Below are 57,671 nucleotides of genomic sequence, written 5' to 3' on the forward strand. Positions count from 1 at the left end.
TTTACGCCTCGCTGCAAAGGGGTTATGGTAAGGCTCTTTTGCCACAATAGCTTAGCGCCTAAGATAAGCCACTTTAAATAGCTTTTAAGTTCTTCCTATGGCACTACAACTTATCTTCCCCAACCAATGGCAAACTCAGGCCTGGAAAAATGGCGGTGGCATTACCCATCAGATAGCCCGCTCTGACGACAGCTTGGGTATGCGCTGGCGTGTTTCTATCGCCGAAGTAGCCAGCGATGGTCCTTTTTCCCGCTTTGAACAAACCGACCGCATTATTATGCTGCTGCAAGGCAAAGGTTTTTGTTTGCATGCTGCTGAAGATCAGCCCGTGGTGTTGGATAAAGCGTTAGTACCTTTTGCTTTTGCCGGTGAAACGGCCATTGACTGCACCTTAATAGGCGGGCCAGTGCGGGATTTTAATCTGATGACCAGGCGCGCTGATGTAACAGCCAGTTTGCAGGTGCTATCGGTGACTGAAGCCTTGTCTTTAACTCTGGTTAATGAATCTTTGCTGTATCTTGCCTCTGGTCAGCTGCAGCTGAGTTTCAAAGATCAGAGCTATCAACTTGAAGCAGAACAAAGCTTGTTATGCACTGATGAGGCGGGGGAGTTGCAGATTAAAGTCGGTGCAGAGCCCTGTCAGTTGGTGTGGATCTGTATTCACTAACGACCACTTTTACAAGCCAGGCAAGGCGAGTAACATAAAGGCACTGATGTTAGAAAGGATTTACTTATGAGCAAACAACATTCCCCAGGCTTTCTGGCTGTAGTCGACGATGCTAAAAGCAGGGTTAAAGAGCTGACTATTGCTGATTTGCAGCAGTTTCCAACCCCTTATGTGCTGGTCGATGTGCGGGAAGATCTAGAGTGGCTGGCCGGGCATTTGCCTGCGGCTATTCATTTGGGTAAAGGCGTTATTGAGCGGGATGTGGAAAAAGCAGTGCAGGATAAACAGCAAACGCTGATTTTGTATTGTGGTGGTGGTTTTCGTTCGGCTTTAGCAGGCGATATGCTGCAGAAAATGGGCTATCAGGGTGTCTGGAGTTTGGCGGGTGGTTATACAGCCTGGGTCAATGCAGGTTTGCCTTTGACTAAGCCGCAGATCTGATTTTTATCAGAGCAGAATAAAGTGAAGCGGGACGGGATAAACCCGTCCCCTACAAGATTTACTTCAACAGAGCTTCTGTTAAATGTGGGCGCATGCCTTTTAACATGGCACCTAATACTTTTGGGCTGCCTGCAACAATGTTGCCGCTGCGCAGGTAGTTGTTACTACCAGCGAAGTCGCTGATTAAGCCACCAGCTTCACGTAAAATCAGCTCGCCTGCAGCGAAATCCCATGGTTTTAAACCAATTTCCCAGAAACCATCAAAACGGCCTGCTGCGACATAACATAAATCCAACGCTGCTGAACCAGTGCGACGTACGTCTGCAGCCTGAGTCATCAGAGTTTTAAAAGTTTCGGTGTACGCATCTAAATGGTGTTTATGTTTAAACGGGAAACCTGTGGCCAGAATAGCGCCGCTTAATTCAGGTAAATTGGTGGTACGAATACGACGGCCGTTTAACTGAGCGCCTGCACCACGGGATGCTGTGAATACTTCACCACGTAATGGGTCAAAAACCACGGCCTGATCCAGTCTGCCCTGATGGCGCAGAGCTATGGATACAGCAAAGTGAGGGATGCCTTTGATAAAGTTTGTGGTGCCATCAAGCGGGTCGATGATCCACTGGTAATCGCTATTATTGTTGCCATATTCGCCGTTCTCTTCACCGATAATATCGTGATCTGGGAATGACTTACGTAAAACATGCACTATGGCCTGTTCTGCTTCTTTATCGATGTTGGTCACAAAGTCATTGGTGCCTTTCTGAGTCGTCTGAACTAAGTCCATCTGACCACAAGCTTTAGCGATGACATTACCTGCGCTGCGGGCAGCACGAATTGCGATGTTTAACATCGGATGCATAACGATTACCTTATTGTATAAAGAACAGTCAAAAGAGCGGCGCGTATTGTAGCCGCTGACAAGAAAAAGTAAAGCGAATTCAGGGCCTGTGTTTTTGTAGTTTGCGTTGCAAGGTACGTCTGTGCATAGCCAGAGCTTTGGCAGTCTTGGATATATTGCCCTGATGCTGTTCCAGAACCCGTTGAATATGCTCCCATTCCAGCTGATCTGTCGATAAAACATCGGCTTCATTTGGCGTTGTGTGGCTGACTTGACCACTTAAGGCCTGAGTTAAAGTGACGAAATCTACAGGTTTGGTCAGGTAGTCATCGGCACCGGCTTTTACCGCCTGCACTGCTGTGGCTATGCTGGCGTAGCCGGTCAGTAATACGATGCGACATAACGGTAGTTCTTGTCGTAACGGCTGTACATAATCCAGGCCAGACACAGCACCAAAACGTAAATCCAGCAGATAACAGTCGGCTTGTTCTGCCACTAATAAGTCCGGGCTTATCGCTTCGTTATAGCTTTGCACCTGATGCCCCAAGCTTTCCAGTCGGCGACACAAAGTGCGGGTTAAGGTGACATCATCGTCCAGCAGCACCAGTTTCATCGTACTTTATCACCAAAATAAATTCGGGTTATTACACCGCCTTCAGGGCTCGTGCTGCGTTCGACTTTACCACCCAGACTGTCGATGGACACATTGGCCAGGAATTGGCCTAAACCTAAACCTTGTTCACTTTGTTGAGGTTTTTTGCCCAGTTGTGCCAACTCTTTTTCTGGTAAACCAGTGCCATAATCGCGGATTTGTAACTCCAGCTGGCCCTGATTGTGCCGCATCCTCAGGCTTAATCTGGGCTCTTTGTTGGCTAAGCTGGCGTCAGCTGCATTATCCAGAATATTAAATAAAGCAGCCGCCAGACTGATACTGTCTGCAACAGTTAAAGGCGATTTATCGCTACTGAAGTCTTGCTCCATACTGATCTCTGGCCTGCTGACCAGCCAGAGCTTAATACTGTGTTCTATAGCGTCATACAAAGGCTGGGGCTGTCTTTCGCCTTCACGCAGTTGCTGAGCATTAGTACGAAGTTGCTGCACTATCTGCTGACACAGTTGTAATTGCTGACGCAGATCGGCTGCTAAGGCCGGATCTTGTTGTTGCTCTGTCAGCTCGTCAGTCAGTAACACCAGGTTCTGTAAAGGCGTTGCCAAATCATGAGCCGCATTGGCAGCATAAGTGGCGACAGCCAGCACTTGCTCATGCTGCAGTTGTTTTTGCTGCAGTGTGGTCAGTTGCGCTGAGGTGTTACGAATACGTTGAGTTTGGGCGCTGATAAACCAGCTGACAATAAAAGCGCTGAAGCTAAAAGCCCACCACATCTGGCTGATATGCTGGCTAAAAGGCTCAGCGCTTAGTTGATGTGCATGCTGGTGCGCTGCATGTTCGCCCGCCAGTGGAATTTGTAATAGTAGGCTGTAGCAGCCAATAGCCAGAATAGCCATCAGGTAGCTTGGGCCTGATGAAAACAGCACGGCAGTAACAGCAACAGGCAGCAATAAAATAGCGACAAAGCCGTTACTGGCACCACCAGTCATAGCCAACAAGGCGGTGATCATAAAGAGATCAATGAAAATACTGATGGCGATAAAACGTTGCTCAGAGCCTTTATCGCCCCGCCAGAGTTTCAGGCTGATATTGGTAAATACATGCACAGCTAAGACAAAAGACAGCAGGCCCCAGTTATGAATAGGGTAGTGCAGCAGATAAGCAGTCAGGCTGGCCAGCAGTTCTAAGCTGATAAGTACCCAACGAAAACGCTGCAATTGCTCGATTGGATGGTCTATGTAGTGGCTGTCGCTGAAAGAAATACTATTCATAGCGTCTCAAAAAAGCGGCTGCGAGGCAGCCGTTGCAAAAAACTGTCAACTCAGATTATAGGAGTGGGAACACCTTGTCATCTGGTGGAAGTCAAAGTCATTCTGGTCTTGTTCTTACGGCAGTGCAATGTGGCAAAAAGTCGCACCTGGCTTTGTTGGTCGGCACTAGATACGGGCGGGGATAAACCCGCGCCCCCACAATGTCCCACCCAAATCACTGTAGGTGAGGCCGGGGCGACAGAAGACAGTTGGTTTTGTTGTAGGGACGACCTTTATGCTCGCCCGCAAAGCGCCGGCGCCAATTAAGAAGGGGAAAGTCATATATCTGTAATAGGTTAGCTATAGGCTGCCAGCATTTTCTGCAGTAAAGGTGAAATTGATGAAAGCTGTACTCTATCTAATGCGTCATGCGACCGCTGATATACGAAATTCACTGGTGGATGAAGCCGATCGTTGTCTGAACGAAAAAGGCAGATTACAGGCTCGTCGTGTTGCTGACTTTATGCAAAAACAAGGCTTGATACCGGACCGTATTTTTTGTAGCCCTCATACCAAAGCTGTGCAAACGGCCGCTTTGGTGCGCAAAGATTCTGGTGTCAAAACCGCTGTTGAAGAATGGCATTGTTTGTTGCCTGCTGTGGCTGCGACTGAAGTAAAAGAACATTTATTCAGTCAGTTACAAGACAATGAAGCAGTGCTGCTGGTAGGGCATGAACCTGAACTAGCTTTACTGATCAACGAATTATTGGGGTTGGATAAAACTTTTCTCGAGTTGAAAAAAGCCTCTTTGACCTGCCTGGAACTGGACTCTGAAGCGACAGTGCCTGTGCGACTGGCCTGGTCTGTGCCGGCTAAGTTTATGTAAGTCAGACGAATAACAAGAAAGGTGCACTGACAACCACAGGACAACAATGGATGCAATTAATTCACTTGAATTGAGAATCATTCTTGTTTAGTCTGTGCGCCTTTATTGCCGTTCAGAGACTGTTATGTTGTCCTTACCTTCACCTTCTATTTTGGCTATTGCTGTTCTTACCGCTTTAAGTATATCTCCCGGTTATGCCCAGAACCTGGATAAACAGGATTCAGACAAAGAGCTGGAAGTGATAGAGGTGAAAGGCCGGGCTCAGACTTTATACCGTGCTTCACAAAGCAGTGTAGGCACAAGAACAGATACAGATTTAGAACTGGTGCCTCAGAGTATTCAGGTGTTACCTGAAGCCCTGATCCGCGATCAGGCCGCACGTCAGGTGACAGATTTATACCGCAGTATGAGTGGTGTCAGTGCTTTTAGTTATTCAGGTGTGACTTTTCGTGGTTTCCGTCAGGATGATATTTTATACGACGGTGTAAGAGGCGATCCTTTTAATGGTTTTGCTGTGCCTCAGCTGTTTAATGTGCAGGAAGTGCAAATACTCAAAGGCAGCAGCGGTGCTTTGTATGGCAGCAGCGCACCAGGTGGCTTAATTAACTATGTGACTAAAAAGCCACAACGAAGCAGTAAAAATCAGCTGGAGTTTGCGTTAGGCAATGATAGTTATTGGCAAGGCTCGCTGGAATTGAGTGGCCCTTTAACAGAACAGCAAGCCTATCGTTTTGGCTATTACCGTGATTCTGAGCAGCCTTTTCGCTGGAATACCAAAGTTGAAAACGACATTCTGGACTTAGGGTATCTGATTGATCTGACCGACAGCACCAGCCTGACCTTGCAATACAATACTGTGACTCAGGATTATCAGGGCGCTCGTTTACGCGGTGTACCTACAGATGATCAGGGCAATTTCCTCGGCGACAGAGCCTGGAACCATAACGAAGCAACAGATTTTCAGTCACTGGACGCTGATGTCTGGCAGGTTCGGGCTGATCATGAATTTAACAGCAACTGGCGCACTGATCTAACCTGGCGTCATTATGAAAATACTGAATTACAAAATTACCATGAGCCTTTCTGCAGCTACGACACTGATGGTGATGGCGTTGTGGATTATTGCCGCCGTCAGTTCAGGGATCAACGCCGCGAAAATACCGCAAACAGTGTGACATGGAACAATATTCTGGAGTTCAGCACCGCAGGCTTTAGCCATCAATTGCTGATTGGCGCTGATACCATGACGCAGGATTCCTACTTTTTAGGCCGCAACGTAGCCCCGATAGAGCAGGGCGGTAAAGCTATAGGGATCAACCTGGTCAACCCTGTATATGGCCTGACGTCTGCTGCTGATTATGATATCGACAGCATAAAATCCGCTCCAACAGATACTACTGCAGTGCGTCAGGGGCTTTATCTGCAGGACCAGTTGGATTTAACCTCAAGCTGGAATCTATTGCTGGGGGTGCGTTGGGACAGTTATGAAGATAAAAACAATGTAGCGTCGTCAAAAGTTGATGGCAGTGACAGCTCATGGCGAATTGGTTCTACCTACCAGCTGACTGACTGGGTGCGTTTGTATGCCGTCAAAGGCACAGGCTTCAGCCCTCAGGCCAGCACCTCTCAGGTGCCTGAAGTGGGCGGTCCTTTTGACGCTGAACAGTCCAGCATTATCGAGGCTGGTGCGCGTTTCTCTTTACTCAATGATGCGATACGCCTGAATGTGGCGACTTATGAAATGATCAGAAATAACATACTGCAAACTGATCCTCGTGGTGATGTGGGCGGTGATGGTCGTGATGATTTAATTGCTCTGGGTGAAGTAAAAAGTAAAGGGCTGGAACTGGATCTGCTGGGCGATTTAACCGACTCCTGGGTGCTGAATGTCAACTATGCCTACAATGATACCCGCATAGTAGAAAGCAATAGTGCTATCACCAATGCGGTTGGTGACAAGTTCGCCAATGCGCCACAACATCAGATTGGTATCTGGAGCCGGTATGAGCTGGATGGCATCAACTCAGCTATAGCTGCAGGTATGGATTATGTCAGCGACCAGTTAAGTATCGATGGCCAGCATGTGAAATCCTATACCGTTTTTGATATGAGCTGGCAAACCCGCTGGCAACAGTGGTTGTTTCAGGCCAATGTGAAAAATCTGTTTGATAAAACTTATGCCACTGCTGGTTTTATTGAACGCACCGGGCATTTTCCGGGTGAACCACGGCGTTTAATTGTTACCGCCAGTTATCAGTTCTAAGCTTGCTATGACTGCTAAAAGCTGGTTTAAGCTACATTCTTTCGCTGGCTTTGCCTTTGGCCTGCTGCTGTTACTGGTGTGCTTCACCGGCACGCTAGCTGTGGTTAGCCATGAAATTCAGTATCTGTCTGATCAAAAATACAGGGCCTTGTCTGAACGACAAGGCCCTGTGCCCTGGCAGGTGCTGGAGCAGAACTTAGCCAAAGCTTATCCGGATTATCAAATCAGTAACCTCAATGTACCAGAGCAGTGGTATCTGGCAGGTAGCGTTAGTCTGAATAAAGGCTCAGAGTTTTTATTTGCCTATTTTGATCCCGCTTCCGGAGCCTTAACAGGCGAAGGGCAGTGGGGCACTGTGTCGCGGTTTTTACGCAATATTCATATGTACCTGTCGCTTGGGCCTACAGGCAAAATTGTGGTGACCAGTTTAAGCTTTTTACTGCTGATTATTTTGGTTAGCAGTTTTTATGTTTATCGACAGTGGTGGCGTAAAGGTTTTCAGCTGCCTTCAGCTACTAAAGTATCGAGCCGTACTTTTTGGTCCGATTGGCATAAATGGACAGGCGTCTGGTGTTGGGGTTTTATTCTGTTGATGTTCCTGACTGGCCTTTGGTACTTCACCGAACACTTTTTACTGAAGTTTAAAGTAGAGCACTATCCAAAAGCGCCAAAGCTGGAGCTGGTTAAGGCACAATACCAAACCTTGTCTTTGACCGAACTAATGCAGGCTGCGCAAAAAGCCCGGCCAGAGCTGGATATCAGAGCACTGAATTATCCATTGTCTGACAAAACACCTGTGGTGGTGACAGGTCAGGATGCTACCTTGCTGGTGCGGGATAGAGCCAACCGTGTTTACCTGGATCCGGTGACAGCAGAGGTACTGAAACTACAAAAAGCTGGTGAGTTAAAACCTGTAGCTTATATAGCTGATATGGCCGATCCGCTGCATTTTGGTAACTTTGCCGGCTTGGGCGTCAAGCTGCTGTATTTTGTGTTTGGGCTGGCTTTTACCTTTTTAGTCGCAGGTGGGGTTTGGATGCACTGGCTGCGTACCAAAAGACAACAACCACAGCTTATCCGCTGGTTAGGCTGGACCGGAGCCCTTTCGTCCGTTTTAGTGGTCACAGCCCTAGTGGTGACTTCAGTGCAGTTTTCACAGCGTGAAGTGGAAAACTTGCCTTTGTCGCCTGTATTAGGTTCTCTGCAGTAGCTTACTGTTACTCTGTGACTAATTCGTGCTGCAGTGCATTTTTATTTATGTATGTTTAACGTATTGTTTGTAATAGTGTTTGTCTGTCTTTTTTAGCTTTAGTAACATGCGTGACCCTAGAAATACCCACTTGGGTTTTTCAGGCATAGTTATGGGTCAGCCTGAGTTGTTTTTCCTGGTTGTATTAAACGGACTTGTTGTGGGATTTCCGCATTAGGATAAATAAGGAGTAACGCGTGTTAGAAGCTCTTCGGAATGGAGATATTCATCCAGCCCATTTTTTTGGGGGATTATATTTTGTTTTTATCTTGGTATCCTGTCTGATGATTAATCTTGTGATGGCAAAGACAAAAGGCTACTGCTGGAAAAAGGCAGTTATTCTTGCCTTTGTTCCATTTTTCGATATAGTTTTTTCGTTAATCTATTTAGGTTTGCCTAAAAAAGATAAAGAGTAACTTCTTATCTGACAGCAATGTCAGTGGGAAAGCTTAAATTACAAAGAAGGCGGGAACCAGTCCCGCCTTCTTTAATTTTAGAGCTTCTTTTTAGTGACGGAAATGACGTACGCCAGTGAAGATCATCGTCATGCCATGCTCGTCTGCGGCAGCTATCACTTCTGCATCACGCATAGAGCCACCAGGCTGGATCACGGCTTTAATACCGGCTGCAGCTGCGGCATCAATACCATCGCGGAACGGGAAAAATGCATCTGATGCCATGACTGAACCTTTGACTTCCAGATTCTCGTCAGCCGCCTTGATACCGGCGATTTTAGCACTGTAGACGCGGCTCATCTGGCCCGCACCCACCCCAATAGTCATGCTGTCGTTGGCATAAACAATGGCGTTAGATTTCACATACTTAGCCACTTTCCAACAGAACAATAAGTCACGTAATTCATCTGCAGTAGGCTGGCGTTTGGACACTACTTTTAAGTCATCCAGACCAACCATTTTCTGGTCACGGTCTTGCACCAATACACCACCGTTGACACGTTTGATATCAAAACCAGTGGTTTTGCTTTCCCACTCGCCACATACCAGTAAACGCACGTTGGGTTTGGTTGACACCACAGCAGCAGCTTGAGCTGTAGCGCTTGGCGCGATAATGACTTCAACAAACTGACGGCTGACAATAGCTTCAGCAGTTTTAGCATCTAATTCGCGGTTAAACGCGATGATGCCACCAAAAGCAGAAGTTGGGTCTGTTTTGTATGCGCGCTCGTAAGCAGCCAGAATGTCGTCGCCAATAGCTACGCCACAAGGGTTAGCGTGTTTAACGATAACGCAGGCTGGCTCGTCGAATTCTTTTACGCACTCTAAAGCGGCGTCTGTGTCAGCGATATTGTTGTACGACAGCTCTTTACCTTGCAGCTGAGTAGAACTGGCGATTGATGCTTCCTGAATGCTGTTTTCCACATAAAATGCCGCGCTCTGGTGGCTGTTTTCGCCGTAACGTAAGTCTTGTTTTTTCACAAACTGAGCGTTAAAAGTGCGTGGGAATTTGCTTGGCTTGGCGTCTTCATCACCGTAAGCGGCTAACATGGTGCCGAAGTAATTGGCAATCATACCGTCGTATTGAGCTGTATGCTCAAAAGCACTGATGGCTAAACTAAAACGGGTGGCATGAGTCGTAGAACCGGCGTTCGCAGCCATTTCTGCTAATACTTTGTCGTAATCGGCCGCGTTGACCACAATGGTCACATCGTTATGGTTTTTTGCCGCAGCACGCACCATAGTCGGGCCGCCGATATCGATATTCTCGATGGCGTCTTCTAAAGTACAACCTGCTTTGGCCACTGTATTGGCGAACGGATACAGGTTCACTACCACTAAGTCGATAGGCTTGATGTTGTTTGCTGCCATTACAGCTTCATCCATACCACGGCGGGCCAGAATGCCACCATGTACTTTTGGATGCAGCGTTTTCACGCGGCCGTCCATAATCTCCGGGTGACCTGTGTAATCAGATACTTCAGTGACAGCTATGCCTTGTTCTGCCAATAACTTGGCTGTGCCACCTGTGGATAACAGTTCCACACCCTGGGCGGCTAAAGCACGGGCAAATTCAACTATACCGGTTTTATCAGACACGCTTAATAAGGCGCGACGGATTGGACGAGCTGCGTTCATTGGATCATTCTCCGCTGTAATGGTTAATTCGGACCAGCACTGCTGTAGTTCACAGCTTTTGGATAGCACACAAAGCCTGGACACTAATCATAGAGAAAAAATGGCTTTGATGTATCGCTGGGATTAGCTGGTGAAATCCCTTATTTACTTACTTTACCTACTACCGCAGGTTGTTCCCTAAGTAATTGGAGTTGCAGCGAGGCGGCAAGGGTTCGAGACCCAGGGAGCATAGTTCACTATGTGACCTGGGCGAGAACCAGCAGCCAACAAAGCTGCAGCTTCAAGTACGACGGGACAACAAAAAAGCACCCGAAGGTGCTTTTGATTGCGGGACTCCTCCCGCGGGGGCATTAACTCATGCCGTATTGTTTCAGCTTCTTGCGCAGAGTACCGCGGTTGATGCCCATCAGGTTGGCAGCGCGGGTCTGGTTGCCGCGAGTGTATTTCATCACTTCTTCTAATAACGGCTTTTCTAATTCGGACAACACTAATTCGTACAGGTCGTTTACGTCCTGACCGTTCAGTTGTTGTAAGTAGTTCGCCACCGCTTTTTGTACCGCGTTGCTTAAAGGCTGCGGTTTTTCTTGCGTTTGAACATGGGCGTTGGTGATAAATGGCGAAGTCACGTTTTGATTAAACATTGCCTAGTCTCTTTTACGTTAGGTTGCTGCTAGTAATTGCTCGAAATACACTTCTAAGGTATCCAACTGCTGTTGGGCTTGTTCGATACCATTAAATTCACTGCGAAACATGCCTTCGCTGTCATGCTCTGCCAGGTACCAACCCACATGTTTGCGGGCAATACGTGGGCCAAGCACTTCACCATATAACTGGTGTAAGCCACGGACATGCTCCAGCAAAATATCCCTGACGTCGCCTGTTGAAGGCGAAGCCAGATGTTCACCAGTTTGCAGATAGTGCACCACTTCACGAAAAATCCAGGGTCTGCCCTGAGCGGCCCGGCCAATCATGACCGCGTCTGCTCCGGTATAGTCCAATACAAATCTGGCTTTTTCCGGCGTGGTGATATCGCCATTGGCAATCACCGGGATAGACACATTTTGTTTAATAGCGCGGATAGTGTCGTACTCCGCCTCTCCTTTATACATACAAGCTTTAGTGCGGCCATGAACCGCTAAAGCCACAATGCCGTTGTCCTGCGCAATTTGCGCTATCTGTACGCCATTTTTATTCTCGGTGTCCCAGCCAGTCCGGATTTTTAAGGTCACAGGTACTGTTACTGCCTGAACTACGGCCTGAATAATCTGCTGTACTAAATCCGGATACTGTAATAGCGCCGAACCAGCCAGTTTTTTATTCACCTTTTTTGCCGGACATCCCATATTGATGTCGATGATTTGGGCGCCATGTTCAACATTAAACACGGCAGCTTCAGCCATCTGATCTGGATCTGAACCGGCAATTTGCACCGATCGAAGACCAGACTCATTTTGGTGAGTCATACGATTTAGCGATTTTTCACTTTGCCAGACCAAAGGATTGCTCGACATCATTTCTGATACAGCTAAACCTGCACCAAAACGACGGCAAAGCTCACGAAAAGTGTAATCCGTCACTCCAGCCATAGGAGCGCAAATTACGTTGTTCGTTAATTGATATGGACCTATGCGCACCGCTAAAACCAAGGCTCTACCCTAAAGGGGCGCTAAGTTTACGGATTTTTGCCAACAATGCAAAGGTTATTATTTAAACAAAAGTATAAATTTATAGGGGGTTGCTGGGTTGACAATAGCTAAACGCCTGAAAACTAGACTTTCTGAAATGCAAAACCCACTAAAATCAGGGGCAGGGCTTACAGATAATTGTACAGCTGCTGTTTTTGTCACCAATGGAGCAGAAGAAAACCTTGGTAAAAAAGTCAATACTTTCTTTTGCTGAGTGTGTCCGCCCAGCCTGAGTCGTGTAAGATAAAGTGATGATCTTTAAAGGAGTACTTTGAATGAAGCGGTGGATATGTGCAGTATTGTTAGGTTTAGGCAGCTGTGTGGTCATGGCTGAGGTTCTGGTCACAGACGCGACGGTTCGGGAGATGTTACCCGGACGCAGTATGACAGCAGGTTATTTCAGTATCACAAATAACAGCATCACGGATGCGGAACTTATCAGTGCAACCAGTCCAGGTTTTGCGTCGATCGAACTGCATCAGCATACTCATAAAGATGGCATGATGAAGATGGAGCAGGTGCAGTCTGTAAAGATCGCTGCTGGCAAAGTGGTAAATTTCCAGCCAGGAGGTTTGCACCTAATGATGTTTGATGCCAAAACCAGCATCACTAAAGGTCAGCAAATTCCGTTACGTTTAGAGTTTAAAGATGGCCAATCCATCGAAGTGCAGGCCACTGTCAGCGCTATTCCAACTCATTAGGAGCAAAAAATGAACAGATTCAGGATTGTCAGTTTAACCGTGCTGTTCGTTTTTATTTTAGGTTATGGCACAGCCTGGTGGGCCAGCAATGAACCAGAGCTGTTTAATGTTGAGGATTTATCAGCACAACTCAGTCCCGAGCATCAACAAACCGTGGGTTATACCACCACCAGCGCGCTTATTCGGGTGCTGGAAACCCTGTTGAGCAAAAATGCTGGCTTTATCAGTAACGATGTAACACCGCCATTTTCGCTGCTCGACAATATGCCAGCCTGGGAGCTCGGTGCTTTGGAAATGTCACGTGATTTAGCTTTGGCACTGCGCAAAGATTTAAGTCGCTCTCAGTCACAGTCTATTGAAAATCAGTATTTAAAACTGGCGCAGCCTATGCTCAATATTGACCATCGCAGCTGGGCTGTTCCAGCTGCAGAAGCCGAGTATCAGCAGGCCATACAGCAATTAACTTTGTATCGTACAGCGTTATTGGACCCGAAGAAAACGGACAGTCAGTTTTACACCAGAGCTGATAATTTACGTGACTTGCTGAAAAACGTTGAAAAACGTTTAGGCAGCTATAGTCAGCGTTTAAGTGTCAGTGTCGGGCAGGACAGGTTAAATACCGATTTAGCTGGTGATAGAAATGCCAGACAATCCACTGCGACTGCTGAATCCAACAGAATTAAAACTAGTTGGTGGAGCATAGATGATGAATTTTATGAGGCGCGTGGCGCGTGCTGGGCTTTGTTACACTTCTTAAAAGCGATAGAATTAGACTTCGCGGAGGTTCTGACCAACAAAAACGCGATGATTAGCTTACGACAAATTATCCGTGAACTGGAAGCGACCCAGGAACCGGTCTGGAGTCCAATGATTCTGAATGGTCGGGGTTTTGGTTTTATGGCAAATCACAGTCTGGTGATGGCGAATTATATTTCCAGAGCTAATGCGGCTCTGTTGGATTTAACTGAATTATTAGCGCAAGGATAAAGCATGAAAAAGTCTGTATTGAGTATGATGTTTGTAGCAGCTCTGGCTACTCCTGCTGTAATGGCTGATACCGTTGCTGGCCTTTATATTGGTGCCGATTTACATTTTGCCGATACTAAAGGTAGTTTTGGCCAAACTGGCAACCGCCAGCAGGACTTTACTTTTGACGATAAAAATTTAAGCAGCTTTTATATCAAAGTTGAACATCCGGTTCCGTTGTTACCTAATATCAAGTTGCAACGTAATAGCTTAAGCTCTAATGGCAATACTGAGTTGACCAGAACTTTTGTTTTTGATAATCAAACTTTTGACATAGCTGCTAATGTTGCTCAGGATGTAGATTTATCCAATATTGACGCCACTTTCTATTATGAAATTCTGGACAATGATTTAGTTAGCCTGGATTTAGGTGTGACGGCTAAATACATTGATGGCGATATTAGCGTGTTAAGTGATGACGCAAGCGCAAGTCAGGATTTTTCTGCTGTGATCCCTATGGGTTACGCCTACGGTAGCTTTGGTTTATTAGGTACGGCCACTAAGGTTTTTGCGGAAATAAATTACGTTAGCTACGACGGCAGTTCCTTGTCTGATATGCAGTTTGGTATTGCCTACGAATTGATTGACTCACTGGCCGTGGATCTATCGTTAAAAGCTGGTGTTAAAAAGACAAAGCTTGAACTGGATGACATTGATAATGTAAACGCGGATTTAACCTTTGATGGTGCTTTTATTTCTGCTGAGCTGCATTTCTGAAACCTGAACAAATGATAGTCTGATCCAAAACTCAAAGCAGAATAGCTATTGTTCTGCTTTGAGGTCCGGCTTATAGTGCAGGTCAAGGAAAAGAGGTTCAATTGACATGACGTTAAAAGCTAAACTGGGTCTGGTGTTGGGATCATTCGCGCTGATTGTGGCTTGTCTTTATGCCTCTGCAAAGCTGCAATTGCGTCATGAAACTTTAGTCAGAGTGCAAGCCGAGCAGCAACTGCTTATGAGTTTGTCTTTGATGGTCGAACCTTTTTTAGTTCAAAACAAAGTAGAGCAAGTCAAAGGCCATCTGCTGGCTACCAGCTTTTCCAGTACCTTACCCATTAAAGCTATTCTGGTGTATCAGGCCGACGGCAATTTATTTGCGGCCACTCAGTTCCCCCGCGAGTTATTTAATTTCAGCCCAACGCGAGATTTAACAGGACAAAAAGCTCTGCAGGATGGTTCTGATCTGTTGTGGTCTGCAGTGATGGTAACTCCTGCCAGTATGAGTTATTTCGACACCAACAAAGTAGCAGCTGAAGGCAGTACTTTGGGTTATGTGGCTATTCAGATTTCTCCATTACGATTGTCCCAGCTCTGGTGGTGGCAAAGCAGCTTGTGGGGCACGGCTTTACTTATTATTGTCGCTTTGGCTTTATTGTGGCAGCGGCGAATTTTCAAAACTCAACATCTGCGCTGGCAAGGTTTTTTGCGGCAACTTCGTGCTTTAGTTCCGTCTGCGGTTGATGGAAAAAAGCTGGCCGATTTTGACAGTGCTGAACTTAGCTTGTTGTTCCGCTCTCTTTACGCTCAACAGCAACAGTTTCAACAGCAATTGCAGCAACAAAATCAGGCAGAACAACAGCAGGGGCAGAGTCATAGCACTGCCTGTAAACAACTGGAAATCAGTTATCAGCAGCAATTAGCCAGCCTGACTCACGAGTTAAAAACCAGTCAAAACCAATTGCATCAGTGGCAACAGCTTAGTGAGCTGGCTCAAGCCGGAAAAACTGCACAGCAGGCTCAGCTACTTCGTTGGTTATTGCGACAAAATGTACTGGAAAAAACAGCATTACAGCCTCAAACCGTCTGGTTTCCTGAATGGTTAGCGCAACAAATAGAGTTGTGGCAAGCTGAATTTGAACTGGCGGACCTACCTTTCATTCTGGTTGAAGATCCTGCATTGAGCTTGTCTGAAGTCAGCTTTTTCACTGAGCATGCAGCGGAGTTATTGCAGCAAATTATTAGTTTGATCCTGCAGGATATACAACAACACGAACTGAGTTTATTTATTAATTTGCAGGCTTTTTCGGAGAATAAACTGTTATTGCAGTTTGACCATGCAGGTCAAAGTAGTGCGATACAGCAAGTACTTGATGCAGAAAAAGGCGAAAACGCCGGGGTTTTACAGCAACTCTGTGCCAGTTTGTTGTCACGTCTTGGTGCCAGATTAACTATTTCTGCCCTGGAGGATTTGGGCTGCTCAGTGCGCCTGGAGTTGCCATTAACAGCTGTTTCAGTCAAAGAGCTGCCTATGTACCAAACTGCTATTTACCTGGACAGCAATAGCTTACGAGCTGCAGTGTTAAAGCAAAGTGTGGGTTCTGTGGCAGAACAAGTGATTTGCTTGCCGCAGCCGCAGCAACTGAAAGCAGAGTTACAGCATCGTCTGGTGGATTTGGTATTGATACAATTGCCTGCGCCTGAACAAAACTCTGAGCTTTGGATTGAACTTGATAAAACCACCAATCGCAATCAGATGCTGGCTTTTTGTCATACAGCACATCAGTCCTATTGGGCCGGTGTGTTGAGTTGTCCTGTATTAGCCAATCCGATGTTATCCGCGCATATTCGGCAACACCTCAACCAGGCACCGAAAACCAATGCTTTGCGAATGTTGGTGGTGGACGATAATCAAACTAATCTGACTTTTGTCAAAGCCATGCTGAGCCAGCAACAGTTTGAGGTAGATACTGCTGCGACGGGCACAGAAGCTATCCGGCTTGCCAAAAGCGGCAGGTATCAGCTGATCCTGATGGATATTCAGCTGCCGGATATGTCCGGGGTTCTGGCTACTTCCATGATCAGGCAATTACCCCAGCATCAAAACACTGTCATTATGGCGTTTACCGCCCATGCTTTACCTGATGAGATCCAGCAGTTTCATCAGGCAGGTATGAATGATGTGGTGATTAAACCTTTAGATAGTCAAAAAGTTGCGGATCTGATCAGACGTTGTCAGCAGCTTAGCCTTCAAAGTCTAATACCGGGCTGAACAGTTGCTTTACGGCTTGCAGATAAGCGGGGTTCGCCTGACTGTTCAGCAGAGGCAATAGCTCAACACCCACAGCGGTAAATTTATAGTACTGCAGCACTACTCCTGAATGCTTCGCTTTACAGGTCAGTTGATGCTGATGGTACTGCAACTGCAACGCTTGATCGGGGACCAATTCGCCGCTTTCTATTTCAATCTGATGCAGCAAGTTTAAATCAATCAGGCTTAAAATTTGCGGAAAGGTTAAACCAAATTGGCTCAGGTTCAGCACTGCTTTACTGCGACCTGTCAGAACCTGCCAAATAGATGGTTTACGCACATAGCCAAAGTAAATATGCCCACTGTCCTGTAGCCGGACTCTGCAAGTCAGGCTGGCGGCTTTTTGCAACGCCAGTGCTTCTTTAAAGCTCATACGTTGTAACAAAAATAAGGTTTTTAGTGAAAAACTACCGGGTTGTCCAATTTCGCCGGCCAGTATTTTGGCCCAGAGTTGTTGCATTGTCTGGTTAGAAATATTCAACACTAAATCACAGTATTGCTGAAACCAGTCTGGATCCACATCCATCTCTGCAACGTATTCAGGACAGTAGTCTAAAGCTAAAGCCATTATTTTTTCTAAATTGGCCTGTTGCCTTTCTTTGTGCATGCGTTCACGCCGCTCGGCGCGTTGTGACAAAGTCGGAGCTTTAAAACCTGTATCGGCAGGCGCCGGAGCGCCGGAACGCTGTGCCAGACGTTGATGGCGCTGATTAAAATCGCTTTTCTGCACTAAGCTGGCAGAGTCTGTGTCTGTTGTTGTGGCTTTGGTTTCAAATTCGTGACCCAGCTGGCTGCGTGCCAGTTGGAGTAACCGTTGATGTCCGCGGCCGGCAGAAATTTTCTGCATGAACTCACCTTTGGTAGAGACATATTTTGTTGCTTAATTTTCACAATAACGCAAAAAATCACAGACAACTCAAAAAGAAGTTTATGAAAGTGTTAACTTTATGATTTTAAAGATTTTAATAAAATGAATTGCTTTTTTTGCCTGAGAGTATAGTGTAGTTCCACTGGATTAAAAGCTTACAAAGGATAGCGGTAGGGGCTGGCCCTGATTGCCAAAGTGAATTCAGGGTATATGCTAGTATTTATGCAATAGTGCCTTGATATGCTTTCAAAAAGTATTCCCCTACAGCTGATGTAAAAAAGGTCGGAGCATGGTGTCAAAAGCAGCAGATGATGATTTTCTGTTCCTCGCAGAAGACGAAACAAGTTCGGAAGCAGAAACACAATCCAGTGGTGAATGGCACTTGCTGATTGTGGATGACGACGAAGAAATTCATACGGTCACTAAACTGGCTTTATCTGATTTATTGGTCCTGGACCGTAAATTAGTATTTCATCATGCATTTTCCGGCAAAGAAGCCTTAAAATTTTTGGCGAATAACCCCTATATAGCCGTCATTTTACTTGATGTAGTGATGGAATCTGACGATGCTGGCCTGAAAGTGGTGCAGCAAATTCGCGATGAATTAAAAATGGATGAAGTGCGTATAGTTCTGCGCACCGGCCAGCCTGGTTATGCTCCGGAAGATAGTGTGATCAAAGAATACGACATCAACGACTACAAAACGAAAACTGAACTGACCCGTAATAAACTAGTTACCGCTATTATTTCGTCCATTCGCAGCTATCAGCAAATCCGCACTATTAACCAGAACCGCATTGGCCTGCAGAAAATCATTAATGCCGGTGCTAATTTGCTGGAACAACATTCGTTGCATGAGTTCTCCGAAGGGGTTGTCACTCAAATTTCCTCGTTAATTGGCTTGCATGCAGAAGGCGTGCTTTGTGCTCAGATTGAGGATGATGGCAGTAGCAGTGACAATATTTATGTACTGGGCGCAGCAGGCCATTACGCACCTTATATTAAATGCAAACTGGAGCGGCTGAATAACAGCAGAATTATTCAGCAAATCACTACTTGTCTGTCCGAGCGGCGACATATTTTTACCGACAAAGACACGGTGCTTTATCTGGGGAATGTGGATCACGCCGCTGCGGTTTATATCGAAACCAACAGGCCTGTAGAAGATTTTGACCGCCAGTTGATTGAAGTATTTTTAAGTAATATTTCTATCGGTTATGAAAATGTGACCTTGTTTCAGCAACTCAAGCATGCTGCTTATATTGACCCTTTAACTAAAACGCCCAACCGCAATGAGTTTACCTCTTTGCTACAGGAAACCAGACGGCTTGATCCTGAACGCAATGTAGCTGTACTGATTGATATCGACCATTTTTCTGATGTAAACGATGGTTTAGGTCAGGAAACCGGCAATGAGCTGCTGATCGCTATTACGCACAGATTAGTGGCGCAGTTTGGTGAAATTGCCCAGATTGGCCGCATCGGTGCTGATGTGTTTGGTTTAATTGGGCCTGAGCAAGCACTAACCCCTGAAACCTTGTCCGGTATTTTTGAAATGCCATTCCAGTGTTCAGAACATTCCTTGCAGGTGAATGCGACCTTTGGTTTCTGCCGTTTACGTGACAGTGCTTTGCATGGTTTGACTATTCTGAAACATGTTTATATTGCATTGAACAGAGCAAAAAAACATCTGGCACAAAACTATGAGTATTACAGTGCTCAGATGGAAGAGCAGATGGTTGAGCGGTTGGTGATGCTCAGAAGCCTGAGATCTGATTTTCAGAAAGACAAGCTTCAGTTGTGGTATCAGCCGCAAATTTGTTTAAAAAGCGGCAATGTGCTGGGTATGGAGGCGCTATTGCGCTGGCCTCAGCCTGACGGCAGCTTTATTTCTCCGGCCGTATTTATTCCGCTGGCAGAATACTCAGGCTTGATTATCGAAATCGGCGACTGGGTGTTACAGCAGGCTTGCAAACAGCTGCAAAGTTTAAAAGCACAAGGTTTTTCTCATTTGAGGATAGCGGTGAATGTGTCTATGCCACAGTTCCGTAATCATCGATTTGTGCAGTCTGTCATTGATTGCGTGGATCGTTATCAGGTGGATCCTGCATTGCTGGAACTTGAAATCACTGAGTCTGTAGTGATGGATGACCCAAAGATAGTGATAGGCGCGTTGAATAAGTTAAAAGACTTTGGCATTAAAGTAGCTATTGATGATTTTGGCATAGGCTTTTCATCTTTAAGCTATTTGCAGCAGTTGCCACTGGACAGGATTAAAATTGACCGTGCTTTTATTCAAGGATTTACCCGTCCTAATGGCACTTTGATTGCTGAAACTATAGTAAATCTGGGGCAAAAGCTGGGTTTGGCAACTATAGCTGAAGGTATTGAAACTCAGGCTCAGGAAGATGCTGTGCGGGCTATGGGCTGTGAAGAAGTGCAAGGCTTTATGTATGCCAAGCCGATGACGGCTGTTGATTTAGTTAAGTTTTTATCTAAAAGCTGAGCTTGAATTCAAACCAATAAAAAGCCGACTGCAAGTCGGCTTTTTGATTAGAGTGGCGGAGTCTTAGCGGTTGGCTATCAAGGCCAGTTGCTCACCCAACTGTAGAAAGTCTTTGCTGTTTTGCTGACTTTGTGAGGTGTGGCTGGTGATATCGCGCATATAAGTAACCATAGCTTTGGTCAGATGCTGTTGTTCGTCCGTTGCCGTAGCTATTTCCTGATTCATCGCACAAATTTGCGCTATGCTGCCGGTAATTTCCTGTAGAGAATGTCCTGCCTGATTAGCCGACTGCACACTTAAATTAGCTTGCTCACTGCTCAACTTCATTTTTTGCACCGCTTCACGGGCTGCACTTTGTAACTGTTCAATAGTACGTTGAATTTGTTCCGTTGATTTTTGCGTGCGTGAAGCCAGAGTTCGTACTTCATCTGCTACCACGGCAAAACCACGGCCTTGTTCACCCGCACGTGCCGCTTCGATAGCCGCGTTCAACGCCAGTAAGTTGGTTTGTTCCGCTATGCCTTTAATAACTTCCAGCACAGCACCTACCTGATTACTGTCCTGTTCCAGCTGAGCTATGGTGGCAGAAGCTTGTTGTAAATGTACCGCCAGTTGTTCGATATTCTGCACAGTACTTGCGACAGTTTGCTGGCCTTGTTTGGCTATTTGGTTGGAGTGATTGGCTGCTTCTGCTGCTAAGTTGGCACTCTGCACTTCGTCCAATACACTTTGGTTCATCGACTCAACCATCGTCAGGGTTTGACCTGCCGTATGTTCTAATTGACTCAGATGTTTTTGCTCATCCGCTGTAATTTGGCGTATTGACGTCACCAGCTGTTTTAACTGCTCGTTATGGTTGTGTGACTCCTGTTGTTGCTGCTTTAAGGCAACAAGCCACAGATTAAATTGCTCCCGAACCGGCGCTAAATCTGAATTGTTTACTTCACTTAACTGCAGGCTCAGACTTTTTTCTTTTACACAACGTTGGATCAGCAGTTGTTGTTCTGCGACAAAGCTTTGGTAGCTGTGTAAAGCCGTCTGACTCAAGATCCATTGCAACACTAAAGTTGTCGCTATCACTAAAGCTGACCAGAGCCAGTGTTGCTCTGCTAATACAGTGAAAATCAGCAGCATACCTACCAAAGTGGTGATACCTGATAACATAATTTTGGTCCGCGCAGACCCAAATTCAAACAAAGCCATAAACCTTACCCCTGAATTACTTCGCACCAGCGGTCGAAGCGGAATTTATTATTGTAATAATGAAATATGGCCTGCCAAATAAAGCCAAATCTGCTGCTGAAAATAACAGATATTTGCGGAATTTTTTATCAGATTTTGCGTTATTTTTGATAAATAAATGCGGCTTTTAAATAAAGGCACCAGCAGTGATGTGTTTAGCTGAAAGGGTCGTCTGGGTAGGGCCGGATTGTTGTATAAAAAAACGGCACTCAAGTGCCGTTTTGTGCAGTTTTCAGAACTGGATATTACTTTTGCTGAGCGCGTTCAAATGAACTGACGATTTCAGCTTTGGCTTCGGCTTTATCGCCCCAGCCAACAACTTTCACCCATTTGCCTGGTTCTAATTCTTTGTAACGTTCAAAGAAGTGCTGGATTTGGTTTTTCAGCAGTTCTGGCACGTCATTCAGATCATGAATGTTGTCGTAAATTTTAGTCAGTTTGCTGATTGGCACAGCTAATACTTTAGCGTCTTCACCTGATTCGTCTGCCATTTTTAATACGGCAACAGGACGACATTTGATCACGGCGCCTGGCACCAATGGGTAAGGTGTTGGCACTAAGACGTCAACCGGATCTCCGTCTAACGACAGGGTATGGTTTACAAAGCCATAGTTGCAAGGATAGAACATTGGCGTTGACATAAAACGGTCAACCCAGACTGTGCCTGTGTCTTTGTCTACTTCGTATTTGATTGGATCGGCATTGGCCGGAATTTCAATGATGACATTAATTTCATCCGGCAGATTTTTACCTGCGGCAACCTGACTTAAGCTCATAACGCTTCCTCTGTGCTGAATTTTGGTGCTGCATTATAGCAGCGGCCGTAAATATGGCTATACCCGTTGTACTTGAAGCTGCAGCTTTGTTGCCTGCGAGCTTTCGCCCTACATAAGTTTTACATTGGGACGGGCGCGGGTAAACCACGCCCCTACAATTTTCCTGTGCTTCCACATCGGGACGGGCAGGGATAAACCCAGTCCCTACGCCTTGTGATACTGCAGACAGCTTTCCACTTCGTGTTTTGATCCTAAAATCACAGCCACACGCTGGTGAATATCGACAGGCTGAATCTCCATAATACGTTCAGCGCCTGTGGAGCTTGCTCCACCTGCTTGTTCTACCAGAAAACTCATTGGATTGGCTTCGTACATTAGTCGAAGTTTGTCCGGTTTCGTAGGGTCTTTGACGTCGCTCGGGTAAGCAAAAATACCACCACGGCATAAAATTCTGTGTACGTCACCGACCATAGCGGCAATCCAGCGCATATTAAAGTTTTTACCACGCGGGCCTTCTTTGCCTTTTAGCAAATCAGCCACGTAGTTTTGCATTGGAAGCTGCCAGTAGCGCTGGTTCGACATATTAATAGCAAATTCTGCGGTAACGCCCGGAATGGTGACGTTTTCTGTAGTCAGCAGGAAACCACCATAGGTTTTATCCAGCGTATACATTTTGGTGCCTTTACCAGTGGTCAAGGCCATCATAGTGGACGGGCCATAGAGTATATAACCTGCAGCGATCTGAGCTGTACCAGGTTGCAGGAAAATAGCTGGGTCGGCAGGGTCTGCGCCTTTGGGGGCAGGCAGAATAGAAAAGATAGTACCTATTAAGCTGTTGATATCGGTGTTGGACGAGCCATCCAGCGGATCGAAGGTCACCAGGTATTTACCTTGAGGGTTACCTGCAACTGTGCTGTCTTCTTCTTCAGAAGAGATTGCCATCACTGAACCTGTTTCCAGGATCAGATCTTTAAGCAGCTCGTTGGAGATGACATCGAGTTTTTTCTGGGTTTCGCCCTGAACGTTTTCATTCAGAGTGGAGCCCAACACATCTGAGAGTTCGCCCTGACCGACACGAAACGAAATTTCTTTGCAGGCAGCTACGATGCTTTTAATCAGATCTATCAGGTCTGCTTCTGCACCATCAAGACGCAGGGCTGGAGCCAATCGACGCATAAAACAATCCTTTTTTTGTGTAGGTAGAGGAAGCTTTGACCGCAGTGTTAATTTTGATTGGAGGCTGTCGGCCACAGCGGCTGCTATTTTAATCAAGTTCAGGCTAAATTGCAGGTTTATGCTGGTTTTATTTCAGCTGTTCTGCAGAGTCCTTTGCTAGAATGGCCGCAGAACCCGTTTTACAGGCAGTAAGGATGCAGTATGCATATTCATATTTTAGGCATTTGTGGCACTTTTATGGGCGGTATTGCCGCTATCGCAAAAAGTCTTGGGCATAAAGTCACAGGCTCTGACGCCAATGTGTACCCGCCTATGAGCACTCAGCTGGAACAATTGGGTATAGAACTGACTCAGGGCTATGATCCGGTGCAGCTGCAACCAGCCCCTGATCTGGTGATTATTGGTAATGCCATGTCAAGGGGCAACCCTGCCGTGGAATATACGCTGGATCAGAATATTCCCTACAGCTCAGGCCCGCAGTGGCTGGCTGAACAAGTGCTGCATCAGCGCTGGGTGCTGGCTGTGTCTGGTACTCATGGTAAAACTACCACCAGCAGCATGCTGGCCTGGGTGCTGGAGTATGCGGGTTTAAAGCCTGGCTTTTTAATAGGAGGTATTCCACAGAATTTTGACAGCTCGGCCCGTTTAGGTGATTCGCCGTTTTTTGTCATTGAAGCCGATGAATACGACACCGCCTTTTTTGATAAGCGTTCCAAGTTTGTACATTACAGACCCCGTACTTTGGTGATTAATAATCTGGAATACGATCACGCCGATATTTTCCCTGATTTAGCCGCTATTCAGCGTCAGTTCCATCATTTGCTGCGTATGGTGCCATCCACTGGCCTGGTGTTAAGCCCGGCCCATGTTGACGCAGTGGATCAAACTTTAGCTATGGGCTGCTGGAGTGAGCAGCAACGTTATGGCAAAGACTGGACAGTGCAATTAAAACAGCCGGATGGCAGTGTGTTTGAATTGTTTTACATGGCGGTATCACAAGGCACCTTACATTGGGATTTATGTGGCAACCATAATGTCGAAAACGCCGTCATGGCGATAGCTGCTGCGCGCCATGTCGGTGTGCCTGTGGCTGTGTCTATTGAAGCCTTAACTCAGTTTGTCGCGCCAAAACGCCGGATGGAACTCAAAGGTACAGTCAAAGGCATTGCTGTGTACGACGATTTTGCTCACCACCCAACTGCTATTGAAACCACTTTAGCCGGTTTAAGAGCGCGTGTAGGGGATGCAAAAATTTGGGCAGTGCTGGAGCCGAGATCCAATACCATGCGAATGGGCGTACATAAGTCGGCTATCGCTGATTCCTTGCATGATGCTAATAACGTGCTGCTGTTTGAACCTGCTAATTCTGGCTGGTCTTTGGCTGCTGTGGCAGAACAAATGCCGGGCAGAGCTACCGTATTTCAGTCAGTGGAATTAATAGTGGCTGCTTTGGTTGAAAAAGCATCCGCAGGGGATCATATAGTCATTATGAGCAATGGCGGTTTTGGTGGTATACATCAAAAGTTGCTGGACGCATTATCTGCAGCCCGTCGTACTTGAAGCTACAGCTTTGTTGGCTGCCTTTTCGCGCCCCAGTCACATAGGTTAACTATGCTCCTGGGGTCTTGAACACTTGCCGCCTCCCTGCAACTCCAATTACTTAGGGTTCGGATCAGCGGGAAAAAATAAGTGTCATCATTTTATAAAGAGAACTCCATGACCCAAGAAGTCACCTTAGCTTTTACCGGCGCTTCAGGCGCTGGTTATGGCTGGCGTTTGCTGGAAAACTTACTGGCGCAACAGGTCAAAGTGCATCTGCTGATTTCCAGCGCGGCCCGCGTTGTATTTGCCACTGAATATGATTTAAAGCTGCCGGGCGGCCCTGAAGCCTGTCGCGATTTTATTCTGGATAAAACCGGTGCCAGTAAAGAGCTGTTAGCCGTGTATGGCAAAGATGATTGGTTTTCGCCTTGTGCTTCAGGCTCTGCTGCACCGAAACAAATGGTGATTTGCCCTTGTTCTACCGGCACAGCAGCAGCTATTGCTCATGGCATGAGTGACAATCTGATTGAACGCGCAGCTGATGTAGTATTGAAAGAGCGCGGTCAGCTCATCATAGTGCCACGCGAAACTCCGTTAAGTACCATTCATCTGGAAAACCTGCTGGCCTTATCCAAAGCTGGCGCTGTGGTGATGCCGGCTGCGCCTGGTTTTTATCATCAGCCTCAATCTGTCGATGACTTAATCGACTTTATGGTGGCACGCATTCTTGACCATTTAGGTTTAAAGCAACAGTTAGTCAGCCGTTGGGGCTATGGAGATCAGCAGTGACCTTAGCGTTAGAAATTAAACAGTTACACAAGGTGTATAAAAGTGGCACCGTCGCTTTAACTGGTATTGATCTGGAAGTGCAGCAAGGCGACTTTTTTGCCTTATTAGGCCCGAATGGCGCAGGCAAAAGTACCAGCATTGGCATTATCAGTTCACTGGTCAATAAAAGCAGCGGCACCGTCAAAGTCTTTGATTATGATCTGGACACTCACCTGGAAGATGCCAAAAGCCAATTGGGTTTAGTGCCACAGGAATTTAACTTCAACCAGTTTGAAACTGTGCTGCAAATTGTACTGAATCAGGCTGGTTATTATGGGGTGCCGCGTTCTGTCGCTATAGTGCGGGCAGAAAAATACTTAGGTCAGCTTGGCTTGTGGGAAAAACGCAACGCCCGCTCGCGTGAACTCTCTGGTGGTATGAAACGCCGTCTGATGATAGCCCGTGCTTTAATGCATGAACCTAAGTTACTGATTTTAGATGAACCTACAGCTGGGGTTGATATTGAACTGCGCCGTTCTATGTGGGAATTCCTTAAAGAAATTAACCAGCAGGGTGTGACCATTATTCTGACCACCCACTATCTGGAAGAAGCAGAGTCTTTGTGTCGCAATATCGCCATCATCGACAAAGGCCAAATTGTCGAAAATACCAGTATGAAAAACCTGCTGAGTAAACTCAATAAAGAAACCTTTTTACTCGATATAGCGCCTACTGAGGCTCTGATCACGCTGGATGGTTATACCTTCCGGCAGAAAGACAGCCATAGCCTGGAAGTGGATGTCGTCAAAGCTCAGGGCTTAAATGGCGTATTCAGCGCTTTAACTGCGCAGGGCATTCAGGTGCTTTCCATGCGTAACAAAGCCAACCGTCTGGAAGAATTGTTTGTCAGTCTGGTTGAAAACGGACGTGGAGCCAAAGCATGAGTTCACGTAATTTAATAGCGCTACAAAGTATTCTCTATAAAGAAACCAACAGATTTATGCGTATTTGGGTGCAAACTCTGGTGCCCCCCGCCATTACCATGACTTTGTATTTTGTCATTTTTGGTGCTTTGGTTGGCTCGCGTATTGGTGATATGGGTGGCTTCAGTTATATGGAGTTTATTGTGCCTGGCCTTATTATGATGTCAGTGATCACCAACTCCTACTCGAACGTGGCTTCGTCTTTTTTTAGCGCTAAGTTTCAGCGTAATGTCGAAGAGCTGTTAGTGGCTCCTGTGCCTAACTACATCATAGTGCTGGGGTATGTCGGCGGTGGTGTGGCGCGAGGCATTCTGGTGGGGTTAATAGTGTCTTTGTTATCGCTGTTTTTTGTCGATATCAAAGTGCATCACTTGTTTATTCTGATGTCGACCGTGGTGCTCACTGCCACCTTGTTTTCGCTGGCCGGTTTAATTAACGCTATTTACGCTAAAACTTTTGATGACATCAGCATTATCCCTACTTTTGTGCTGACGCCTTTAACCTATTTAGGTGGGGTGTTTTATTCACTGAGTTTATTGCCACAATTCTGGCAATACGTATCGCAAATCAACCCTATCGTTTATATGGTCAACGCCTTCCGTTACGGCTTTTTAGGTGTCAGTGATGTCAATCTGGTGTTTGCGTTTAGTGTGATTATTGGCTTTATTCTGGTGTTTTTTAGCTTTGCTATGTATCTAATTAATAAAGGCACAGGATTGAGAAGTTAAAAAACTGAGACTGAAAGAATCAAAAAAAGATGCTTAGATAGCAGGAGTTCCGGGCTTTACTGAGCATCATCAGCACCGCAGAAAAATACCAGTAAATTGCTCAGGCAGACAGAGCTCCGGTATAAACCGGAACTCTGTCTGCATCTTCAACCCTTATACGAATGTCATAAACAGCAGCCCTATGACTGCGCAGCCTGCAATGACTTTCATCACGTTCACTTTGTACTGAAACAACGCGACAAAAGCGGCCACAGCAATCAAGGCCGAAGGCCAGTCAAAGCCTGCCAGCAGATCATCCCCAAAGCCTTGTGGCCACAGCACATGATAGGCAAAAAACAATGCCAGATTTAAAATCACACCAACCACAGCAGCCGTAATGGCGGATAAAGGAGCTGTAAATTTCAGGTCGTTATGGGTGGTTTCGATAAAAGGCGCTCCGGCAAAGATAAAAATAAAGGAAGGTAAAAAGGTAAACCAGGTGACAATACAAGCGGCCAGAGCACCGGCCAGAAATACCATGTCTGGTCCAAATACTGCTTTGACATAAGCGCCGACAAAACCCACAAAGGCCACCACCATAATCAGTGGCCCAGGTGTGGTTTCACCTAAGGCGAGGCCATCAATCATTTGGGTGGGGGTCAGCCAGCCATAATGATCCACCGCGCCCTGATACACATAAGGCAATACCGCATAAGCTCCGCCAAAGGTCAGCAGTGCGGCTGTGGTAAAAAACCATGCCATTTGCGTCAGGGTATGTTCCCAGCCAAAGATGGCATTCAAAAGTGCCATAGGAACAGTCCATAACACCAGACCCGTGATACAAATAAGCAGTAAGCGTGGCCATGAAAACAAGGCGTGCTCTGGAGTAGGCGTATAATCGTCAATCAGAGCCGCACCATAGAATTTTCCACTCTGTTGATGGCCTGAAGCAGCAGTAAAAGAGGCAGGGTAAAAACGACCTCCTGCATATCCCACCAGAGCAGCCACCAGCACTATGTATGGAAAAGGCACATCCAGCGCAAAAATGGCGACAAAGGCTGCGGCGGCTATGCCCCATAACATTCTGTTTTTCAGCGCTTTAGAGCCTATTCTGTGTGCGGCTTGTGCGACGATAGCAGCGACAGCGGGTTTGATACCGTAAAACAAGCCTGCGACCCAGCTGATATCGCCAAAAGCAATGTAAACCCATGACAGCAAAATCAGAATAATCAAAGACGGCAGGACAAATAACACACCGGCCATAATTCCGCCCCAGGTTTTATGCATCAGCCAGCCGATGTAGGTCGCCAGTTGCTGAGCTTCAGGTCCTGGTAGCACCATACAATAATTCAGTGCATGTAAAAACCGCCGTTCACTCAACCAGCGCCTGCGTTCCACCAGCTCCTGATGCATAATGGCGATCTGTCCGGCTGGCCCACCAAAACTGATAAAGCCAAGCTTGAGCCAGAACAAAAATGCCTGCCAGAAACTGACAGGGGTCAGGTTGTTATCCTGTGCAACTCCCTCTTGTGTGGTCTGATCCATAACTATCCTTTTTCGGTAAATGAAGTGAGTAAAGCGTCGAATACGGCGTGGCTGGCAAGGACTAATTGATCGTCATCCGTCAGCTTATTTCGTAATCCCCATAAAATCTGTTCAACCCCAAAAGCTTCCTCCGGTGCAGAGCCTCCGACATCGAGAAAATGGACCAGCTGTGCCAGACGCAGCAAGGCGGGCGTCTGCAAAGCAAAGCTCTGGAGTAATACTTCAAAGGTGACACTGTGCTGATGGTGGCTAAAGCGGGCACCGTCAAAGTCAAAACCTATGGCATGTTTCGGACAGGGTTCAGGTGGAGTGAACCAGAGGAAGCGGGCTTGTGGGTCAATAAAGCGAAGAATTAACCAGCAACAGGCCATACGGTCTACCCAGGGCCGGGTGCGGGTGGCCCATACCTGAGCCTGGAAATCCTGGGTACTTAACTGCTCAATCCCCAACGAAACAGCATCAGGCTCGCCCGGAGTTAAACGCTTGTTCAGCATACGCTCCATCTCAGTCAAGGCTGCATCGGCCTGGGTTTTGGCCGAACCAGGGAAAAAATCAATGTCACTGATGCTTTTAAAGGATTTGCGTAATTTACGCAGCAGCCTGAATTGTTGAGTCAATTCGGCATCCGATCGCCGCAGCTCTGCAATGTCCTGCAGCAGAGTTTCATAGTCTGCTGAGCGGTCAAACAAGAGTTCAAATCCAGCCGTGGTTGAATGTTCCGCCACTTCAAGCACATAAGCGGAGCCTTTAATTTTATCTATCTGCAGCGCAGTCTCATTGAAAAACTGCAACGCAGCGTCGCTCTCTGGCAGCACATAGACACCGTCCCTGAGCACAGCAGCACCCGAGGCTTTGAGACTTCGCCATAAACGAACCCGCTCCGTGGTCGTTTGAGTGGGTAGCGAGATAATAAGTAATAGGTATTTCATTAGGTGTTTACTTTGTTACTTTTTATCAATAGTAGATGGATTGATAAAAAAAAGAAAGCCGGGAAATTTTGACATCGGGAGAACAAACTCAGGCATAGCTGATTGCAAAGATGCAGCCAGAAGGCAAATGACTCTGGCTGCTTAAGTTCTGCAACAGTGGTGTTGCAGGTTTTACCTTCAGAAACTAAAACGCACCGTCATCGGCTGCTGGCTTTTGTCCTTCAGACTCAAAGCAACCTTAGCCCCATCGGGGATTTGGATATCGCTGGCGATTAGGCGGCTGCTGCCATCGGCTTTGAAAGTCGCATCTGTTTTTTTACCTCCAGCTAATACTGTCAGTTGACCGCTCCAGCCCTCAACACTGGCTGCTTCGCCGTGATCGGTGACATATAAACTGGCTCCTGTTGCTTCACGCACCAACTCAAAAGCCAAATCATGTTTAGATTCCACCACACCGCCATGTTGCGGTTTAGCACCACCATGACTCCATGCAACCGGACTGGTCAGTACCAGGCTGGCCGCTAAAGCGGCAATAGCGAACATAGATTTTTTGTTTAACGTTTTCATGTAATTCTCCTTGGCCGGCAGCTTCAGACAGGTGCTGCCGTTGAACCTGTTATTTAAAGCTGCTCTGCTGACATGTTCACCAGCCGTTCTGTGGCTGCTTTGCCATATAACCAATACAACAAAGGGGTCAGCATGGTATCGAGCAAGGTGGAAGTCAGTAAGCCGGTAAAGATCACCACGGCAACCGGGTGCAGAATTTCTTTGCCCGGCTGATCAGCTGACAACAGCAGTGGCACCAGCGCAAAGGCAGTGACCAGAGACGTCATCAACACTGGTGTCAGTCGCTCCAGTGATCCCCTCATGATCATGCTCTGGCCAAAGACTTCACCTTCATGCCGGCACAAATTGACGTAATGACTGATTTTCAGAATGCCATTACGGGCTGCAATACCGGTCAGGGTAATAAAACCTACAACAGAAGCCACAGATAACGACAGTCCGGTCAGCCACATAGCCAGCACACTACCGAGTAAAGCCATTGGCATAGTGCTCAGAATAATGGCTGCCAAAACCATGGACTGATAGCGCATGTAAAGCACTAAGGCAATCAACACAAAAGACAGCAAAGCAAGTGCAGCCACCAATTGCATCGATTGTTCCTGTGCCAAAAACTGTCCTTCCAGACTGATAAAACTGTCTTCAGGCAATGGCGTTGCAGCCACCACAGTCCGGACTTGCTGTAATAACTCGCTGACATCGACGTTTTCGGCATTAGCGTACAGCACCAGGCGACGACGACCGTTTTCACGCATCACCTGATTGGGGCCATCCGTCAAACTGATAGTCGCAATAGCCGATAACGGCACTTGTCCTGCCGGAGTGTTAATCAAAGTACGGGCCAAAGCTTCAGGTGTGCGTTGCTCGTCGGATAAACGCAGCACTAAATCAAAGGTTTTTAAACCATCCACCATTTGTCCCACCAGCTCCCCATCGGTCAGACTGGCTAACAATGCTGTGGCTTGCCCCGGTGTTAAGCCGTGCTGCGCTGCTTTGCGTTGATCCAAACGAACACTGAGTTGCGGTATCAACACCTGCTTTTCAACACTCACATCCACCAGCCCCGGCACTGTGCTTAATTGCTGGCGTAACTGCTCTGCTGTAGCACGCAGTGCATCTAAATCATCCCCAAAGACTTTGACTGCCAGTTGTGCCCGCACTCCGGACAATAAATGATCCAGGCGGTGCGAAATCGGCTGACCTATAGCCACCTGTGCAGGCAATACAGCGAGTTTTTGCCGAATTTCCGCCAGTACTTCATCACGACTGCGCTCTGAAGCTTGTAAATCCACATCGACTTCGGCCGAATGCACGCCTTCTGCATGTTCGTCCAGTTCAGCACGGCCAGTACGACGGCCGACTTGTGTTACTTCAGGCACAGTCAGTAGTAAAGATTCGGCCAGACGTCCCATCCGGTTGGCTTCCTCCAGCGAAGTACCGGGCTGTAATAGCACGCCAAGTACCAGTGAACCCTCATTAAAAGCTGGTAAAAATGCCCGGGGTAAGGCAAAGACCGAGGCCAGCGCAAGCACTGCACTTAAGACTGCGCTGAGCAACAAGACTCTGGAGCGGCTAAAAGCCCAGCTCAGCCAACGTTGCTGCAGTTGCTTCAGCGCCTTGATCAAGCTGCTGTCGCCTTTCTCCAGTTGTTTCATCTTTGGCAAAAGGTAATAACACAGCACTGGCGTGACAGTGACCGAAACCAGCATCGAGGCCAGTATGGAGACTATGTAAGCCAAACCTAAAGGTGAAAATAACCGGCCTTCAATACCTGGCAAGGCGAATAAAGGTAAAAACACCAGCACCACAATAAAGGTGGCGTAAACAATACCAGAGCGTACTTCAACGCTGGCGCGCCAAATCACCTCAAGCACTGGCGTAGTGCTGCCTTGTTGTCGCCGCTGTTTTAGTCTGCGTAGAATGTTTTCGACATCAACTACCGCATCATCCACCAGTTCGCCTACAGCTATTGCCAATCCGCCCAGAGTCATCACATTAATAGACAAACCAAACCAGCGAAATACCAGCACAGTCACTGCCAGTGACAAGGGAATGGCCAGCAAAGAGATGAATGTGGTGCGGGCTGACAGCAGAAACACAAATAAGATAATCAGTACCATCACGGCGCCATCCCGCAGCGCTTCAGTCACATTGCTGATGGATGAGGTAATAAAGTCAGCCTGACGAAACAAAATCTGCGGTGCTGCTATGCCTTGCGGCAAACCGGCTTTTAATTCGTCCAGCGCCACTTCAATCTGACTGGTTAACCGGACTGTATCTGCATCCGGCTGTTTCTGGATATTCAGTATTACCGCAGGTTCGCCATTAAAGCCTGCATCGCCCCGTTTTACTGCGGCGGCAAAACCAACCTCTGCCACCTGTTCCAGATGCACAGCTTTGCCATTACGCCAGGCCACTGCGACCTGGCGTACATCCTCTAAAGCAATAGTGCGGGCCTGATGACGGATCAGAAACTCTCTGTTATTCAGATCCAGAAAACCACCACCTGCATTGGTGGAAAAACCTGCCAGTGCCTGACGAATGTCTTCAAGACCAATACCTGCAGCTTGCATACGTTGTAAATCTGGGGTGACGCGGTATTGCCGTACTTCACCCCCAATAGGGATCACCTGCGAAATACCAGGAATAGCCAATAGGCGTGGGCGTAGCACAAAATCGGCGTACTCCCTGGCTTGCATCGGTGACAGGCTGGCTTCCTGCGTCGCCTGTTGTTTAAGCGGCAGCGCAATCAGCATGATTTCCCCCATAATGGACGAAACCGGCCCCATCACCGGAGTGATACTTTCCGGCAATTGCTCCCGGGCTAAAGTCAACCGCTCAGCAACCAGTTGCCTGTTGCGATAGATATCGGTATCCCAGTCAAACTCCACATACAAAATAGATAAGCCAATACCTGAAGTGGAACGGATACGGGTAACCCCAGTGACACCATTGAGCATATTTTCCAATGGAAAAGTCACCAGTTGTTCTACTTCTTCAGGCGCCATACCACCGGCTTCAGTCAGTACTGTGATCACAGGTTTATTCAGATCCGGAAACACATCCACCGGCAGCTCACGGGCTGTCCAGCTACCATAGATCAACAGCACCACAGCACTGATCAGCACAAAGAGGCGATGCTCCAGACTACGACGAACTAATAAGTCAAACATCCGGCCTCCTAACGCACCTGATTCAATAAAGTAGCGCCTTGCACCACAACACGGTTATCAGCACCTAAACCATGGGTAATCATCACCTCAGTGCCATTGAGTTCCTCTAGTTGCACCCGCTGCGGTAAAAAACGTTCCGCTGTAAGTTTGATCCAGACCTGCGGCTGATTATTGCTGTTCATCACCACAGCGCTGGCGGGTAAACGAATTCCGCTCAGCTGATTTTTTTGCTGTGCAATCAAAGTAACCGGCTGGTTGGGTACAGCACCTGATGCAGCTTCGAGGTTAAAATTCAGCGGAACAGCACCATCCTGATAACGCATTACAGCTCCTATCAGTTGCAGCCTGGCCTCTGGAAACTCTTTCAACGATGCTCCATGCAGTTGAGCAGGCAATTGAGCATCAGGGCTTGCAGCCTCCACCAGTAAACGGGAAGGATCGATGATTTCAAACAATGCCTCACCCGCAGTGACGCGCTGCCCGATACTCAAGTGATGCAGCTGGATCACGCCTGAAATGGGAGCAAACAGTGGCTCTGGTTTTTCCAGACCTTTTTCCAGCTGAGCCGCCTGACTTTGCACACTTTTTAATTGCAGACTCAGTTGCTCTACCGTTTGCTCAGCAACGTTTTGCCCTAACTTTTGCAGGCGGTTCAGTTCACGGCGCACCACATCCGCTTCGCTTCGCAGTGCAATCAACTGAGAGGTTTGACTGGCTTGCTCATAAGCCGTGTCCTGATAACGGATATAACCCAATAACTGGCCTGCTTTAACTTGCTGCCCTGCAACCGGCATTAATTCAGCGGAGCTTTCAAAGCGCCCATCACTGCTGGCTTGCACCAAACCACGGCCCGCCGGATGAACTAATACCCGGGCATTCAGTAAAAGAGTCGCTGCCGCCTGAGTTTCAGTAGTCATCAGGGTTCGCAGTCCAAGTACCCGCTGATCGGCCATCGGCATTAACACACTACCATCGGCTTGACGCCCGGTACTGTTGCCCTGAGCGGGTTGGTCTGTACTCAAGTGTTCACCATCTGGCCCATGTGCGCCCGGAGCTGCCTGCAGCGTCATTGCACCCAGCAGAGTAAGTAGCAGGACACTGTGTTTAAACACCACAGGGATAAAATATCTGTTCATACTGAGCTCCTTACAGCCCGACGCTGGCTTATCCGGCCCAAAACAAAACCACAGGCAGCCATCAGTGCTAACGCGGCCCAAACCCAAAGTGGTATATGCTCGTGATGATGTGGTTCAGTCTTTGTTTCAGTGGAAAGCGGTGTGTAACTGGCCACCAGTAAATCGGCTTTGTCTGCGGCTATCACAGTTAAAACCAGCTCATGAGGTTGCTGTTTGGCAAGTTGAGTAAGCAGCTCCGGCGCTTTAATAAGGTAATGCTGTAATTTTTCATCGTACACAGCAGTTGCTGTGAGATCGGCAGTTTCAATTTCTATGGCTGCATCGATGACAGGGCTATTGTCCTGAAAATGATGCAAATGCAGCAGCACAGCATCAGGAAATAATTCAGCTACCAGCTCAAATTGATCACTGAAGGTCTCAAATCTTGGTGTTATCGACAGCCCTGAGGACTGCTCAGTCGTCAGGTGTTCGCCATTCGGGCCATGAGCAGCGGGCGCTGCATAGCTGGCAAAAGAGCATAATGCAGCCAACAAAAAAAGGCATACCAGCAGCAAGCTGCAATGCAGCCTGTTCAGCAAAATTGTCATGTGTAATCAAACCTCTGAATAAATGATGTAACTGCCCTGTGCTTCGGGATCAACGCAGAATGCGGATCACCAACCGAAGCTTAACAAGGCTTTGTTTTACATTATTCAGAAACGGGGAGGGCGGCGTAATCCGTCGGGAGGCAGATTGTTCCAAAGCTGCAGTGTATAAAACACTGCTGTTTCAGAGCGGGGTAAAGAGACCAGCCATTGGTCCATAGGCAACAACAGTTGCAAAGAGAAATTCAGATCGGCAAATACATGCAAACGGCCTTCGGCTGAATCATCGAGCGAAAAGCCGTCTTCAGACGGGTCGTCATGGGTATGAGGTTCAGCCAGTAAATGCATCAGGTCGTGCAAGTCAGGTTCAGTCTGAGCCACTTCTTCAGTGTGGTTTGTTGTAGTCATAGCAAAAGCTTGCCGTCCAATAAGCTGGACAGACAAACTAACTATCACTAAACACAACAACACAATTCTGCTCACGTTTGGCTTTACTTCTGATTGAGTTTTTCAAAGCTGGCTGACAGTATGCCCGTGCTTTTTGCGAATTTCAAATCCAGTTGATGCAAGAGTCGCATTGATCTGAGCAGGTATTCTGCAAGGCACAGATGGGGTGATTAAGCCCGACGTTCACATCAGGCACTCGATCTGAATAAAACAAAGCTTATTCGGATGAAAGCCGCTTGTGCTGACAAAGTGTTTTGCTTTAAACGGCACTTCTTTCGTAATACCGCAGTGGCACTGGGGCCGCGGGGCCAAAATAGTAACCTTGGGCATAGCTGATACCGCAACGTTCCAGTGCATCCAATGACTGTTTACTTTCCACCATCTCAGCGATGATCAGCAGTTGGGTTTGTTTGGCGAAAGAACTGATATGCTCAATAAACAACTGAGCGTCCTGATCTGAACTTATCATCTCAATTAAGCTGCCATGAATTTTTAAACCATCCACATGCAACTGCAATAAATCCGCCATACCTACACCACTGGAGGCTCCAAAATCATCCAGCAGCACTTTGGCTCCAGCTTTTTGCAGCGCAGCTATGGCTTCCCTGCAACGTTCAAACTGAGGCAATACTCCGGCTTCGGCCAGTTCAAAATACACTCGCTCTGGTTTAGGGTAATGCTGCAGGTAATCAAGAAAAAACTGTTGTAAGTCATCGTCCAGCAAGTCGCGGCAATTGACATTAATAGACCAGCTGACCTCCGAAGTTGCAAACTGACTGGCGCTTTTGATAAACATCATTTTGGTCAGTTCTGTATCCAGATGACTGCGGTTAATAATGCTCAAAAATTGATCTGGTGTCAGTATGCTGCCGTCACTGCGTAATATGCGAGCCAGACATTCATACTGGAAAATTTCGCCTGTGCTGATCTGCACTACAGGCTGGAAGTAAGGCACTATTTGTTCATGGCCTATGGCTTCACGTACTTCCTTCGCCATTTTGATATTGGTATGCAGATGTTGTTTCAGTGCCAGCAAATTGTCTGAATACACCACTAAAGATTGTTGTTGTAAGCGAGCTGTATTCACGGCAAGGGTCGCGTTTTCCAGCACAGCAGTTTGCGGCGACAGGGCGACACCTAAAGTCACAGTAAAAAGCAGGTAGGGGTCGTTTAGTACCGGCTGAGTAAAATCAAAACTCTTTAGTTTGTCGTGCAAGTCGTTATCCGAAATAGCAGCAACACGGCGGATCGCCAGCTTTTCAAACGACAAACGGTATAAACGGAAAGAGCGGCCTAAATGCTGTTGTAACTGCTGAATAAACTGATTAAAAGCTTGTTCTGCAATAGGAGTTCCATACAAGTGACTGATTTCCTCGAGATTATTCACTTGTAGAATAGCGAGTTGACTTAAGCCGCCAGTTTCATGCCGTAGGTGAGCTTCTAAAGCCAAGCCATTACGTTTGCCCGAGCTACGGTCTGTGGTCAGATTATGCCGCAGTACCATCGCATAACTTAATGCCAGCAGCAACGCCAGACCAAAAAACACTGTGCCACTTAAAACAGACTGCTGCATGCTGGCCATCAGCCACTGATCCAGATCGGTAATGGCAATATCGGCTCCGGCTAAATACATGGTGCCGTCTGAGCTTTGATAAGGCACCAGCACTGAACGGAAATGACCAAACTGATCAACAGACTCTTCAAACACTGGGGTTAAAGAAGCAAAAGCTGCTTTATTGGCTTCTGTTGCTTCAGGGTAATAATCGTAAAAATAACTCAACTGGCCACGCAACAAGTCATCTTCGGTATAACTGGATGCTGTGAAGTGCACTTTTCCATCCACTTGAATCATGCTGTAGACATACTGCAATTTTAAATCTTTGGCATAAAGACTGAGCTTCTTTGCCAGTTTCAGATAGTCACTGCGGGGGATATGCTGTGGACCACTGATATTGTTATGGTAGTCATCACCCAACAGATAAGGCACTGCTTTGACTGCATTCACCAGTTGCAAGTCAACCTGAGCTAGTTTGGCCTGATAGGTTTGCTGGTACTGGTAATACACATAAGCAGCAATAGCGAGCAGGTACACCACCAGGCTGATAAGAATAAAATGTGCTGAACGGATCCGTAGCATGCAATGACTCGTAAAAAAGAGACGTGAAAACAATACCTTGATAGCTTAGCTGATTTAATTCGGGCTGACAGCTAATACTTTAATCTGAGTCCTTATGTCGCTTTGATGGATATTGTCTGCAATCAGGTGGCTACAATCAGTAAAAACGCAGACTTTATGCCGTTCTTTGCGGCAAGTTACCGCAAGATGATACACAGATGAAATTTTTTAAAGACATTTAAAGGGGCTTTTAGTACAGTGACTTCCTTTTTGACTTACTGATTTTACGGCCTGAAAACACAAAATAAGAAGCCGATAACGCGACCCCGGTGAGACAGGATACGAATGACAGAATTAAACAAACGTCAGGCTACAGCTTCTGAAGAAGCTTTGTGGCGGATATTTACTGTGCCAGAGGCTCCGGACTCGACTTTAAGTATCATCGAACAGAATATTTCGCAGAACCTGGCCGGTTTTTTACGCGAAAGTATTGTTGCTGTGGAAAAGCCATTGTGGCAAATCGAGCGCGATTTTCAGGCGCATCAAATTCCTTCTGAACCTAAATTTGTATCAGATTATGCCGAGCAAATGATGGAAAAGCTGGTTGCGCATTCAGTGCATACCGCTGCCCCCAGTTTTATTGGCCATATGACTTCGGCTTTGCCGTATTTTGTCTTGCCACTGTCAAAAATGATGGTGGGGTTAAACCAGAATCTGGTGAAAATCGAAACTTCTAAAGCTTTTACTCCGTTAGAGCGTCAGGTCATCGGCATGATGCATCATCTGGTCTATGGCGAAGGCGACAGCTTTTATAAAAAGTGGATGCACAGTGCTAACCATTCCTTAGGTGCTTTTTGTTCTGGTGGCACTATTGCCAATATCACTGCACTCTGGATTGCCCGCAACCGTTTATTAAAAGCCGACGGTGACTTTAAAGGCGTGGCCAAAGAAGGTTTGTTCCGTGCGATGAAGTATTATGGCTATGAAGGTTTAGCCATTTTAGTGTCAGAGCGGGGCCATTATTCTTTAGGCAAAGCTGCTGATATTTTAGGTATAGGTCGTGAATTCTTAGTACCGGTAAAAACCGATGCCAATAACAAAGTGCAAAGTGATGAAATGCGCCGCGTCAGCCGTGAGCTGAATGACAAAAACATCAAAGTAATGGCAATAGTGGGCGTGGCTGGAACTACTGAAACCGGCAACGTCGACCCGCTGAACGATTTAGCCGATTTAGCTGCTGAACTGGGGTGTCATTTCCATGTGGATGCCGCCTGGGGTGGTGCTACTTTATTGTCCGATAAATACCGTCATTTACTCAACGGCATAGAAAGGGCAGATTCGGTCACTATAGATGCACATAAACAAATGTATGTGCCTATGGGGGCAGGCATGGTGGTATTTAAACATCCGTCATCTGCGCATGCGATTGAGCACCATGCAGAATATATTTTGCGTAAAGGCTCCAAAGATTTAGGCAGCCAAACGCTCGAAGGCTCGCGCCCTGGTATGGCGATGCTGGTGCATGCTTGCCTGCAGGTGATTGGCCGTCAGGGTTATGAAATTCTGATCAACCGCAGTTTAGATAAAGCCCGTTTTTTTGCCGGTTTAATTCAGGACCATGCGGAATTTGAGCTGATCACTGAACCTGAGCTGTGTTTATTAACTTATCGTTATGTACCCTCTGAAGTTCAGCGTGCTATGGCAAAAGCAGCGCCGGAAAAACTGCATAAGTTTAACGAACTGCTAAACGGCTTAACCCGCTTTATTCAGAAAACCCAGCGTGAAGAAGGACTGTCTTTTGTCTCCCGTACCCGGATTAAACCGGAGCGTTATCAGCGGCAGGATACAGTGGTGTTTCGTGTGGTGTTGGCAAACCCGCTGACCACAGATCAAATTCTGTTTGATGTGCTGGAAGAGCAGCAACAAATCGCTGCGCTGGATAAAGAGTTTCTGCCTAAGTTAGTACAACTGGCAAAAGACAGCGCCGCCTGATCGGCGTTTATGCAGCCGCCTCAGGCTCATTCTATCGACAAAGCCCAATCGCAGCAGTGTGATTGGGCTTTGTGTATTGACTGCCTTGCTAAGATCACTAGCTAATAAATCAAGGTTCGATCGCCATGCCGAGCAGGCTTCGTCCATCTGCTAAAGTGCCCAGCTTTTGATGTTTTCCAGTCTCTAAATCCAGCTGATAAAGAGTGCTGGCCGGTTCTGCTTTTGTAGAGACGGCAATAAAACTCAGATTGTTCAGATCTGAGATATCAAAAGACACCTGCTCCAGAGCTGCAAGTTCAAGCTTGGCTACAGTAAACAGCAAACCTGTGTTTGGTGAAACCGCTGGTGTTACGCCTTCTTTGCTGCCTTGAGTGACCAAAGCGCCAGTGGTTTTGTCTATCGCATAGTTAGTGGTCAGCGTACTGTCTTGTTGGTTGTAAGTGTAGGCAGCAGCTACTACAGCGGGTTTTTTGCCGTAGTTGCTGTCATTTTCTGCGTAGGCAAGCTGAGGGTCTACTGAGGCTAAAGCTGCAGTTTCAGGATGCAGTCTTAAGTTTTGTCCTTGCTCATTCACCACCCGGATCCTGTCAGCTACAGGGTTGAAATCAAAACCATACTGAGCTTTTTTCAAGGTGTCTGCAGCGAGTAGCGGGCCTGCTGCTGTGAGTTTTCCTGTACTGGTATCTACAGTATAGAGCTGACCTTTGTCAGACAAAGCAAATAAAACACCATAAGCAACCCGGTAATCTATTCCCAGTAAGTATTCATCTTTCGCCAGACCTGACAGTGGCTTTTGTTCGACAATTTTATCAGGTGCTGTCACTTTTACTTTCATCAGTTGATGCGTGCTGTCCACTAGCCATAATGTTTCATTGCCTTTTAACGCAGGCATAGTGGCTGCACTCAGCCCTGTTGAGAGCCCTGCAGACAAAAGGCCAGCGACAGTCAGCAGGGCAGAACCGAAAATCTGCTTTGTTATTTGCATAAATCCTTTCCTTTGTTGTTTTACACTGCCCCTGTATCGGGCCTGTTGTCTCATTAAACAGAGCTATAGCTCTGTGACTTGTTACCATAGTGCAGCCTGGGGGCTTTAGTAAAGCTATGTATAGGCACAAAATTCGATCAACTATGTCAGGCAAAGTACATTTCAACGGACTGAAGCTAAACATAGTTCCTTACATTTGCAGGCATTGCATCACTGCTGTTGCGGCGGTACTTTAGCGTTCAGAGTAAATAGAGTTCAGAGTAAATAAAGAGGGAATAACTATGTCTGATAAAACCTTAGCTTTATCCAATGACAAGATGATTGCAGGCGTTTGTGGTGGTATAGCCGAGTACTTTGGCTGGTCCAAAGGTGGTGTGCGTCTGGTTTATGTGTTGCTGTCTGTGTTGTCAGCGGCTTTCCCTGGTTTGTTTGTCTACATCATTTTATGGTTGTTGATGCCAAAAAAAGACAGCATCTGAGCTGATATCAGTGAAGCAAAGGGGAAGTTATGTATTCAGGTCAATGCCTTTGTGGCGCTGTAAAAGTTGAAATTCGTGGAGCTATTACCGACATTATTCATTGTCATTGTTCCTTGTGCCGTAAATCCAGCGGCACAGCCTACGCGACCAATGGATTTGTTTTAAGTGCTGAATTTAGTCTGGTGCAGGGTAAAGAGCTGCTCAATGCGTTTTCGTTAAAGCAAGGCAGGCAACGGCATTTTTGTTCCCGCTGTGGCTCACCTGTATATAGTTCAAACGCTGCAGATCCGAATCGGATCCGCATTCGTTTGGGCATACTGGATTCTGCTATTACTGAGCGGCCCATCAGTCATAACTTTGTGTCGTCCAAAGCCAACTGGGAAAACCTGGATGCAGCTTTGCCCCGCTATGATGGTCATGAACCAGGCAGAATTTAGAGCGTTCAATACGCTCTAAGACTTTACTGGGGTTGTGCTGCGATACACCAAACTAACAGATGGTGTTTGGCATCCAGTGGTAATTGCAGTACTCCCTCGTTGTAATACTGTGGGTCTGCAGCTATGTCCTTGCCATCCAGAGTGACTGAAGATACAGACTGATGTTGCTGCAACTCCAGTTGATAGACTGTACCGGCAACAGACAAGCTGATACTAAAGCCCGGCCAGGCCGCTGGAATACAAGGCGCAAACTGCAGCCATTGACCTTTGCGGCTTAAGCCTAAAATAGCTTCAATACCAGAGCGGTACATCCAGGCCGCTGCTCCGGTGTACCAACTCCAGCCACCCCGGCCGTTATGAGGCTCAACTGAATAAATATCAGCAGAAACCACATAAGGTTCGGTTTGATAACGAGTCACAGCTTCTGGCGTCAGCGCATGCTGAATGGGGTTGAGCATCTGAAACAGCTCTGTAGCTTTTTCCGCTTGATCCAGCTTAGCAAAGGCAAAAATAGCCCACATGGCGGCATGACTGTATTGGCCACCGTTTTCGCGTAAGCCTGCCGGATAACCTTTGATATAACCTGGGTTGGGTTCAATATGTTCAAAAGGTGGGCTGAACAACAGGGCCAAACCTTGTTCTATGTTGATTAAATGCTTGCCGACTGAAGCCATTGCCACTTTGGCTCTGTCGGGGCGTGCTGCTTCAGACAGGACAGCCCATGACTGGGCAATAGAATCAATTTTACATTCAGGCGATGCCTTGCTGCCAAGCCAGTTGCCCTGATCAAAAGTCGCTCTTTTATACCATTCGCCGTCCCATGCATGCTGCTCCAGCGCTTGTGTTAATTGTTTAGCATACTGCTGCCAGCGACTGGCTCTGTCTTGTTCTTCATCGGGCACAAAAGGCAAAAACAGTTTAATGCTGGCCAGTACCAGCCAGCCCAGCCAGATACTCTGGCCTTTACCTTCAGCCCCCACTAAATCCATACCATCATTCCAGTCGCCAGAGCCCATCAATGGCAAACCTAGCTCCCCGGTATGAGCGATACAAAGATCCAGCCCACGGGCACAATGTTCAAACAAAGACGCGCTATGATCCGACGGCATAGGCTGATAAAAAGCGTCGTGCTGATCGGCCGTCAGCGCCGGGCCTTGCAGAAAGGGCAGTTGTTCTGTCAGTACAGCCTGATCGCCAGAGCTTTGTATATAGGTGGCGCAGGCGAACACTAACCAGACTTTATCGTCAGAAATCCGGCTGCGTACACCTGCGCCTGAATGGGGTAACCACCAATGCTGTACATCGCCTTCAATAAACTGTCGCCCAGCTGCTTTTAACAAATGCTGACGGGCAAAAGCCGGATCGGCAAAACTCAGCGCCATGCTGTCTTGTAATTGATCGCGGAAACCATAAGCACCGCTGGCCTGATAAAAGGCCGCTCTGGCGTACAGCCGACAAACGATGGTTTGATACAACAACCAGCCGTTCAGCATAATGTTCATTGCTGGATCCGGTGTTTTCACTTGTACAGCGTTTAGCTTTTGTTGCCAGAAATCCCACACTTGCTGGTATACATTGTGTAAATCCAGCTGCTGATATTGCCTTACCAGAGCAGTTGCACTCTGGCTGTCGGCTGATTGCCCCAACAAAAACACCAGTTCACAACGTTCTCCCGGTGCCAGACTGAGTTCAAGTTGCAAGGCGGTGCAGGGGTCTAAAGCTGCACCACTGCGTTTGGATAAAGGCTGTGCGCAGGTTAAGGCCAAAGGGCTGGCCAAAGAGCCATGCCTGCCAATAAATTCGGTGCGATCCGCTGTCCAGCCAGACAGCAGATCGACAGAACCCGGAGTGGTGTTGTGACGGCTTAAGGCGGCAAAAGCGATACGACCGGCAAAAGCCGTATTCCATGGATTAGACACCAGCATGACCTGACTGTCCTGATGCAAAAAGCTTTGTAAAAATGCACTGCTGGCGCTGCGGTCTCTGCCCAATACCCATTCGGTATAAGCTGTGACTGTTAAATTTCGTGTTTGCGCTGAGTTATTGGTCAGGGTTAAACGTGATATTTTCACAGGATCAGCCACTGGCACATACTGCAATAATTGCATGTCTATACCAGAGGCCTGATGGCCAAACTTACTGTAACCAAAACCATGGCAGGCGTTGTACAAACCGCCGTCATTGATAGGCTGAGCTGTTGGGCTTAACAGTTCAGAGCTGCCCTGATCCTGCACATAAAAAGCTTCACCACAAGGGTCGGTTACAGGATCGTTTGACCATGGGGTCAGTTGGTTTTCCCTGCTATTTTCTGACCAGCTATAACCACTGCCCAAAGTCGACACCTGAAAACCAAAAGCCGGATTGGCAATCACATTGATCCAGGGCATAGGAGGGCGTTGATGCTGCTGCATATGAGTATGATACTCGCGGCCATCCTTACTAAAGCCTCCTAAGCCATTAAAGAACTGTAGTTGTGGCTCAGCCTTTTGTTCCTGTTCCGGCAGTCTGGCTGCTTTAGCAGTATTGATCCTCAGAGGTTCAGCTGCAGCTGCGGGGATCCTGCTTAACTGAGTGGCCAGACTACCGCGGTTTGCATAAAGCACAACACGGGCAACTGCTGCTAACAAAGCCCTGGATTCGACTGTCATTAAATCCGCGCGCAGGCAAAACACACTGCCTCCGGCTAAACGTAAGCCCAGATTGGGTTTACTCTGACTGCTGCGCACCTGAGTTTCGATAGCTGATTGTAATTCCTGTACATAAGACGCTGCTCTTTCATTGATAATAACCAAATCCACCGCCAGCTGTTTCATGCGCCAGTATTCGTGGGCCCGCAGCAGTTGCTGTGCCACAGACAAGTCTTCGATATCATCGATATGCAGCAGTACTATAGGTAAATCGCCGGAAATTGCATGTTGCCATAAACCTGACTGGGCTGCTGCACCTCGCGTAATAGCGGCGCCTGAAGCTCTGAAACGCCGATCATTGTACAAAAGCGGGCCTGTCAGGCGCTGAAAATCAGCAGCTTCGGCAACGCTGATGGCCAGATGGCGCAATTGCACCTGAGCTTGGGTCCAGGCCAAAGTACAGGCTCTGTCATAAGCGCTGCGTTCATTATGTTGATCCACCAGATCCAGTAATTCCTGCCGCGATGAAGCGACTAAAGTCCAGAACGCTACACGGCAGACTTGGCCAGGAGCTATACGCACAGACTGACGCAAAGAAAAAATTGCATCCAGGACAGTGCCGCTGCTGTTGGTCAGCGCTTTGTGTTGCATGGCCGCTGCGTCTTCTAAATAATGGCCCTGACCAAAGAATAAGGCCCTATTGGTTTCGTATTGTAAGGGCGCACAAATCTCACCTTCTACCACAGCAAAATGAGCGGCAAATACAGCAGTTTCATCGGCTGAACGTAAACGGCGAGTGGCAACTAAAGCGCCAAACTCGGCGACAAATTCGGTCTGGACAAATAATTTGGCAAAAGCAGGATGGGCATTGTCTGTGCTGACAGGGGCTAACACCACCTCTGCATAGGAGGTTAATTCAATATCCCGGCTGAATTTACTGTGATTGATCAGCGAAACCCTTCTGACTTCGCCATGATGTTCGGTGGAGACTACCACTTCGACAGTACAGGTCAGATCATGGTATTGGCGGCTGAATTCGGCATGATCTTCGCTGAAGATAGCAACAGGTGCAGTGTTCTGGCTGAAGGTGGAGTGATCAGAACTGGCGAGAGCCGGTAGCTCTGGCGTCAGGGTACTGGACCAGATCTGCTCACTTTGTTTATCCCGCAACAGCACAAAAGCTCCCCAGGGATCTCTGCTGCTGTCTTCGCGCCAACGGCTGATGGCTATATTGCCCCAGCGGCTATAACCAGCGCCTGCTGCTGTTAACATCACGGCATAACCGCTGCTGGACAGCACATGACTGCACGGAGGGCCAGAAGCCGCTGCATGCATTCTGCGTTCTGTCAGTTGCTGTGCTGCAGCAGAGTTGGCTGCAATACTGACTTCTTCTGCTTTGGGATGGGCTATAGCGACATAACGTGGCAGTCGCTCCTGCAATAACAACTCACAAGCCTGGATCATAGGTTCACGGTGGAAGCGGCCACGCATCAGGCCCTGTTGCAAGGTATTGGCTATGGCCACTATCGTCATGCCCTGATGGTGCGCCATAAAACTTTGCACCAAAGCGAAAGAGGTGTCGTCCGGTAAACGGGAAGGGGTGTAGTCTATGGCTTCAAAAAAGCCATAATCGGCCAAAGCGCCTGACTGTTTTAACAACTCGAAATTAGCGCAGGCGGCCACAGGATCGACCATAGTGGCCAATGCAGTAGCGTAGGGCGCTATGACTTTGTTTTCCGCCAAACCACGTTTTAAACCAAGACCAGGTACACCAAAGTTGGAATACTGATAGGTAAATTCCAAATCTCTGGCATTGTAAGCCGATTCGGAAATGCCCCATGGAATACCCAACTGGCGGCCATAACTGATTTGCCGTTCAACAATAAGTCTGTTGCTTTGCTCCAGCAAACTGCCTGCTGCTGCTCTCATCACCAACGAGGGCATCAGATATTCAAACATAGAACCTGACCAGGATAATAAGGCTGAGCCATAACCCAAAGGGGTAGCGCTGCGGCCTAAACGGAACCAGTGTTTGCTGTCTGCATCCCCTTTGGCTATGGCAAATAAACTGGCAAGGCGGGCTTCAGAGGCCAGCAGATCGTAACAACTGGTATCCATCCGGTTTTCTTCCACCGCATAACCTATGGATAATAAATTGCGCTCCGGGTCGATAAAAAAGGCGAAATTCATCGCCATAGCAAATTGGCGCGACTCTGTTGCCAGCTTCTGTAGTTGCAGTATTTGCTGTTGTTGTTCTGCGGCGGACAAATGCAGCTGTGCCAGTTGTTCCGCCAAAGCCTGTTGTAAGGCTTGTAAATAAAAGATCAGGCTGTGCTGAGCTGACACTTGGTGCTCAGTGTCGCGCTGAAAGGGGGCACTTTGTCGTGCACTGGCAATCAGCAAGGCTTGCTGGCAGAGTTCTGTTAATTGCTCTTGCTGGTGCTGCAAGCAATCCGGTAGCTGCAGCACTATATTCAGCTGACTCAGAATAGCCTGGAGCTGCAAACCACTTTGGCTTTGCAGCATGGCTTCAGGAGCTTGTTGTAGGCTGTGTTGCGCCAAAGCTAAGTTATCGCATAAACCTGTGCTGGCGGACGGGCTGCAGAGCTGTTGTTGCCATTCATCACAGGCATTGGCCAGAGCAATCAGGTGACCTGCCAGATTTCCGCTATCAACTGAGGAGACATAAGCAGGTTCAAGCGGGCGTAAATCACGGGTATCGTACCAGTTAAAAAGGTGACCATGGCAGGTACGCAGTTGCGTCATAGTCGCAAAAGTAGCTTCCAGTCTTTGTATCGCCTGACCTGTTGTAAGCCAACCAAAGTCCCGTGCTGCCGCCACAGATAACAAATACATACCTATGTTGGTCGGCGAAGTGCGGTGGGCTATTGCAGGTTGCGGCTGTTGCTGGAAATTGTCCGGTGGCAGCATATGATCTTCTGCTGTGACAAAGCGCTCGAAGTAGCGCCAGGTGCGTCTGGCGATCAGGCGTAGTTCAGTTTCCTGGAGGGTTGACAGCTGCAAAGCAGCTTTGAGGCGAACCGCTTTACTTAAGGCTAAAGCCACAGCAGGAGCTGCACACCACAGCAGTAGTACAGGTAAAAACAGTGGCCAGTTGGACGGATTTAGCCATAGCAGAAAACCAAGGCCAGCACAGGCCAGCACTACAGCGGGGCCCATCAACAGATAATATCTGGGCAAGGTTAAGCTGGAATCGCGCTGGTTTTGCGCCGCAGTGGTCCATTGCAGCAGATGTTTTTTACTCACCAACAGACGATACAAAGTAATGCCAATAGCATGGAGCATGCGCCAGCTATGGTCGGCCAGAAACACCAGACTCAGCAGACCTGTACTCAAGGCCTGTTTGAAATCTGTCAGCAGGTTATTCAAATGGTTTGGCAATTGAATACCTTTGCGGTGCGGCAACAGATTCATGCTGCAGGGCAATAAAGCGGGCAGCATCAGAGCACAACCAATCAACAGCAAAGCAGCAAGGGCAGCAGAAAATGGCAGTAGCACAGATAACAGCAGCAAAATAAAGCAGGCCGGTTGCACTAAAGAGCGGCGTATATTATCCAGCATCTTCCAGCGTCCAAGCGGCGGCAATGTGTGTGGCGTGGATGATGGGCTTTGCTGTTTTGGCGGACGACCCATTAACCAAGGCAACAGTTGCCAGTCACCGCGAGTCCAACGGTGTTGGCGTTTGACCGCAACGTCGTAACGAGCCGGGAAATCTTCGACCACTTCAATATCAGAGACTAAAGCAGCACGAACATAGATCCCCTCAAATAAGTCGTGACTGAGCATGGTATTGTCAGCCACACGGTCGGTCATAGCGGCGCTAAAGGCATCCACATCATAAATACCTTTGCCTGTGAAAGAGCCTTCAGCAAACAGATCCTGATACAAATCTGATACTGCAGCGGCGTAAGGGTCTAAACCTGCAGGGCCTGAATACAGCAGCTGGTAAGCCGAACCTTGTTGACCACAAATCAGAGCTGGTGTCACTCTCGGCTGCAACAAGCCATAGCCGCTGATCACCCGTTGCTGTGTTGGGCAAAACTGAGCCCGGTTTAACGGGTGAGCCAGCTTGCCCACCATCCGCAGTGCAGCATCTCTGGGCAATTGCGTATCTGCGTCCAGGGTAATGACATAACGGACCCCGGACGGAACCTTGTTTGATAACAGTGGTAATTCGGCTGAGCTATCCATAAAGCTGGTGGTAGTTGCACCACGCAGTAATTGATTAAGCTCCACCAATTTGCCTCGTTTTCGCTCCCAGCCCATCCAGAGCTGTTCTTTTTCGTTCCATAAACGGCGGCGGTGTAACAATAAAAACGCAGAACCTGCAGGACCTGCCGGGTATCTTTGATTCAGCTGCATGATTAGCGTGCTGGCAAGTAGCAATAAAGCTTGATCTGTGGTCACTTCCTGCTCTGCTGAATCCAGGCCGTCTGTTAATAACGCAAAGCTTAAATCACCTGCACCACAAGAGAGATAATGTACTTCCAGTCGGGAGACTAACTCCTCTACATCCGCTTCATTCGTCAGCATGCATGGCACCACCACTAAAGTACGCAATGCTGTGGGTACCCCAGAGGTTAAATCTAAAGCGGGTAGCAAAATTGGGTTTTTAGAGCGGGTAATACAACACTGGAGCAGTGCGCTTGCAAGTTCACTGGCAGGTAATACAGCCAGAGAGACCAGCATTAACCACCACAGACTGTAATCAGCCTGCTCAGAGAGAAACACTGCTGCTATAGCTAAAAAAGCCAGAGTAAGCAGAGCCAGAGTTGTTAAATAACCGGCCAGTCCTGTCGTGGCCAAAGCTCTGCGCAGTGTTAAGCCCCTGCCAGGCTGAAAGCCGATACGATGTTCAAACTTCAGACGACCAGCGCCAATCAGGTAATAACCGGGATCAGCTTCGCGTGCTTGTTGTACCGGATCTCCTCCAGCTTCTGCAGATAAAGCTGTTTCTACTGCGGCTCTGGCCACATCAAATTCGGACAAGTCTGCGCCACGAGCCAATTGTTCGATGGCACTGCGGTATAAATTTCTGCTGGCAAAGTCCATTGAGGCAAAGGTGCTGAGTTTCGATGGATCCTGACAAGCAGCGCTTACGCTATGCTGGCACAAATATCTGTCCACCAGACTGACTTGCTCAAATAATTCAGACCAGTCTATCGCGGAGATACGTCTCATGCTGGTCATGACATTACGCACACTGACGTTGGATGCGCCCAGCCTTTGCTGCGCGTAAAGCACCACCAGTTCAATACTGCTGTGTTGTTGCAGTAGCCGTTGTTCCAGCCAATGCAAAGCCGGGGTGCTATGAGGGTCTTGTCCTCGTAAACGTTTAGCCAATTGAGCCGCAAAGGTATGGCTTAATGCTTTGTCTGCCAGAGTGTGGATATAAGAATGCAGCGCCTGTTGACTGGCTTCGGGTTGTAGCAACTGGTCAGCAAGCTGGTCTGCCGCAGTTCTGTCTGTTAAACCCAGACTGATTTGGTCTGTTAAACGGCGTAAGTTTTCAATTAGCACTATGCGCAAGGTAATGGCAACGGCCCATAACTCACCAATAGTCAGAACATCCACTTGCTGATAAGCATTTAAAAAACGTTGCAAAATAACGGGGTCAAAATGACTGTCGGTATGGGCAATAAAAGCCCAGGCTATGGCAAAAACTCTGGGATAGCCGGCAAAAGGGCCTTGTTGCAGTTTGGGTAATTGCCGGTAAAAACCTAAGGGCAGATCGTCATAAATTTCACGGATCTGTTGGTCGACCAGATGGTAGTTGTCCAGTAACCATTCGGCGGCCGGAACTATAGCGTGACCTGCTGTAAGTTCTGCTGCACTGGTGCGATAGGCTGCCAGTAGCACAGTTGCATTGCTATCCAGCCGGGTATGCAAAGGGCTTTGCCAGTCACGCCAGCCTGAAGCACTTTGTTTTTTATCGAGGATCCGCTGTTCTGTCGCCAGACTGACTGCATGTTGCTCCAGCCGTTCAACACTAAAAAGCTCAGCGCGAACCGGGTTTTTATCCTGCCAGACTAAAGTATTTTTTTCAGGCCAAAAGAGTTGGGCATAACCAGAGGCTGTATGCAGAAATGAATTCATAAAGCGAAAGCCTGCTTGAGGAGAAGGCTAACAGGCTAGAACAGCAGAGGTTTTTTCTCAGTTCGTTGTCGTACAGACTGGATGGTATAAGAAGCCAGAGCTTTGGCTCTGGCCCACAGATCGTTTTTCTGAGAGTCAGACTTCGATATTATCAATCAGGCGGGTATTGCCCAAAGCAGCAGCCGCCAGTATGACCACAGCAGCTGTTTTATCTGTCGCTGGTACTAAGGTTTGGCGATTGGAGATATTAATGTAATCCGCTTTAAAACCAGCGGCAGCAAGCTGCTCTTTTGCTTGTTGCTCCAAAGCGCGTAAATCGCTGAAGCCTTGATTTAACTGCTGTTTCATCCACTGTAAAGTGCGGTACAAAGCCGGTGCTGTGGCACGTTGTTCCGCTGTCAAATAACCATTGCGAGAGCTTAATGCCAAACCATCTTCAGCTCTGATTGTTGGCACCCCAATGATTTCAATAGGCATGGACAAGTCAGCCACCATCTGGCGGATAATCGCCAGTTGTTGATAGTCTTTCTGGCCAAAACAGGCGATATCAGGCTGTACCAGATTAAACAGTTTAGTGACTATGGTGGATACGCCACGGAAATGTCCGGCACGACTGGCACCGCAGTGATAATCGCCTAACAGCGGCACTTCAACAAAAGTCTGCACATCCAGACCTCGTGGATAGATCATCGCAGGCGTGGGGGTGAACACTGCGTCAGCGCCATGTTCAGTCAGGCCCTGGCAGTCCTGATCTAAAGTGCGGGGGTATTTGTCTAAATCTTCATTGGCACCAAACTGCATTGGATTGACAAAAATACTGACAATGACTCTGTCGGCATGTTGTTTAGCCGTATCGACCAGTTGCAAATGGCCCTGATGCAAGTTGCCCATGGTGGGCACAAAAGCAATACGTTCGCCCGCCTGACGCCATTGGCGTATTAGGGCTCGCAGCTGGGCTGTATCCTGAATCATTAACATAGGAAGCTGACCTTTAGAAACTATGTTCCGGACCAGGAAACTGGCCTTGTTTCACGTCCTGAATGTATTTACCGATGGCTTGTTTAATTTCACCGGTTTCCTGCAGGAAGTTCTTGGAGAATTTTGGAATATAGCCAGAGCTGATGCCTAATAAGTCGTGCATCACTAAAATCTGGCCGTCGGTTTCTTTACCTGCACCTATGCCAATTACCGGAATAACCAGAGCTTTGGAAATACGTTCAGCTAAAGCGGATGGAATGCATTCAACCACCAAAAGCTGAGCGCCAGCTTCCTGTAAGGCTATTGCCTGTTGCACCATTAAATCAGCTGCCTGCTCATCGCGGCCCTGCACTTTAAAGCCACCAAAGACATGCACAGACTGTGGAGTTAAACCTAAATGACCACAAACCGGGATACCACGCTCTGTCAGAGCCTTGATGGTGGGCAGTAAGAAATCACCGCCTTCGAGCTTGACCATATTAGCGCCAGACTGCATCAGTGGCGTGGCGTTTTGCATCGCCTGTTCCACTGTGGCGTAACTCATAAAAGGCATATCGGCAATGACAAAAGCCAAAGGCGCACCTGCGCGGACGCAGCGGGTGTGGTACGCAATTTCGGCAGTGGTGACTGGCAGCGTATCGCTATGGCCCTGTAACACCATACCCAAAGAGTCACCGATCAGAATAACTTCCACACCGGCATCGGCAAACAATTTAGCGAAACTGGCATCATAGGCCGTCAAGGCGGTAATTTTTTCGCCTTTTTGTTTCAACTTCAGCAATTGAGCAGTGGTAATTTTTGCCATTTTTCTCTCATCCGACCACAAGGGAATAATTCGGGGCGCACCTTGGCATAAAACCAAAAGTTGCGCAAGTTATCAGAGACGACTCAGGCCATTGCGCGGCACTGTGGCCAGTAATTCGGTAAGCAAAGTGCCATCAGGTAACACCAAACTTAAGTTTAGTTCTGCCAGCGGATAAAGCACAAACTCACGGACCTTCATGCCGTAATGTGGCACTGTTAAACGTTCGGTTTGAATCAGTTCATCACCAAACAACAGAATATCCAAATCCAGAGTACGAGGCCCCCAGCGTTCATCTTTGCGCTGCCTGCCTTGTTCCAGTTCAATTTGTTGTAGCTGAGTCAGCATGTCTTCGGCAGATAAGCGGGTGCTCAGCAAAGCTACTGCATTGACGTAATCCGGCTGGTCTTGAGGCCCCATAGGTTTGGAGCCATAAAAACCAGAGACCTGCACCAGTTCAGTCTCTTTCATGTTCTGCAAGGCTAAGACTGCGCGTTCTAATTGTTGCACAGGCTGGTTTAAATTAGCTCCCAGCCCAATGTAAACAAGCGTATCAGCCATTTGCTGCAGGGCCAGGTGGACGGCGTTTAGTCGGCGGGCGACGACGGCGTGGCCTACGTTCAATGCCTTCTTTGCCAAGGTTTTGCACTAAAATTTCACGGCCAGCTTCATCATCCTGTTGGAAACGTTGCCACCAGTTGGCCAGTTCAAGCAGTTCGCCGCCTTCGGCTTGCGCACGCAGTTGCAGGAAATCGTAAGCACCACGGAATTTCACCTGTTCCATCAATTTAAAGGCACGACGGCCAGCGCGTTTACTCAAACGGCTTTGCAGGAACCAGATGTCTTTAATGGTCAGGCTAAAACGTTTTGGAATAGCGATAGAACGCTGCACTTCGTCCAGCACTTCCATCATGGCAATATTCAGTGCGTCGACTTCGTTTAAACCACTTTCAACCAGCAGTTTTTCTGCGCGTTGTTCTACCGGATACCATAACAAAGCGGCAAAGGTGAAAGCCGGAGTCACAGGTTTATCAATGGCAACCCGCTGATCTGTGTCCTGCATGGCTTTGGTAATCATGTTAAAGACTTTGCCATTGCTGTCTTGTTTTAACACCTTGGCCAATTGTGGTAATAGCTGTTTGATAATGCCTAAGTCATTCAGCATCACAAAGTTATCAAAGGCTTTGCCCGCCATAAATAACTTAAGGAATTCTTCAAATAAACGGGCTGCCGGAATGTTTTTCAAAAGCACAGCCAGCTCTTTAATTGGCTCTTTGCTTTCTGGCGCTATATCCATATTCAGCTTGGTAGCAAAACGCACAGCCCGCAGCATCCGCACCGGATCTTCACGGTAACGGGTTTCAGGATCGCCAATAAGCTCAATTTTTCGCTGCGCTATGGCTTCTATGCCATTAGCAAAGTCGTAAATAGCAAAGTCAGCGACTGAGTAGTACAAGGCATTGATACTAAAGTCGCGACGTTCTGCGTCTTCTTCAATAGTACCGTAGACGTTGTCACGTAAAATCTGGCCCGCATCACTTTGGCTGGCTTTAGGGCTGGTTTCATCATCGCCTGTATGGTGGCCACGAAAGGTAGCGACTTCAATCACTTCACGGCCAAATACGACATGTGCTAAACGGAAACGGCGGCCAATAAGACGGCTATTTTTGAACACCTGGCGCACTTGTTCAGGGTGAGCATTGGTCACCACGTCAAAATCTTTTGGTTTTAATCCAAGCAGAATGTCACGAATACAACCACCAACCAGATAGGCTTCATAACCTGCATCTTTTAAGCGGTATAACACCTTGAGTGCATTGGGGCTGATGTCTTTGCGCGACACAGAATGAGCATCACGGGAGATTTTTTTCAGCTCTGGCAGAATGGACTGACGGCTTTTTTTGGGTTGAGCAACGATCTCAACGCTTTTGCTGCCAAGGGTGCGGCGGCAAAAATCCAGGACTCGCGAAATAATGGCAGTACTCCTTGTGAGCATCTATAAATGAACTCGATGAAAAAAGCGGCTAATGATACCGCAGCAGCCAGAAAAATAGAACGTGCGGCCTGATGCTTTATAAAAAATCTGCGGCTTTTTGTTCGTTTTGTGTCGGTATTTGTCTGATCTGCCAGTGTGCACCGGCCCAAGCCAACAATTCTTTGGCATCTGCCCCTGTTAATTCCATTGGCGGCGGATGACCCAAAAACCGTAAAACTGCAGTTAAAGTCTCACTGACTGGCCAGAATTCTACTGCTGGTGCATGGTTTTGTTTACTGAGTTTAAAGCCAGGTTCAGTCACAGCCAAAGGCAAATGCAGATAATCAGGTGCTGCTGCGCCGAGTAAATGAAACAGCGATTGTTGTCTGGTGGTTAAATCAATTAAATCTGCACCACGCACTACTTCAGTAATGCCTTGATCCATGTCATCCACCACCACCACCAACTGGTAGGCAAATAAGCCATCACGGCGTTTTAAAATGTAATCTTCAGCGGCAAGAGTGACCGGGATTTGTATTTCCCCTGCCAGTTTGTCGATAAAGCTTGTGTCTGTGGCAGGCGCTTTTAAGCGCCATGCAAGCGTGCCTTCAGCCAGGTTTTTGTCGCGGCAAAAACCATCATAACCTCGGCCCAGGCTTTGAATACGGGATCGGGTACAGTTACAGGCGTAAGTGAGTTGTTGCTGTTTTAATTGTTCCAGTACCTGCTGGTAGCGGTCTAATCTGTGGCTTTGCACCCAAACCTCGCCATCCCATAACAATTGATAGCGCTCTAAGGTACGTAAAATACTGTCGGCTGCACCTGATTGCATACGGGGACTGTCGATATCTTCCATCCGCACCAGCCACTGGCCTTGTTGGGATTTAGCTTGCAGATAGCTGCCCACAGCAGCAATGAGGGATCCAAAATGCAAAGGGCCGGATGGCGATGGCGCAAACCGGCCCCTGTAAGCAGGAGGTACAACAGGCATCATTAACCGCCCAGTTGTTTTTCCTTGATTTCAGCGAGCGTTTTACAGTCGATACACATATCGGCGGTAGGACGGGCTTCTAAACGTTTGATACCAATTTCGATACCACAGGTGTCGCAGTAACCAAAGTCTTCGTCTTCGATTTTCTGCAGAGTTTTTTCAATCTTTTTCAGTAATTTACGTTCGCGATCACGAGCGCGTAATTCCAGACTGAACTCTTCTTCCTGAGCAGCACGATCCACTGGATCCGGGAAGTTTGCTGCTTCATCGGCCATATGGTTTTTGGTGCGATCCACTTCTTCACGTAACTGTTGACGCCATGCGTCCAGAATGCGGCGGAAATGGTCCAGCTGTTTTGGGTTCATGTATTCTTCGCCTTGCGCGGCCTGATATGGCTCTACGCCAGCAAGGGCTAACAGTCCCAAGGTTTTTACGGTTTTGCCTTCTGGCATGATCATCTCCTGTAAAACAGTGCCAAGCAAAAAGTTGGCGGCTAGTGATAGCAGAAAAATATGACAGCTGCAATCACTATTAAAAAAGCCGCCGAAGTATACAGAGCAGAACCGCCCCCGTCACCTTTTTTCCTGCAGTCCACAAATTTGACTGCGTTTAAAAAAAACACACTCTAAACCGCTGAAACACCTGTTGGGAAGCATTGTTCTGCTCTACCTAAACTAACTTGTTAAAAACTGAAGATTTTTACCACTTGTCTTTGTTAAAGTAAGGCTCTTTTTCTGACCAAAAGGCAGGCTAATATGGCCATTGAATGGATTGTTGCTTATTTGCTGCTGGGTGCCGCTGTAGGTTTTTTTGCCGGATTATTAGGGGTTGGCGGTGGCGGTATTATGGTACCAGTACTAACAGCTTTATTTTTAGCGCAACAATTTCCTGCTGAATTATCTGTGCATATGGCTCTGGCCACTTCGATGGCTGCCATCATTGTCACTTCCTTTTCTAGTATGCGCAGTCACCAGAAGCATGGCGCTGTGTTATGGCCAGTGGTCTGGAAATTAACTCCGGCTATTTTAATAGGCACAGTGGCCGCCGCTTATCTGGCGGCTGCTTTATCTTCTTTGGCACTGGCGATATTTTTCTGCTGTTTTATGAGCTATGTCGCGCTGCAGATGCTGCTGAATGTCAAACCCAAAGCCAGCAGGCAATTGCCCGGACTGGTTGGATTTAGTCTTACAGGTCTGGTTATTGGTGCCGTATCTGCTTTAGTGGCTATAGGTGGTGGCTCTTTGACTGTGCCTTTTTTAACCTGGTGTAATGTCAAAATTCAGCAGGCCATTGGCACTTCTGCCGCAGTGGGCTTACCTATTGCTATCAGCGGTACTTTGGGCTATTTCCTCGCTGGTGCTTCGACAGATGCCGTGTTGCCAGACTACAGTCTGGGTTATGTCTATCTGCCGGCTATGCTACTGATTGCTGCTGTCAGTTATTTTACTGCGCCGCTTGGCGCTTCGCTGGCGCATCGTTTGCCTGTGGCTACTTTAAAGAAAGTATTTGCCGCCTTGCTTATCGCATTAAGCGCTAAAATGTTACATAGCGTCTTAACCTCTTAAAGGGCTGTGAAGGCCTGTGATACACTCGGGCCTATAGGTTATCCGGACTTTATATCCAGAAATGAAGAGAATAAATACTATGTCTGATCTGATCCAAATTCGTTTAAGCAGTGCTGTTGCAGACGCCAAATGGGGCAAAAATGTGCTGCTGACACCAGACGCAACTGGCTATCAATTGCATGTCAAAGCTGCTGATTTACGCGCTGTGCAAAAAGCCGGTCGTCAACTGGATGCTTTGGGCATTCAACAATTTCAACTGGCAGGTGACGGCTGGACTGTCGACAGTCAGTGGGCTTTGTATCAGGGGTTTTGTAACGCGAAAAAGCTTGGCGCTATTGGCTGGACAGGCACTGAAGCAGAACAGCAACAGTTGCAGCAATTGCACCAAACCTTTAGCTGGGCTAAAGCCATTATCAATCAGACGCCTGAAGATTTAGCTCCTGTGGCTTTGGCAGAGCAGGCTGCGGCTTTTATCAGCTCAATTGCACCAGCAGGTACAGTGTCCAGCGAAATTATTGCAGGCTCAGCCTTATTAGAACAAGGCTGGGTAGGTATTCATGCGGTCGGCCGTGGCAGTGAGCGAGCTCCTGCTATGTTGGTGCTGGATTACAACCCTACAGGTAAAGCTGACGCTGCTGTGTTTGCCGCTTTAGTAGGTAAAGGTATTACTTTTGATTCGGGTGGTTATTCGATTAAAGCCAGTGAAGGCATGGTCACCATGAAATGTGATATGGGCGGCGCAGCCACTGTCACAGCCGCTTTAGCTTTGGCGATATTGCAGGGTTTAAACAAAAGAGTGCAGTTGATTTTATGCTGCGCTGAAAACCTGATCTCAGGTGGCGCTTTTAAATTGGGCGATATTCTGACCTATAAAAATGGTGTGACAGTAGAGATCGTTAATACAGACGCCGAAGGCCGTTT

At 47.6% G+C, this 57,671-nt stretch carries 47 protein-coding genes (1 of these 47 running past the window's edge); 21 read left to right on the forward strand and 26 right to left on the reverse strand.

The annotated features are described in order from the left end of the window. Positions 1-97: 97 nt before the first annotated feature. Positions 98-667, forward strand: a complete 570-nt coding sequence (locus LSG37_RS03380; protein ID WP_233078444.1) for a HutD/Ves family protein — start codon at positions 98-100, stop codon at positions 665-667. Between the two features lie 66 nt (positions 668-733). After that, positions 734-1,108 carry a rhodanese-like domain-containing protein gene (locus LSG37_RS03385; RefSeq protein WP_233078445.1) on the forward strand — a complete coding sequence of 125 codons (375 nt, stop codon included), beginning with the start codon at positions 734-736 and terminating at the stop codon, positions 1,106-1,108. Between the two features lie 58 nt (positions 1,109-1,166). On the opposite strand, the gene suhB is transcribed toward LSG37_RS03385, so the two are convergent. From suhB to LSG37_RS03400, 3 genes are all read right to left on the reverse strand, one after another. Further along, positions 1,167-1,970 carry an inositol-1-monophosphatase gene (gene suhB, locus LSG37_RS03390; RefSeq protein WP_233078446.1) on the reverse strand — a complete coding sequence of 268 codons (804 nt, stop codon included), beginning with the start codon at positions 1,968-1,970 and terminating at the stop codon, positions 1,167-1,169. A 79-nt stretch (positions 1,971-2,049) separates the two neighbouring features. Then, complete coding sequence (locus LSG37_RS03395; RefSeq protein WP_233078447.1) at positions 2,050-2,562, reverse strand: response regulator transcription factor; 513 nt, start codon at positions 2,560-2,562, stop codon at positions 2,050-2,052. Next, positions 2,559-3,830: an ATP-binding protein gene (locus LSG37_RS03400; RefSeq protein WP_233078448.1), complete on the reverse strand. Its 1,272-nt coding sequence runs from the start codon at positions 3,828-3,830 to the stop codon at positions 2,559-2,561. The genes LSG37_RS03395 and LSG37_RS03400 overlap by 4 nt, the downstream gene beginning before the upstream one ends. Positions 3,831-4,209: 379 nt before the next feature. Between LSG37_RS03400 and sixA the strand changes: the two genes are divergently transcribed. The 4 genes from sixA (at position 4,210) to LSG37_RS03420 (ending at position 8,623) form a co-directional block, all read left to right on the forward strand. Beyond that, positions 4,210-4,695, forward strand: a complete 486-nt coding sequence (sixA, locus tag LSG37_RS03405) for a phosphohistidine phosphatase SixA (protein WP_233078449.1) — start codon at positions 4,210-4,212, stop codon at positions 4,693-4,695. Positions 4,696-4,819: 124 nt separating this feature from the next. Continuing rightward, positions 4,820-6,958, forward strand: coding sequence for a TonB-dependent siderophore receptor (locus LSG37_RS03410; protein WP_233078450.1), 2,139 nt, complete (start codon positions 4,820-4,822; stop codon positions 6,956-6,958). Positions 6,959-6,965: 7 nt separating this feature from the next. Next, complete coding sequence (locus tag LSG37_RS03415; RefSeq protein ID WP_233078451.1) at positions 6,966-8,168, forward strand: PepSY-associated TM helix domain-containing protein; 1,203 nt, start codon at positions 6,966-6,968, stop codon at positions 8,166-8,168. A 236-nt stretch (positions 8,169-8,404) separates the two neighbouring features. Further along, positions 8,405-8,623 carry a hypothetical protein gene (locus LSG37_RS03420; protein WP_233078452.1) on the forward strand — a complete coding sequence of 73 codons (219 nt, stop codon included), beginning with the start codon at positions 8,405-8,407 and terminating at the stop codon, positions 8,621-8,623. A 90-nt stretch (positions 8,624-8,713) separates the two neighbouring features. On the opposite strand, the gene purH is transcribed toward LSG37_RS03420, so the two are convergent. The 3 genes from purH to dusB form a co-directional block, all read right to left on the reverse strand. Next, the gene (gene purH, locus LSG37_RS03425; protein ID WP_233078453.1) at positions 8,714-10,300 is read right to left on the reverse strand and encodes a bifunctional phosphoribosylaminoimidazolecarboxamide formyltransferase/IMP cyclohydrolase; all 1,587 of its coding nucleotides are present in this window, start codon (positions 10,298-10,300) and stop codon (positions 8,714-8,716) included. 350 nt (positions 10,301-10,650) lie between these two features. After that, the gene (gene fis / locus LSG37_RS03430) at positions 10,651-10,941 is read right to left on the reverse strand and encodes a DNA-binding transcriptional regulator Fis (RefSeq protein ID WP_008897208.1); all 291 of its coding nucleotides are present in this window, start codon (positions 10,939-10,941) and stop codon (positions 10,651-10,653) included. An 18-nt stretch (positions 10,942-10,959) separates the two neighbouring features. Beyond that, complete coding sequence (dusB, locus tag LSG37_RS03435; RefSeq protein ID WP_233078454.1) at positions 10,960-11,946, reverse strand: tRNA dihydrouridine synthase DusB; 987 nt, start codon at positions 11,944-11,946, stop codon at positions 10,960-10,962. 97 nt (positions 11,947-12,043) lie between these two features. Between dusB and LSG37_RS03440 the strand changes: the two genes are divergently transcribed. From LSG37_RS03440 to LSG37_RS03460, 5 genes are all read left to right on the forward strand, one after another. Further along, positions 12,044-12,199 (forward strand): hypothetical protein, encoded by a 156-nt coding sequence (locus LSG37_RS03440; protein ID WP_233078455.1) that lies wholly within the window; start codon positions 12,044-12,046, stop codon positions 12,197-12,199. A 61-nt stretch (positions 12,200-12,260) separates the two neighbouring features. After that, positions 12,261-12,686 carry a copper chaperone PCu(A)C gene (locus LSG37_RS03445; RefSeq protein ID WP_233078456.1) on the forward strand — a complete coding sequence of 142 codons (426 nt, stop codon included), beginning with the start codon at positions 12,261-12,263 and terminating at the stop codon, positions 12,684-12,686. Between the two features lie 9 nt (positions 12,687-12,695). Beyond that, entirely contained in the window at positions 12,696-13,673 is a 978-nt protein-coding gene (locus tag LSG37_RS03450; protein ID WP_233078457.1) for a DUF2333 family protein, read from the forward strand. A gap of 3 nt (positions 13,674-13,676) precedes the next feature. Continuing rightward, complete coding sequence (locus LSG37_RS03455) at positions 13,677-14,429, forward strand: TIGR04219 family outer membrane beta-barrel protein (protein WP_233078458.1); 753 nt, start codon at positions 13,677-13,679, stop codon at positions 14,427-14,429. Between the two features lie 106 nt (positions 14,430-14,535). After that, positions 14,536-16,701 (forward strand): response regulator, encoded by a 2,166-nt coding sequence (locus tag LSG37_RS03460; protein ID WP_233078459.1) that lies wholly within the window; start codon positions 14,536-14,538, stop codon positions 16,699-16,701. Here LSG37_RS03460 and LSG37_RS03465 read toward each other — a convergent pair. Next, complete coding sequence (locus LSG37_RS03465) at positions 16,673-17,587, reverse strand: TIGR03899 family protein (RefSeq protein WP_233078460.1); 915 nt, start codon at positions 17,585-17,587, stop codon at positions 16,673-16,675. The genes LSG37_RS03460 and LSG37_RS03465 overlap by 29 nt on opposite strands. A gap of 310 nt (positions 17,588-17,897) precedes the next feature. On the opposite strand from LSG37_RS03465, the gene LSG37_RS03470 reads away from it, so the two are divergent. Then, positions 17,898-20,114, forward strand: a complete 2,217-nt coding sequence (locus LSG37_RS03470) for a bifunctional diguanylate cyclase/phosphodiesterase (protein WP_233078461.1) — start codon at positions 17,898-17,900, stop codon at positions 20,112-20,114. A 63-nt stretch (positions 20,115-20,177) separates the two neighbouring features. On the opposite strand, the gene LSG37_RS03475 is transcribed toward LSG37_RS03470, so the two are convergent. From LSG37_RS03475 to LSG37_RS03485, 3 genes are all read right to left on the reverse strand, one after another. Further along, positions 20,178-21,317: a methyl-accepting chemotaxis protein gene (locus LSG37_RS03475; protein WP_233078462.1), complete on the reverse strand. Its 1,140-nt coding sequence runs from the start codon at positions 21,315-21,317 to the stop codon at positions 20,178-20,180. 284 nt (positions 21,318-21,601) lie between these two features. Beyond that, positions 21,602-22,132, reverse strand: coding sequence for an inorganic diphosphatase (gene ppa, locus LSG37_RS03480; RefSeq protein WP_233078463.1), 531 nt, complete (start codon positions 22,130-22,132; stop codon positions 21,602-21,604). A gap of 204 nt (positions 22,133-22,336) precedes the next feature. Beyond that, a complete protein-coding gene (locus LSG37_RS03485; RefSeq protein ID WP_233078464.1) occupies positions 22,337-23,308 on the reverse strand; it encodes a class 1 fructose-bisphosphatase in 972 nt (323 codons plus the stop codon). Positions 23,309-23,509: 201 nt separating this feature from the next. On the opposite strand from LSG37_RS03485, the gene mpl reads away from it, so the two are divergent. The 4 genes from mpl to LSG37_RS03505 all read left to right on the forward strand — a co-directional run bounded on the left by mpl (position 23,510) and on the right by LSG37_RS03505 (position 27,329). Next, complete coding sequence (gene mpl, locus LSG37_RS03490) at positions 23,510-24,868, forward strand: UDP-N-acetylmuramate:L-alanyl-gamma-D-glutamyl-meso-diaminopimelate ligase (RefSeq protein WP_233078465.1); 1,359 nt, start codon at positions 23,510-23,512, stop codon at positions 24,866-24,868. Positions 24,869-24,997: 129 nt separating this feature from the next. Further along, positions 24,998-25,639 (forward strand): flavin prenyltransferase UbiX, encoded by a 642-nt coding sequence (locus tag LSG37_RS03495; RefSeq protein ID WP_494546244.1) that lies wholly within the window; start codon positions 24,998-25,000, stop codon positions 25,637-25,639. After that, positions 25,636-26,562, forward strand: coding sequence for an ABC transporter ATP-binding protein (locus LSG37_RS03500; protein ID WP_233078467.1), 927 nt, complete (start codon positions 25,636-25,638; stop codon positions 26,560-26,562). The genes LSG37_RS03495 and LSG37_RS03500 overlap by 4 nt, the downstream gene beginning before the upstream one ends. Continuing rightward, a complete protein-coding gene (locus LSG37_RS03505; protein ID WP_233007758.1) occupies positions 26,559-27,329 on the forward strand; it encodes an ABC transporter permease in 771 nt (256 codons plus the stop codon). The genes LSG37_RS03500 and LSG37_RS03505 overlap by 4 nt, the downstream gene beginning before the upstream one ends. Positions 27,330-27,482: 153 nt before the next feature. Here LSG37_RS03505 and chrA read toward each other — a convergent pair whose 3' ends face one another. The 8 genes from chrA to LSG37_RS03545 form a co-directional block, all read right to left on the reverse strand. Next, on the reverse strand, positions 27,483-28,853 hold the full coding sequence (chrA, locus tag LSG37_RS03510; protein ID WP_233078468.1) for a chromate efflux transporter: 1,371 nt from the start codon (positions 28,851-28,853) through the stop codon (positions 27,483-27,485). 2 nt (positions 28,854-28,855) lie between these two features. After that, the gene (locus LSG37_RS03515) at positions 28,856-29,782 is read right to left on the reverse strand and encodes a chromate resistance protein ChrB domain-containing protein (RefSeq protein ID WP_233078469.1); all 927 of its coding nucleotides are present in this window, start codon (positions 29,780-29,782) and stop codon (positions 28,856-28,858) included. A gap of 177 nt (positions 29,783-29,959) precedes the next feature. After that, positions 29,960-30,349, reverse strand: a complete 390-nt coding sequence (locus LSG37_RS03520) for a hypothetical protein (RefSeq protein WP_233078470.1) — start codon at positions 30,347-30,349, stop codon at positions 29,960-29,962. A gap of 53 nt (positions 30,350-30,402) precedes the next feature. After that, positions 30,403-33,519, reverse strand: coding sequence for an efflux RND transporter permease subunit (locus LSG37_RS03525; RefSeq protein WP_233078471.1), 3,117 nt, complete (start codon positions 33,517-33,519; stop codon positions 30,403-30,405). Positions 33,520-33,527: 8 nt separating this feature from the next. Continuing rightward, positions 33,528-34,655, reverse strand: a complete 1,128-nt coding sequence (locus LSG37_RS03530) for an efflux RND transporter periplasmic adaptor subunit (RefSeq protein ID WP_233078472.1) — start codon at positions 34,653-34,655, stop codon at positions 33,528-33,530. After that, positions 34,652-35,242 (reverse strand): hypothetical protein, encoded by a 591-nt coding sequence (locus LSG37_RS03535; RefSeq protein ID WP_233078473.1) that lies wholly within the window; start codon positions 35,240-35,242, stop codon positions 34,652-34,654. Before LSG37_RS03535 ends, LSG37_RS03530 begins: the two co-directional genes overlap by 4 nt. A 105-nt stretch (positions 35,243-35,347) precedes the next feature. After that, complete coding sequence (locus LSG37_RS03540; RefSeq protein ID WP_233078474.1) at positions 35,348-35,722, reverse strand: hypothetical protein; 375 nt, start codon at positions 35,720-35,722, stop codon at positions 35,348-35,350. Positions 35,723-35,945: 223 nt separating this feature from the next. Then, entirely contained in the window at positions 35,946-37,823 is a 1,878-nt protein-coding gene (locus LSG37_RS03545; RefSeq protein ID WP_233078475.1) for an EAL domain-containing protein, read from the reverse strand. A 324-nt stretch (positions 37,824-38,147) separates the two neighbouring features. On the opposite strand from LSG37_RS03545, the gene panP reads away from it, so the two are divergent. Beyond that, on the forward strand, positions 38,148-39,794 hold the full coding sequence (gene panP, locus LSG37_RS03550; protein WP_233078476.1) for a pyridoxal-dependent aspartate 1-decarboxylase PanP: 1,647 nt from the start codon (positions 38,148-38,150) through the stop codon (positions 39,792-39,794). A 109-nt stretch (positions 39,795-39,903) separates the two neighbouring features. Here panP and LSG37_RS03555 read toward each other — a convergent pair whose 3' ends face one another. Beyond that, positions 39,904-40,779, reverse strand: a complete 876-nt coding sequence (locus tag LSG37_RS03555) for a DUF4394 domain-containing protein (protein ID WP_233078477.1) — start codon at positions 40,777-40,779, stop codon at positions 39,904-39,906. Between the two features lie 281 nt (positions 40,780-41,060). Here LSG37_RS03555 and LSG37_RS03560 point away from each other — a divergent pair, with 281 nt between their 5' ends. Both LSG37_RS03560 and LSG37_RS03565 read left to right on the forward strand, forming a co-directional pair. Continuing rightward, positions 41,061-41,258 carry a PspC domain-containing protein gene (locus LSG37_RS03560; RefSeq protein WP_233078478.1) on the forward strand — a complete coding sequence of 66 codons (198 nt, stop codon included), beginning with the start codon at positions 41,061-41,063 and terminating at the stop codon, positions 41,256-41,258. Positions 41,259-41,287: 29 nt separating this feature from the next. Then, positions 41,288-41,695, forward strand: coding sequence for a GFA family protein (locus LSG37_RS03565; protein ID WP_233078479.1), 408 nt, complete (start codon positions 41,288-41,290; stop codon positions 41,693-41,695). A gap of 23 nt (positions 41,696-41,718) precedes the next feature. Here the strand turns inward: LSG37_RS03565 and LSG37_RS03570 are convergent, their stop codons facing one another. The 7 genes from LSG37_RS03570 to dksA all read right to left on the reverse strand — a co-directional run bounded on the left by LSG37_RS03570 (position 41,719) and on the right by dksA (position 55,637). Then, positions 41,719-50,439: a glycoside hydrolase family 94 protein gene (locus LSG37_RS03570; protein WP_233078480.1), complete on the reverse strand. Its 8,721-nt coding sequence runs from the start codon at positions 50,437-50,439 to the stop codon at positions 41,719-41,721. Positions 50,440-50,574: 135 nt separating this feature from the next. Then, positions 50,575-51,417, reverse strand: a complete 843-nt coding sequence (panC, locus tag LSG37_RS03575; protein ID WP_233078481.1) for a pantoate--beta-alanine ligase — start codon at positions 51,415-51,417, stop codon at positions 50,575-50,577. Between the two features lie 13 nt (positions 51,418-51,430). Next, the gene (gene panB / locus LSG37_RS03580) at positions 51,431-52,222 is read right to left on the reverse strand and encodes a 3-methyl-2-oxobutanoate hydroxymethyltransferase (RefSeq protein ID WP_233078482.1); all 792 of its coding nucleotides are present in this window, start codon (positions 52,220-52,222) and stop codon (positions 51,431-51,433) included. Between the two features lie 72 nt (positions 52,223-52,294). Then, positions 52,295-52,780, reverse strand: a complete 486-nt coding sequence (folK, locus tag LSG37_RS03585) for a 2-amino-4-hydroxy-6-hydroxymethyldihydropteridine diphosphokinase (RefSeq protein ID WP_233078483.1) — start codon at positions 52,778-52,780, stop codon at positions 52,295-52,297. After that, the gene (gene pcnB, locus LSG37_RS03590; protein WP_233078493.1) at positions 52,773-54,215 is read right to left on the reverse strand and encodes a polynucleotide adenylyltransferase PcnB; all 1,443 of its coding nucleotides are present in this window, start codon (positions 54,213-54,215) and stop codon (positions 52,773-52,775) included. The genes folK and pcnB overlap by 8 nt, the downstream gene beginning before the upstream one ends. 76 nt (positions 54,216-54,291) lie before the next feature. After that, a complete protein-coding gene (gluQRS, locus tag LSG37_RS03595; RefSeq protein WP_233078496.1) occupies positions 54,292-55,188 on the reverse strand; it encodes a tRNA glutamyl-Q(34) synthetase GluQRS in 897 nt (298 codons plus the stop codon). After that, the gene (gene dksA / locus LSG37_RS03600) at positions 55,188-55,637 is read right to left on the reverse strand and encodes an RNA polymerase-binding protein DksA (RefSeq protein WP_008897238.1); all 450 of its coding nucleotides are present in this window, start codon (positions 55,635-55,637) and stop codon (positions 55,188-55,190) included. The genes gluQRS and dksA overlap by 1 nt, the downstream gene beginning before the upstream one ends. A gap of 303 nt (positions 55,638-55,940) precedes the next feature. On the opposite strand from dksA, the gene LSG37_RS03605 reads away from it, so the two are divergent. Both LSG37_RS03605 and pepB read left to right on the forward strand, forming a co-directional pair. Next, positions 55,941-56,750 carry a sulfite exporter TauE/SafE family protein gene (locus LSG37_RS03605; protein WP_233078504.1) on the forward strand — a complete coding sequence of 270 codons (810 nt, stop codon included), beginning with the start codon at positions 55,941-55,943 and terminating at the stop codon, positions 56,748-56,750. A gap of 79 nt (positions 56,751-56,829) precedes the next feature. Further along, on the forward strand, positions 56,830-57,671 hold the 5' portion of the coding sequence (gene pepB / locus LSG37_RS03610) for an aminopeptidase PepB (RefSeq protein ID WP_233078508.1). It continues 448 nt past the right edge of the window; the window shows 842 of its 1,290 coding nt (coding positions 1-842); the start codon lies at positions 56,830-56,832; its stop codon lies beyond the right edge, outside the window.

The organism is Rheinheimera soli, from assembly GCF_021290985.1.
GTDB lineage: Bacteria > Pseudomonadota > Gammaproteobacteria > Enterobacterales > Alteromonadaceae > Pararheinheimera > Pararheinheimera soli.

What these genes read in the sequence shown, in the direction of transcription:
- LSG37_RS03380 (WP_233078444.1), top strand. Translation starts at nt 98, where the DNA reads ATGGCACTACAACTTATCTTCCCCAACCAATGGCAAACTCAGGCCTGG.
- LSG37_RS03385 (WP_233078445.1), top strand. Translation starts at nt 734, where the DNA reads ATGAGCAAACAACATTCCCCAGGCTTTCTGGCTGTAGTCGACGATGCT.
- suhB (WP_233078446.1), bottom strand. Translation starts at nt 1,970, where the DNA reads ATGCATCCGATGTTAAACATCGCAATTCGTGCTGCCCGCAGCGCAGGT.
- LSG37_RS03395 (WP_233078447.1), bottom strand. Translation starts at nt 2,562, where the DNA reads ATGAAACTGGTGCTGCTGGACGATGATGTCACCTTAACCCGCACTTTG.
- LSG37_RS03400 (WP_233078448.1), bottom strand. Translation starts at nt 3,830, where the DNA reads ATGAATAGTATTTCTTTCAGCGACAGCCACTACATAGACCATCCAATC.
- sixA (WP_233078449.1), top strand. Translation starts at nt 4,210, where the DNA reads ATGAAAGCTGTACTCTATCTAATGCGTCATGCGACCGCTGATATACGA.
- LSG37_RS03410 (WP_233078450.1), top strand. Translation starts at nt 4,820, where the DNA reads ATGTTGTCCTTACCTTCACCTTCTATTTTGGCTATTGCTGTTCTTACC.
- LSG37_RS03415 (WP_233078451.1), top strand. Translation starts at nt 6,966, where the DNA reads ATGACTGCTAAAAGCTGGTTTAAGCTACATTCTTTCGCTGGCTTTGCC.
- purH (WP_233078453.1), bottom strand. Translation starts at nt 10,300, where the DNA reads ATGAACGCAGCTCGTCCAATCCGTCGCGCCTTATTAAGCGTGTCTGAT.
- fis (WP_008897208.1), bottom strand. Translation starts at nt 10,941, where the DNA reads ATGTTTAATCAAAACGTGACTTCGCCATTTATCACCAACGCCCATGTT.
- LSG37_RS03445 (WP_233078456.1), top strand. Translation starts at nt 12,261, where the DNA reads ATGAAGCGGTGGATATGTGCAGTATTGTTAGGTTTAGGCAGCTGTGTG.
- LSG37_RS03450 (WP_233078457.1), top strand. Translation starts at nt 12,696, where the DNA reads ATGAACAGATTCAGGATTGTCAGTTTAACCGTGCTGTTCGTTTTTATT.
- LSG37_RS03455 (WP_233078458.1), top strand. Translation starts at nt 13,677, where the DNA reads ATGAAAAAGTCTGTATTGAGTATGATGTTTGTAGCAGCTCTGGCTACT.
- LSG37_RS03460 (WP_233078459.1), top strand. Translation starts at nt 14,536, where the DNA reads ATGACGTTAAAAGCTAAACTGGGTCTGGTGTTGGGATCATTCGCGCTG.
- LSG37_RS03465 (WP_233078460.1), bottom strand. Translation starts at nt 17,587, where the DNA reads ATGCAGAAAATTTCTGCCGGCCGCGGACATCAACGGTTACTCCAACTG.
- LSG37_RS03470 (WP_233078461.1), top strand. Translation starts at nt 17,898, where the DNA reads ATGGTGTCAAAAGCAGCAGATGATGATTTTCTGTTCCTCGCAGAAGAC.
- LSG37_RS03475 (WP_233078462.1), bottom strand. Translation starts at nt 21,317, where the DNA reads ATGGCTTTGTTTGAATTTGGGTCTGCGCGGACCAAAATTATGTTATCA.
- ppa (WP_233078463.1), bottom strand. Translation starts at nt 22,132, where the DNA reads ATGAGCTTAAGTCAGGTTGCCGCAGGTAAAAATCTGCCGGATGAAATT.
- LSG37_RS03485 (WP_233078464.1), bottom strand. Translation starts at nt 23,308, where the DNA reads ATGCGTCGATTGGCTCCAGCCCTGCGTCTTGATGGTGCAGAAGCAGAC.
- mpl (WP_233078465.1), top strand. Translation starts at nt 23,510, where the DNA reads ATGCATATTCATATTTTAGGCATTTGTGGCACTTTTATGGGCGGTATT.
- LSG37_RS03505 (WP_233007758.1), top strand. Translation starts at nt 26,559, where the DNA reads ATGAGTTCACGTAATTTAATAGCGCTACAAAGTATTCTCTATAAAGAA.
- chrA (WP_233078468.1), bottom strand. Translation starts at nt 28,853, where the DNA reads ATGGATCAGACCACACAAGAGGGAGTTGCACAGGATAACAACCTGACC.
- LSG37_RS03515 (WP_233078469.1), bottom strand. Translation starts at nt 29,782, where the DNA reads ATGAAATACCTATTACTTATTATCTCGCTACCCACTCAAACGACCACG.
- LSG37_RS03520 (WP_233078470.1), bottom strand. Translation starts at nt 30,349, where the DNA reads ATGAAAACGTTAAACAAAAAATCTATGTTCGCTATTGCCGCTTTAGCG.
- LSG37_RS03525 (WP_233078471.1), bottom strand. Translation starts at nt 33,519, where the DNA reads ATGTTTGACTTATTAGTTCGTCGTAGTCTGGAGCATCGCCTCTTTGTG.
- LSG37_RS03530 (WP_233078472.1), bottom strand. Translation starts at nt 34,655, where the DNA reads ATGAACAGATATTTTATCCCTGTGGTGTTTAAACACAGTGTCCTGCTA.
- LSG37_RS03535 (WP_233078473.1), bottom strand. Translation starts at nt 35,242, where the DNA reads ATGACAATTTTGCTGAACAGGCTGCATTGCAGCTTGCTGCTGGTATGC.
- LSG37_RS03545 (WP_233078475.1), bottom strand. Translation starts at nt 37,823, where the DNA reads ATGCTACGGATCCGTTCAGCACATTTTATTCTTATCAGCCTGGTGGTG.
- panP (WP_233078476.1), top strand. Translation starts at nt 38,148, where the DNA reads ATGACAGAATTAAACAAACGTCAGGCTACAGCTTCTGAAGAAGCTTTG.
- LSG37_RS03555 (WP_233078477.1), bottom strand. Translation starts at nt 40,779, where the DNA reads ATGCAAATAACAAAGCAGATTTTCGGTTCTGCCCTGCTGACTGTCGCT.
- LSG37_RS03560 (WP_233078478.1), top strand. Translation starts at nt 41,061, where the DNA reads ATGTCTGATAAAACCTTAGCTTTATCCAATGACAAGATGATTGCAGGC.
- LSG37_RS03565 (WP_233078479.1), top strand. Translation starts at nt 41,288, where the DNA reads ATGTATTCAGGTCAATGCCTTTGTGGCGCTGTAAAAGTTGAAATTCGT.
- LSG37_RS03570 (WP_233078480.1), bottom strand. Translation starts at nt 50,439, where the DNA reads ATGAATTCATTTCTGCATACAGCCTCTGGTTATGCCCAACTCTTTTGG.
- panC (WP_233078481.1), bottom strand. Translation starts at nt 51,417, where the DNA reads ATGTTAATGATTCAGGATACAGCCCAGCTGCGAGCCCTAATACGCCAA.
- panB (WP_233078482.1), bottom strand. Translation starts at nt 52,222, where the DNA reads ATGGCAAAAATTACCACTGCTCAATTGCTGAAGTTGAAACAAAAAGGC.
- folK (WP_233078483.1), bottom strand. Translation starts at nt 52,780, where the DNA reads ATGGCTGATACGCTTGTTTACATTGGGCTGGGAGCTAATTTAAACCAG.
- pcnB (WP_233078493.1), bottom strand. Translation starts at nt 54,215, where the DNA reads ATGCTCACAAGGAGTACTGCCATTATTTCGCGAGTCCTGGATTTTTGC.
- gluQRS (WP_233078496.1), bottom strand. Translation starts at nt 55,188, where the DNA reads ATGATGCCTGTTGTACCTCCTGCTTACAGGGGCCGGTTTGCGCCATCG.
- dksA (WP_008897238.1), bottom strand. Translation starts at nt 55,637, where the DNA reads ATGCCAGAAGGCAAAACCGTAAAAACCTTGGGACTGTTAGCCCTTGCT.
- LSG37_RS03605 (WP_233078504.1), top strand. Translation starts at nt 55,941, where the DNA reads ATGGCCATTGAATGGATTGTTGCTTATTTGCTGCTGGGTGCCGCTGTA.